Source organism: Pseudomonas sp. Sample_21 (assembly GCF_004307525.1).
Taxonomy (GTDB): Bacteria; Pseudomonadota; Gammaproteobacteria; order Pseudomonadales; family Pseudomonadaceae; genus Aquipseudomonas; species Aquipseudomonas atacamensis.
On sequence record NZ_RCNZ01000059.1, the window covers coordinates 99,354 to 156,467 of the forward strand.

Genomic DNA, 57,114 nt, shown 5'->3' on the forward strand with positions numbered 1-57,114 from the left:
CTCTGCAGTTCTTCCGGCAAGGCGTGTTGCAGCGGTGCGAGCAAGGTCTGGCTGACTGCGTGTTGCGGATTGCCGAACACTTGCCACACCGGGCCTTGTTCGACCACATGGCCGTGCTCGAGCACGACAACGCGGTCGCATATCTCGCGAATCACCGCCATCTCATGAGTGATCAGCACAATGGTCAGGCCCAGGCGTTTGTTGATCTCGCGCAGCAGGCCGAGGATCGACTGCGTGGTCTCCGGATCCAGCGCCGATGTCGCCTCATCGCAGAGCAGAATGTCCGGGTCATGCACCAGCGCACGGGCGATGCCGACACGCTGTTTCTGCCCGCCTGAGAGTTGCGCCGGGTACGCCTTGTGCTTGCTGTGCAGGCCGACCAGTTCGAGCAGTTCGCGAACCTTGTTGTCGCGCTGCTCCTTCGGCACGCCGGCGACTTTCAGCGGCAACTCGACGTTCTGCCAGACGGTCTTGGCCGACATCAGATTGAAGTGCTGGAAGATCATGCCGATGCGCCGGCGCAGGGCGACGAGGCGGTCTTCATCGAACTCGCCGATATCCACCTGATCGATCAACACCCGTCCTGAAGTCGGCTGTTCGAGACGATTGATCGTGCGAATCAGCGACGACTTGCCGGCGCCGCTACGGCCGATGATGCCGAACACTTCGCCGCGTTGAATCGCCAGGTCGATGCCCTGCAAGGCCGCGACCGGACCTTGTCGGCCGTTGTAGGTTTTGCCCACGCCAATAAAGCGTACGTGGGCGCGATTCAACTCGGGATGCAGCTCGGTTTTTTCAGCATTGTGTGGCTCTGGAAGCTCCAGTCGCCGTTGGATCGCTGCGGTCATGTTCAGCTTTCCCAACCGGCCTGATAGAGCTTGCCGTGGGCCTTGTCCAGTGCCGCGCGAACGGCCGGCGAATGCTGATAGATGTCGACGAACTTGATCAGGCGCGGGTCGGTTTTGCTCTTCGGCTGGATGACGAACTGGATCACGTATTCCTTGTGATCGAGACCGTCGAACAGCAGCGCCGAGCCGGCATCGAAGGTCTTCGCCAGACGGATGTAGGCTGGATAACCCTGGACCAGATCAGCGTCGTCATAAGCGCGCACCAGTTGCACGGCTTCGACCTGCAGAATCCTGATGTTCTTCGGATTGGCGACGATGTCGTCCTCGGTGGCTTTGTAGCCGACGCCCGGTTTCAGGGTGATCAACCCGGCCTTGGCGAGCAATTGCAGACCGCGACCGCTGTTGATCGGGTCGTTGGCGATGGCGACGCTGGCGCCTTCGGGCAGTTCATCGAAGCTTTTGTATTTCTTCGAATACAGGCCCACGTTGTTGATGATCCCAGGAGCGAATGGCACCAGATCGAAACCGGACGCGGCTTTGGCGTTTTCCAGAAACGGAATGTGCTGGAAATAATTCACATCAATGTCGCCAGCGGCGAGGCTGACGTTGGGCGCGATCCAGTCGGTGAATTCCACCAGCTCGACTTTCAGGCCTTGTTTGGAAGCTTCCTCGACGGCGGCTTCCAGCGGAATGGCGAAAGCGGCGGTGGTGCCGATTTTCAACGGGGCGTCGGCGGCGAAGATAGCCGAGCTGAACAGGCCGAAGGCCAAGGCCAGTGCTTTGACTGGGTGGGACAGGGTTTTTTTGGTCATGGTTGTTTTTCCAGTCAGTGCATGAATTTGTTGTGCCGGGGAGGGCCTCTTCGCGAGCAGGCTCGCTCCCACAGAGGCACGCATTTCAAATGTGGGAGCGAGCCTGCTCGCGAAGCTTCTGATGCCGGTACGAAGAGCCGGTATGTTGTTCAGGCAACTGCGCCTCACCGTGAAACAATTTCTCGCGCAAGGTGCCGCTGTCATACGCAGTCTTGTACGAGCCGCGCCGCTGCAACTCGGGAATCACCAGTTCGATGAAATCGACATAGCTTTCCGGGGTGACGATGCGCGTCAGGTTGAAGCCGTCCAGACCGGTTTCGGCGATCCACGACTCCAGCTCATCTGCGACTTTTTCAGGCGAACCGACCACGGTGATGTAGCGGCCACCGAGGGCGTGCTGGTCGAGCAATTTGCGCCGGGTCCAGTCGTTGTTCTGCAGGTTTTTCGTCGCCGACTGAATCGCATTGCTCTTCACGTACTGGATCGGTTCGTCGATTTCGTACTGGGCAAAGTCGATACCGGTGGACGCGGAAAAGTGCGCCACGCCGGCCTCGGCGCTGGCGTAGCTGAGATACTCGGCATGCTTGGCCCACGCCGCTTCTTCGGTGGCGCCAACGATCACATTGAGGCCCATGAACACCTTGATGTCTTGAGGATTGCGCCCGGCTTCGACGGCGCTGGCGCGGACCTTGTCGACCTGCACTTTGGTCGATGGTTTGTTCTGGCCGCTGATGAACACGCACTCGGCATGACGCCCGGCAAACAGCAAGCCGCGGTCGGAGCTACCGGCCTGAAACAGCACCGGCGTGCGCTGCGGTGACGGCTCGCAGAGGTGATAACCCTCGACCTGATAGAACTCGCCCCGGTGCTCGACCTTGTGCACTTTGTCCGGGTTGGCGTAGATGCGCTGCTCGCGATCGTTGCGCACCGAGCCGTTCTCCCAACTGCCTTCCCAGAGCTTGTACAAGACCTGCAGATATTCGTCGGCCTGGTCGTAGCGGCGGTCATGTTCGACCTGCTCGTTGAGACCCATGGCTTTGGCGGCGCTGTCCAGGTAACCGGTGACGATGTTCCAGCCAACGCGGCCGCGACTCAGATGATCGAGCGTCGACATGCGTCGGGCGAACAGATACGGCGGCTCGTAAGTGAGATTGGCAGTCAGGCCAAAGCCGAGGTTTCTGGTGACGGCGGCCATCGCTGAAACCAGCAGCAGCGGATCGTTGACCGGCAACTGGATCGACTCTTTCAGCGTGACGTCCACCGAGTTCTGGTAGACGTCGTAGACGCCGACGATATCAGCGATGAACAAGCCATCGAACAATCCACGCTCAAGCAACTGCGCCAGTTCGGTCCAGTACTCGATGGTGTTGTAGCGGGTCGAGGTGTCGCGCGGATGCGTCCAGAGGCCGTGATTGATGTGGCCGATGCAGTTCATGTTGAACGCGTTGAGCAGAATCTTCTTTTTCGCAGCAGTCATCAGATCGTCCCTCGCAGCGGAGGGTTTTCATCGTTGAGGTAGTAATTGCCCACGGCGTGATATTTCCAGCGCACCGGGTCGTGCAGGGTGTGCACGCGCGCGTTGCGCCAGTGCCGGTCGAGGCCGTGTTCGCTCAGCGTCGCCTGGCTGCCGGCCAGTTCGAACAGCGTGCTGCCGGCGGCGAGGGAAATTTCCGTGCTGATCGCCCGCGCCTCGGCAACCGCGATTGACGCGGCGGCGACGGTTTCCGCGTTGGTTTCGGCTTGCGCGGCATCGAGGATTTCGCCGGCACGTTCGAGCAAGGCTTCGGTGGCGTGCAGCCGAATGCTCAAGTGGCCGAAGCTCTTCAATGTCAGCGGATCTTCGGTGGCCGTGTCGTTGCCGGAATCGATCCACGGACGGGTCTTGCTGCGCACGAAATGCAAGGCGTCTTCGTAAGCAGCGCGGGCAATGCCGGTGTCGATGGCGGCGTGGAGAATCTGCGCCAGCGGGCCGACCGTGGTCGGGCGCTCGAAAGCGCTCTGGAACGGCAGCACGTCTTCCGCCGCTACATACACATCTTCGAACACCACCGAGCCGCTACCGGTGGTGCGCTGGCCGAAGCCGCTCCAGTCGTCGATCACCGTCAGGCCCTTGCTCTCGCGCGGGACGAAGGCCAGTTGCTGTACGCCGTTTTCATCGACCACCGACGTCGGGATGCGCTGCGCGTAAATCGCCCCGGTCGAGTAGAACTTGCGACCGTTGATGCGATAACCATCACCATCGCGGGTGAGACGGGTGACGCGGTCGTGAGCGGTTCTGGTGCCGAGTTCTGCCAGAGCATTGCCGAATCGCTGGCCGGCGAGGACCTCGGCGTACAGACGCTGTTTCTGTTCATCGCTGCCATTCACGCGCAGCACTTCCAGTGCGTAGAAATGGTTCTGCGGAATCTGCCCGAGCGAGCCGTCCGCCTGCGCGATCAGGGCGATGACTTTGGCCAGGGTGACGTTGGAAACACCTGCGCCGCCATATTCTTTCGGCACGCTGATGCCCCACAGGCCGGAGCGGGAAAACACTTCCAGCTCGGCCAATGGCAGGCGGCGTTCGCGGTCGCGCAGGGCGCTGTCGCGTTTGAAATCTTCGGCCAGGTCGCTGGCGACGATCAGGGCTTGCTCATCGCTGGTGATGAGCGCGACGTGATGGGAAAGCGTCATAGGGGGTTCTCCAGATGACTGGTCGTCTCAGATCCAGGAATGGCGAGCCGGCAAAGTGCCGTTCAGGCGATAGGCGCCGACCGCGTGATATTTCCAGCGCACCGGGTCGTGCAGGGTGTGCACGCGGGCGTTGCGCCAGTGGCGGTCGAGATTGAATTCGGCGAGGGTCGCGCGGCTGCCGGCCAGTTCGAAGAGCTTTTCGCTGGCCAGCAGCGAAATCTCGGTGGTCAGCACTTTTGCTTCGGCCACGGCGATCGAAGCGCGTGCGGCGGATTCGGCAGTCAGCGGCGCGGCGTGGACTTCATCGAGCACTTTGCCGGCCTTGCGCAGCAGCGCTTCGGCGGCGTGCAGTTCGATTTTCAGTTTGCCGATATCGGCGATCACGTAGAGGTCATCGCTGGCGCGCTCGACCTTGGCGTCGATCCATGGCCGTGCGCGGGTTTTGACGAAGTCGATGGCGTCGTCGATGGCGCCACGGGCGATGCCGGCGTCAATGGCCGCTTGAATCAGCTGCGACACTGCGCCCTGGGTGTTCGGCTTGTCGTTGATCTTCCAGTTGTCGATGACCAGGCTCGACTCGACGCGCACGTTGTTCAGCAGGATCGTGCCGCTGGCCGTGGTGCGCTGACCGAAGCCCGACCAGTCATCGACGATGCGCAAACCCGGCGTGCCGCGCCGGACGAAGGCCAGCACCTGTTTACCGTCATCGTTGAGCGCTTTCACCGCGACCCAATGCGCAAACAGCGCGCCGGTGGAGTAGAACTTCTGGCCGTTGATCACGTTATGGTCGCCGTCGGCGCTGATTCGTGCCTTCAGTTCCAAGGTGTTTTTCGTGCCACGTTCCGGGCCGGCATTGCCTATGCGCCAGCCTTCCAGAACACTCTGGAACAGCTGCTTTTTCTGCGCTTCGGTAGCGGTGCCGAGCAGCAGATGGATGATGCCGAACTGGTTCTGCGGGATCTGCCCGAGCGCCGGGTCGACGGCAGAAATGATCGCAAAGACGTCAGCCAGCGTGACGAAGGAAACCTGCGGGCCACCGTACTCACGCGGGATGGCAATGCTGCCCAGACCGCTGCGGGTGAACTGTTCAATTTCCGACCAAGGCAGCTTGCGCTGCCGGTCGCGTTTGGCCGCCTGCACTCGGGCGGCTTGCGCCAGATCAAAGGCGGCCTTGATCGCTTGAGCGTCGTTGCGCAGTACTTGCGCGGGCAACAACAGCGGGGCGATGTCCAGATCGGACTGCACGTTGGCATCTGCAAGACTGGACATCAGTGCCGCTCCCTGGCTGCACGCAATGCCCTGGCGATCTGCACTGGGGTGATTGTGTTCCGGACCATACCTACCTCACATCTCATGAAAAACGCCGCGAAGTGCGACGATTGAAAGAATGTCCGGTGGTCCGGTGCATATACCCTAATCGCGTATAAAAATTAAATAAACTAACTTCTAGGAATATGCATAGAAGGGGAGATGTTCGGCTTGGTTAACGAGTTTCAGGTGAGAAGTTATTGACCTCCCACCTTGGGCAGGCCTCACTTGGTACGCGATTCGGCAGCCTTGAATTCGGGTTTCAACGGGACTTTTACGTACGGATTCACGCAACCGATTTTCAACGTGCGCGGCGGCGCCCAGCGCGAGTTGTTACCGACCCGGTCGAGGATGCAGTACGTCACGTCCAGTCGCAGGTCTTCGCCCGCTTCGACGATCACCGCCGGTGGCACCCAGACCTGAATCGGCAGCCCGACATCGGCCGAAGTGACTGGCGCCAGATCCATGCGCACATCGCCCCAGCGCAATGTGATGGCGTCGTCTTCTGCCATGTTCAGGTAAGGCTCTATAGTCAGCGGCACGCCGCGTTTGATCTGGCTGGGATTCACGCCTTGACGGCGAATCGCTTCGGGGATGGTCACTGGTGCCAGTTGCTGGTTTTCGTCTTCGCACTGCCCAGTGGGCTGGCCACCGGGGCAATCGAGTTTGACCTGCACCCGAGTCGCCGCCGACAGTGCCGGACCCTGGCCGACCTGCATCACGCGGTAGTGAATGCGCGCGGTGCCATTGGTGATGAAACTCTCCGGCACGCGCAGACTGACCGACTCGCCCACATCGGCCGCGCTGAGGACTTTTGACGCGACATAGCATTTGTTCCAGAACAGTTCGATCAGATCGCCAACGTCCATGTCGCGGTAGGGCGGTACACCGATCAGCAGATGGGCCGCTGTCGCCTGGTTGATGCCGGTTTTTTGTGCGCATGCCAGCGTTGGCGCTGCAAGTTCGGGGGTGTGCGAAGTGCGGGTCATCGGTTTCTCTCCTTGAAGTCTTGCAGCGAAATCCGTTTCTGGAAAACAAAAAAGACGCGAATCAACTGGCAATAAAAGCGAAAACTATTTGTTCGGTTTTAGTGCGAGTTGTTTGAACTAATTGGCGCCGGTTGCCGACTAGATAAAAGTCTGCGGAGAGGGGTGTCAATAGAGCGGCTTAGTTAATGCGTGAATTACAAGTTAATCAGAAAGCTCCTACGTCACCTAGGCAATATGCCTAGTGGTACGCGCGAAACCAGCTACAGATAAACGGCAATTGCGCAGGGTTTTGTGCGGGTTTGTTCGCAGGCAAACGTATGGAAATATGACGATTCGAAGATGCGCGTAACCGTTGCGCAATATATATCTGCGCTCGCAAGTAACAAATGTAGAGAAGATTGAAATGCCGGGAGAGAGGTAACTTCCATCCGTGGAAGTGGAGGGGTGTTGCTGAAAAAGTTGTCAGGCGTGATTCAGAAACTTGCTGAGAAACTGTTTGGTGCGTTCTTCTTTCGGGTTGGCAAACAGTGCCTTGGCTTCACCCTGTTCAACAATTACGCCCTTGTCGAAAAACACCACGCGATTGGCCACGTCACGGGCAAAGCCCATTTCATGGGTGACAATCACCATGGTGCGATTTTCTTCGGCAAGACCGCGAATGGTTGCCAGCACTTCACCGACCAGTTCCGGGTCGAGCGCTGAAGTCGGTTCGTCGAACAGAATCACTTCCGGCTCCATCGCCAGCGCCCGGGCGATTGCCACGCGCTGTTGCTGGCCACCGGAGAGACGGCGCGGATAGGCGTCCTCTTTGCCGGCAAGCCCCACTTTGGTCAGCAGCTTTTTACCCAGAGCAACTGCCTGGTCGCGCGGCATCTTCTTGACCACGATCGGGCCCTCGATGACGTTTTCCAAAGCGGTGCGATGGGGGAACAGGTTGAAGTTCTGGAACACGAAGCCGACGTGCTGGCGCAGGTTGCGCACCAGACTTTGCTGCTGGTTCAGCGGGCGGCTGGTATCGATTTCGATATCGCCGACCTTGATCCGGCCGCTGGTGGGTTCTTCGAGGAAATTCAGGCAACGCAGGAACGTCGTTTTCCCCGAGCCGCTGGGGCCGATGATCGCGACGACTTCGCCTTCCTTTACCTCAAGGTCGATGCCGTTGAGCACGACCTGACCCTTGAATTGCTTGGTCAGTTTTTCCACGACAATCATCGCGTCAGGACTCCTGGTCGTGCCGATTGACCCGCTCTTCCAACTTGTTCTGCAAGTGCGAAAGCACCGTGGCCAGAATCCAGTAGATCAGCGCGGCGGCAAGATACATGGTGAAGACTTCGAAAGTCCGGGCGGTAATCAGCTGCGCCTGACGGAACAGCTCCGGCACCTGAATGGTCGCGGCCAGCGCCGTGTCCTTGACCAGCGAAATGAAGCTGTTGCCCAGCGGCGGTAATGCCGTGCGCATCGCTTGCGGCAGGATGGCCCGGCGCAGGGTCTGCGCGCGGGTCATGCCGATACTCGCAGCGGCTTCCCACTGACCGCGTTCGATCGAACCGATCGCGGCACGCAGGATTTCACAGGCGTAGGCGGCCATGTTCAGCGAGAAACCGATCAGCGCTGCCGGCAGCGGATCAAGCTCCATGCCCAGTTGCGGCAAGCCGTAATAGATCACGAACAGCTGCACCAGCAACGGCGTACCGCGAAAGAACGACACGTAGATGCGGGCCAGCCAACTGACCGATTTGAAACGTGACAGACGCATCAGCGCGAGGCCGAAGCCCAGCAGCAGACCGAAGAACATCCCGCCGAGGCTGAGGACTACCGTGTAGTACGCGCCCTTCAACAGAAAGGGCGCGGAATCCAGCGCGAGTTGGAAAGCCTCTTCCATTATTTAGTGACGTCTGCGTTGAAGTATTTCTTCGACAGTTTCTCGAGAGTGCCGTCAGCATGCAGTTCGTCGAGCGCCTTGTTCACCGCAGCCAGCAGTTCAGGCTCGCCTTTGCGCAGGGCGATACCGGATTCCTGACGGGAGAAGGCCTCACCGGCAGCGACGGTTTTCGGGGCTTTCTTGGCGTATTCGAGGGCAGCCAGACGGTCGATAAGGATGGCATCGGTACGACCGTTGTTGAGGTCGGCGAACTTGGTCGGATCATCGTCGTAGGTGCGCACGTCAGCACCCGGCACGTTGGCGCGAACCCACTGCTCGTAGTTGGTACCCAGGCCGACACCGACTTTCTTGCCGGACAGGTCAGCGGCGGTCTTGATGTTCAGCGCCGACTCTTTGCTTTTCAGCACGAGGGCCTGGATGCCGGAGACGGTGTAGGGTTCGGAGAAGTCATACTTCTTCTTGCGCTCGTCGGAGATGGTCACTTGGTTGACCACCAGATCCAGACGTTTGGATTCCAGCGCGGCGAGGATACCGTCCCATTTGGTCGGCTGAATCTTGGCCTTGACGCCGAGTTTTTGCGCCAGCGCTTCGGACAGCTCCACTTCAAAACCCGACAGCTTGCCGTTCTCGTCGACGAAGCTGAACGGTGGGTAAGTGCCTTCCAGGCCGACGTTGAGCACGCCTTTGTCCTTGATCTGTTGCAACTGCTCACCGGCCACTGCCTGACCGATCAGGCCGGCGCTGAGCGCAAGACCCAGCGAACCGACCAGCAGAGTGCGACGTAGTGCGGAAAAATTCATGACAAGCCCCTGTGTTTTCTTATGGAAGACGCTTAAGGAATGTAGGCAAATTGGTGATTTGAACGACAGCGCTATCCTGCCTTAAAGCAGCTTAAGCGTCTCGCCCGAAATTCGCCTGCGGCGAGACTATAAGATGTCTGTTTTAGAGTTGAAAATACTAGATTTTCTTTCTTTTAGGGTTTTTTGGAATATGCACCCGTTCAGTTGTGGCGAGGGGATTTATCCCCGTTCGGCTGCACTACAGTTGCAAAGTCCTGCGACGTGTACTCACTTGCGAAAGCAAGGGGCCGCTCCGCGACCCAACGGGGATAAATCCCCTCGCTACAGATATCTGCAATCTGCAGTGATCATCTTGTCAGAAAATCCTTGTAGGCAAACAACGCCGGCGCGCCGCCGGTGTGCAGGAAGATGATCGGGCCGTCATCGAAGCGCTGCCGGCCAATCCCGTCGAGCAGACCGGCCATGGCCTTGCCGGTGTAGACCGGGTCAAGCAACAGACCTTCCTGTGCGGCCAACAGTTTCACCGCCGCCAGCGTTCCGGCATTCGGCTCGCCATAACGCGGGGCGAAATATTCGTCCCACAGCTCGACCTTGAAGCTGGCCGGCAACTCGACGCCCAGCAGCTCTGCCGTGCGTTCGGCCAGACCCTGCACCTTCGGGCGCTGATCTTCTTCACTGCGCGAAACGGTCACGCCGATCACCGGCAGTTGCGGCAGCGCCTGACTCAGCGCCAGCCCCAGACCACTGTGGGTCCCGGCACTGCCCGACGCCAGCAACACAGCGGCGAAATCGAGGCCGCTGTCCTTGATCTGCTCAGCCAGCTCCAGCCCGGCGCGCACATAACCCAGAGCACCAAGGGCGTTGGAGCCGCCGATCGGCACCAGATACGGCTTCTTGCCGTTGCTGCGCAGGCGCACGGCCAGGGCGGCCAGTTGTTCGTCGGCATTATCGAGGTTGTCGACCAGTTCGACCTTGGTGTCGAACAGATCGAGCAGCAAGCGGTTGCCGTTGCCGGTGTAATTTCCGTCATCAGTGCCCAGCGGGTTTTCCAGCAGCGCCACACAACCGAGGCCGAGTTTCGCCGCCAGTGCGGCGGTCTGGCGCACGTGGTTCGATTGCAGCGCACCGGCCGTGATCAGCGTGTCAGCACCTTGCGCGAGCGCGTCGGCGGCGAGGTATTCGAGTTTGCGCAGCTTGTTGCCACCCATCGCCAGCGGCGTCAGGTCATCGCGCTTGATGTACACCTCGCGACCGAGCCAGGTGGACAGGCGTTCGAGTTTTTCCAGCGGCGTGGGGGGGCTCAGCAGTTCGAGACGGGGGAAGCGTTGCAGCTGTTGTTTGATCATTGGTCCGTACTGGCGCAGAAGAATGAAAGGACTATAGGCACGCGTTTTTGCCCGGGCAACCGCCAATCGCTTATAGCCAAATGGACTGAGGCCAGCACTATCGGTTCTTAATTCGTCGGCAAAGGCATGCCGTAAAGTAGGCGCCGATGACGCGGCCAGACAGTCCGGCCGCCCGTGAGGAGTCTTTACCGTGAGCGAGCGTTCCAGCCATTGGCAATTGCAGACCATCGTCAGCCAGCTGCGCAGCGCGCGGGATCAGTGGCGCGCACTGAATGGCCGGGCTTCAGGGGAGCAGGGCGGCCGCGAATTGCCATCGCGAGCGGCGATGGCGGAAATCCTCGAGGCGCTGTGTGGCGCGCTGTTCCCGATGCGTCTGGGGCCGGTCGATCTGCGTGAAGAAAGTGAAGATTTCTACGTCGGCCACACGCTTGATGTAGCGCTGAATGCCTTGCTGGCGCAGACGCGCCTGGAGTTGCGTTACGTTGCCCGCCACAGCGCGCAGGACGACAGTGAAGTCGAAACCCGCGCCATCCAGATCGTGCAGGATTTCGCCTTGGCCTTGCCGGGCCTGCGCACGCTGCTCGACACCGATGTGCTCGCGGCCTATCACGGCGACCCGGCGGCACGCAGCGTTGATGAAGTGCTGCTGTGCTATCCGGGCATTCTTGCGGTGATTCACCATCGCCTGGCGCACCATTTATACCGTGCAGGGCTGCCGCTGCTGGCGCGGATCAGCGCGGAAATCGCGCACTCGGCGACCGGCATCGATATCCACCCGGGCGCGCAGATCGGCCGCAGCTTCTTTATCGATCACGGCACCGGTGTAGTGATTGGCGAAACCGCGATCATTGGTGAGCGAGTGCGGATTTATCAGGCGGTGACCCTGGGGGCCAAGCGCTTCCCGGCGGATGAGGACGGCCAATTGCAGAAGGGCCATCCGCGTCACCCGATCGTTGAGGATGACGTGGTGATTTACGCCGGGGCGACGATTCTCGGACGGATCACCATCGGCAAGGGCTCGACCATTGGCGGCAACGTCTGGCTGACACGTAGCGTGCCGGCGGGGGCGAATCTGACGCAGGCGAATCTGCAGCATGATGACGGGACGCAGAAGTAAGTCTTGAATCTGTGTTGTTGTATCGGGCCTCTTCGCGAGCAGGCTCGCTCCCACATTGGAATGCGTTTCAGATGTGGGAGCGAGCCTGCTCGCGAGATTTCCAGGCCGGATCAAGGTAGTGGCCTTAAGCCAATTCATCAGTGAACGAATCTCTCCAAACCCGCGTCATACCCCTCTTTGGGCGCTGTAGGAAACCTACCGCCCAGCCCTGCGATTAGTCCTTACCACCCCATTCATGTTTAACTTGAACGTTCATTCAAGTTAAACCGGTGGTTCGCTGCCCGCTCACAACAGGAGGCTTGCCTTTGCTGAGTCCGATCATTTCAGCCACGCTTCAAACCTTCGAGGTGCACCTTTCATGAGTGCATCGTCTACCCCCGCCAGCGGTCTGGTACGCATGAATCCGCCGGTGTTCTACTTCGCCGCGACGGTCATTCTGCTGTTTGGTCTGGTCGTCATCGCCATCCCCGAACAGGCCGGCGCCTGGTTGCTGGAAGCGCAGAACTGGGCGGCCAACACGGTCGGCTGGTACTACATGCTCGCGATGACCCTGTATCTGGTCTTCGTGGTGGTCACCGCCTTATCCGGCTACGGCAAGATAAAACTCGGTGCCGACCACGACGAGCCCGAATTCAGTTACCTGTCCTGGGCCGGCATGCTGTTCGCCGCCGGGATCAGCATCACGCTGTTTTTCTTCTGCGTTTCCGAACCGCTGACCCACATGCTGCAGCCACCGCAAGGCGACGCTGGCACGGCGGATGCGGCACGCCAGGCGATGCAGATCCTGTTCCTGCACTGGGGCCTGCATGGCTGGGGCGTGTTTGCCTTTGTCGGCATGGCACTGGCCTATTTCGCTTATCGGCACAATCTGCCGCTGGCCCTGCGTTCGGCGCTGTATCCGCTGATCGGCAAACGCATCAACGGCCCGATCGGCTATGCGGTGGACGGCTTCGGCATCATCGCCACGGTGTTCGGTCTTGGTGCCGACATGGGCTTCGGCGTGTTGCACCTCAACTCGGGCCTGGATTATCTGTTCGGCATCGCCCACACCCAGTGGATTCAGGTCGGCCTGATCACGCTGATGATGGGCGCGGCGATCATCGTTGCGGTGTCCGGCGTCGACAAAGGCGTGCGGGTGATGTCCGATATCAACATGCTGCTGGCCTGCGGGCTGCTGCTGTTCGTGTTGTTCGCCGGGCCGACACAGCACCTGCTCAACACCCTGATCCAGAACGTCGGCGATTACCTCGGCGCCCTGCCGATGAAGAGTTTCGACCTCTACGCCTACGACAAACCGAGCGACTGGCTGGGTGGCTGGACGGTGTTCTACTGGGCCTGGTGGATTGCATGGTCGCCGTTTGTGGGCCTGTTCATTGCGCGGATTTCTCGTGGTCGCACCATCCGTGAATTCGTCTTCGGCGTGCTGTTGATCCCGCTCGGTTTCACCCTGGCGTGGATGTCGATCTTCGGCAACAGCGCCTTGGACCAGGTGCTCAATCACGGCATGAGTGCGCTGGGCATGTCGGCCATCGACAATCCGTCGATGAGCATTTATCTGCTGCTGGAAACCTACCCATGGAGCAAGCCCGTCATCGCCGTGACGGTGTTCATCAGCTTCGTGTTCTTCGTGACGTCTGCGGACTCTGGCACCGTGGTGCTCTCGACCCTGTCGGCGAAGGGCGGCAACCCGGATGAAGACGGGCCGAAATGGCTGCGGGTGTTCTGGGGCGCGATGACCGCGCTGATCACCAGTGCGCTGCTGTTCTCCGGCAGCATCGATGCGCTGAAGTCGGCGGTGGTGCTGACCTCGTTGCCGTTCTCGTTGATTCTGCTGCTGATGATGTGGGGCCTGCACAAGGCGTTCTATCTGGAATCGCAGAAGCAGATCGCGCAGTTGCATTCGCTGGCGCCGGTCTCCGGTTCGCGGCGTGGCACCGGTGGATGGCGTCAGCGTCTGAGCCAGGCCGTGCACTTCCCGTCCCGCGACGAGGTGTACCGCTTCATGGAAAGCACAGTGCGCCCGGCAATCGAGGAAGTGACCGCCGTGTTCGTCGAAAAAGGTCTGCACGTCGTCACTCAGCCGGATCCGGCGCATGACAACGTCAGCCTGGAAATCGGTCATGGCGAGCAGCATCCGTTCATCTATCAGGTGCAGATGCGCGGCTACTTCACGCCATCGTTCGCGCGCGGCGGCATGGGTTCCAAGCAACTCAACAATCGCCGCTACTACCGCGCCGAAGTGCACTTGAGCGAGGGCAGTCAGGACTACGATCTGGTCGGCTACACCAAAGAACAGATCATCAACGACATCCTCGACCAGTACGAACGGCACATGCAGTTCCTGCATCTGGTGCGTTGATCCAACGGCTGAGCGCCGAGAGTTTTTTACGCCTCGGCGTTCAGCACTATGAACAGCACCACCGCCGCCGCCGGCACACCGAATATCGCACTGCCCATCGCAATCTTGGGCCCCGCCGTTGATCCGTCCATCTGTGATGATCACGAAACGGACTATTATTTATCCAAGTGTGTATGGTGTGTATCGCTGCGCGCTTTGTGCCCTAGAGTTGTAATTCTTGACGTCGGAAAGGGCGAAGGAAACCTTTATGAAATTCCCGGTCGTTCTGCACAAGGATGCCGACTCGGACTACGGCGTGGTCATTCCGGACGTACCGGGGTGTTATTCCGCAGGCGCCACGGTAGCCGAAGCTTTTGAAAACACGCAGGAAGCACTGGCGCTGCATTACGAAGGGCTGGTAGCCGATGGCGCGCCGTTGCCACAGGTGCGCGACATCGATGCCCACCTTGATAACCCGGATTACGCGGGCGGGATCTGGGGCGTGGTCGACTTTGACATCACGCCTTACTTCGGCAAATCAGTGCGCTTCAATGCCACATTGCCCGAGCAGTTGCTGGAACGTATTGACCAGACTGTCCGTCGAGACCGGCGCTACCGTTCCCGGTCCGGATTTCTGGCGGCCGCTGCGCTGCGCGAATTGTCGGTATGACGCAGATTCTGCGGGAACGAGCCTGCTCGCTCCCGCAGTCAGGTGCTTTCCCGCTCGATCACTTGGCATCGCAGCAGATTCAGCCGCTGCACTTCGTCGCTCGGCAATACCCCAAGGCTTTCCAGCACCCGCGTTGCCGCCAGCACGCCAATCTCCAGCGAGTCTGAAGCGCAGGAAAAAATGTGAAACGTTTCAGCAATTGGTCGAACCGGAGGTCGGCGCCGCGCTGCTTGGGCGTATGCTGGGCGGGTTGTTCAGAATTGGATATGAAGGCCGGACGTTGCGGCAGAACCTGGAGCTGGTTCGACCTGCAAATCGCTTTGCCTGATTGATGGGGCTTTTGTGGCGAGGGGATTCATCCCCGTTCGGCTGCGAAGCAGTCGTAAAACCAGCGCGCCCGGTACAGCTGATTCACCGAGGTTTCAGGTTTTGGGGCGGCTTCGCCACCCATCGGGGATAAATCCCCTCGCCACATAGTTTGGTTTCACCCTCAATCCGCTGTTAATCAAACAAGAGAGGATTCGATGACTTACACCGCTGCCGAAAACCGCTACGACTCCATTCCTTACCGCCGCGTCGGTCGCAGCGGTCTGGTGCTGCCGGCATTGTCGCTGGGCCTGTGGCACAACTTTGGCGACAGCACGCCGATCGAGACCCAGCGTGCCTTGCTGCGCACCGCGTTCGATCTGGGCATCAACCATTTCGATCTGGCCAACAACTACGGCCCGCCATACGGCAGCGCCGAGATCAATTTCGGTCGCCTGCTGCGCGAAGACTTCAAGCAATATCGCGACGAGTTGATCATCTCCAGCAAGGCCGGTTGGGACATGTGGCCCGGCCCGTACGGCCAGGGCGGCGGTTCGCGCAAATACGTGCTGGCCAGCCTCGACCAGAGCCTGCAACGCTTGGGTCTGGATTATGTGGACATCTTCTATTCGCACCGCTTCGACCCGGACACCCCGCTGGAAGAAACCGCCAGCGCCCTCGCCACCGCTGTGCAGCAGGGCAAGGCTTTGTACATCGGCATCTCGTCCTATTCCGGGGTGAAAACCCGCGAGATGGCCGGGCTGCTGAAAGAGTGGAAAGTGCCGCTGCTGATTCATCAGCCGGCGTACAACCTGCTCAATCGCTGGGTGGAAAAGGATCTGCTCGATACCACCGATGAACTCGGCACGGGCGTCATCGCCTTCACGCCGCTGGCGCAGGGTTTGCTCACCGACAAATATCTCAACGGCGTACCGGCCGATGCGCGGGTCAATCGCCCGGGCGGCGGCTCGTTGCAGGCTTCGCACTTGTCCGAAGCAAACATCGCTCACGTGCGAGCGTTGAACGAGATCGCCCAGCGTCGCGGCCAGAGTCTGGCGCAACTGGCATTGGCGTGGACACTGCGTGATCCACGAGTGACCTCGGCACTGATCGGCGCGAGCCGGCCGGAGCAGATCATCGAGAACGTCGGCGCGCTGAAGAATCTGAATTTCAGCGCTGAAGAGCTGGCGGAGATTGACCGGTTTGCCCAGGAGGGCGGGATCAATCTGTGGGAGAAGCCTTCGACGGCCGAATAAGCCGCTTAGAGGATCGTTCCCACGCTCTGCGTGGGAATGCCGCCCGGGACGCTCCGCGTCCCATCTAAAGCCGAACGCGGAGCGTCCGTTGATGCATTCCCACGCGGAGCGAGGGAACGATCATCAGCTATCACTTGAAGAACGGCACATCCCCCAACACCGTCGCCCGCTGCATCACCCGCCGCGCCGGTCGGTAATCGTCCACCGCGTAATGCTGGGTCACGCGGTTATCCCAGAAGGCGATGTCGTCTTTCTGCCAGCGCCAGCGAATGGTGAATTCCGGCCGGGTCGCGTGGGCAAACAGAAACTTCAGGAGCGCTTCGCTTTCGGTTTCCGACAGTTCGTTGATCTTCGCGGTAAACCCTTCATTGACGAAAAGCGAGCGCCGTCCGCTCACCGGGTGCGTACGGATCACCGGGTGCGACAGCGGTGGATTCTTGCGCCGTGCTTCTTCCCACTGCGCCAGCGCCTCAGGCGTATTGCCGTAGCGCTCGAGCGGAAACGATCGGGTGAAATCGTGGGTCGCTGTCAGCCCTTCGAGCAGACTTTTCATCGGCACCGACAACGCTTCATATGCCGCGATACCGCTGGCCCACAACGTGTCGCCACCGAACTCCGGCAGCAACTTGGCGCTGAGCACTGCGCCCATCGCCGGCGTCGGCAGGAAGGTCACGTCGGTGTGCCAGATCGCGTTATCGCGCACGTCGGTGACGGCGGTATCAAGAATCAGCACTTCCGGTTGTTCCGGCACGTTCGGGTAAATCGGATGAATGTGCAGGTCGCCGAAATAATGCGCGAAACGTGCCTGCTGTGCCGGCTCGATCGGCTGATTGCGGAAGAACAGCACCTGATACTTGAGCAGCGCCTGCTCGATGGCGTCGCGGTGTGCCAGGCTCAGCGGCTGGCTGATGTCGACGCCGCTGATCTGCGCACCGAGGGCCGAGCTTAACGGGGTGATGTTGAGGGTGCTCATGGTCGTTCTCTTCGAATTCGGAGTGTCATGCTTTTGTGGGAGCGAACCTGCTCGCGAATGCAGAGTGTCAGGCGACAGTGCAGTGACTGATCTGACGCTTTCGCGAGCAGGCTCGCTCCCACAGGGGAATTTTCACAAGGCGATTTAGTGCGCCTGGCCGTGCCATGGCACGAGTTTGCGCTGCAATGCGCGCAATCCCATTTCCATTGCGAAGGCGATGAGGGCGATGACCAGAATTCCCAGCACCACCACATCGGTGACCAGAAACTGCGCAGCCGACTGCACCATGAAACCCAGGCCACTGGTGGCCGCGATCAATTCAGCGGCGACCAGGGTCGACCAGCCGACACCCAAACCAATGCGCACCCCAGTGAGAATGTCCGGCAGGGCGCTGGGTAAAATCACATGGCGAATCAGTTGTGCACGAGTCGCACCCAGCGACTGCGCGGCGCGCAATTTCGCCGGGTCAACCGTGCGCACGCCGGTCGCGGTGGCGATGGCAATCGGCGCGAAAATCGCCAGATAGATCAGCAGCACTTTCGACAACTCACCGATGCCGCACCAGATCACGATCAGCGGCAGATACGCCAGCGGCGGGATCGGGCGGTAGAACTCGATCAGCGGATCGAGCACACCACGGGCGATGCGGTTGGCGCCGATGGCAATGCCCACCGGCACGGCGGTCAGGACGGCGAAAAAGAGTCCAAGGCCAATGCGGCTGAGGCTGGCGCCGAGGTGCTGCCACAAAGTCGAATCCATGTATCCGGAAGTCGCCAGCAACCAGCCCTTTTGCAGCACGGCGGAGGGCGGCGGCAGGAACAGCGGTTCGATCAGTCCGGTCGCGGTCACCGTCCACCAGATCGCCAGCAGGCCGAACAGGGTCAGCAGGCTGATCCAGCGAGTGCTGAGGCTGCGGCGCACCGGGATGCTCACCGAAGGTGTTTTCACCGCCGCAGCGGAAACGTCGTAACTGCTCATGCGCGCTCCTGCCGGGGTACGGCGCTGCGTTGCGAGAAGACTTTGCTCAGCACGTGCTCGCGGGTTTCGATAAAACGCGGATCGGATTTGATCGCACGGGCCGACTCGCCAGCGGCATAACGCTGACCAAAATCCAATTGCAGGCGCTCAACGATCTGCCCCGGATTCGGCGCCAGCAGAATCAGGTCCGTGGCGAGGAACACCGCTTCTTCAATGTCGTGGGTAATCAGAAAAACCGGCTTGGCCGTGCGTTGCCAGACTTGCAGCAACAGCTCCTGCATCTGCTCGCGAGTGAATGCATCAAGCGCACCGAACGGCTCGTCCATCAGCAACACGCGCGGGTCGGCGGCGAGGGCGCGGGCGAGGCCGACGCGTTGTTTCTGGCCGCCGGAGAGTTGCCAGATACGACGGCTTTCGAAACCGGAAAGATCAACCAGCGCGAGCATTTCCCGGGCGATTTTTTCGCGTTTGTCCCTAGCGACACCGGCCAGTTCAAGGCCGAAGGCGACGTTGGCCAATACGTCCTGCCAGGGCAGCAAGGCGTCGTCCTGAAACACCACGCCACGTTCGGCGCTCGGGCCTTTGACCGGCACGCCGTCGAGGGTGATGCGCCCAGCACTCGGTTCGACGAAACCGGCAATCAGGTTCAACAGCGAAGTCTTGCCACTGCCGGACGGGCCGAGGGCGACCAGCAATTGCTGCGGCCCCAGGGTCAGAGAAATATCCGCCAGCACCGGCTCGGGGCTGCCCGGGTACTGTGCGCTGATGCGCTCCAGCTGTAGCAAGGCCATCGCTGTTATCTCCCGATCAGTTGGTGATGTATTTGGCGCTGACGTAAGGCGCGTAGTCCGGCAGGACGGCTTCGACCTTGCCTTGCTCCTTGAGGAACGCGGCAGTGTCAGTGATGGCTTTGGTGGTCGGCGCGCCGAGATCACTGACCTGATCCGCCGCCAGCGGGTAGACGTTGCCCTGCAGCAGCAATGGGATGTCGCTGGCTTTGGCGCCAGACAGCTTCACCAGTTTGTCGACGTTGCTCTGGTTGGCCAGCCAGGCCTGCGGATCCTTGCGGTAAGCGGCGTAGGCGTCGAGGGTGACCTTGGCGAACGCAGTGACGATTTCCGGGTGCTTTTCGGCGAAGTCTTTGCGCACGATCCAAGCATCGAAGGTTGGCGCGCCGAACTTGGCCAGCTCGCCGGAGGTGATCAGCACTTTGCCGTTTTCCTTGGCCACGCCCAGTGCCGGATCCCACACGTAAGTGGCGTCGATGTCGCCGCGTTTCCACGCCGCGATGATCGCTGGCGGCGCGAGGTTGAGCACGGTGACTTTCGACGGATCGATGTGCCAGTGCTTGAGCGCGGCGAGCAGGCTGTAGTGCCCGGTGGACACGAACGGCACGGCGATTTTCTTGCCGATCAGATCCTGCGGAGTCTTGATGCCGGAACCGTCGCGCGCGACCAGTGCTTCAGCGGCGCCGATCTGCGTGGCAATCAGGAAGGTTTCTACCGGTACCTTGCGGGTGATCGCGGCGGTCAACGGACTCGAACCGAGGTAGCCGATCTGCACATCGCCGGACGCGATGGCGGCGATGATGTCGGCGCCGTTATCGAACTTGCGCCAGCTGATATCGGCCTTGGTAGCTTTCTCGTAGGCGCCGTCGGCCTGAGCGACCTTGGCCGGGTCGACGGTAGTCTGGTAGGCGACAGTGAGGTCGGCCGCCTGGGCCAGGAAGCTTGCAGCGGCCAGTGAGGCGGCGGCGAGCAGGCGAAGCGGGAAATTCAGTTTCAATTGAGAGCTCCAGATCAGGCGACCGAATGTCGGCATGAGTGGAGACTAAATGATCTAAGAATCGCGAAATAAATAACTTTTTCGAATGAGCTTATGAGCGGAAAAATCTAAGGCAGCAGAGGATGTGAGCCTTTGACTGATCGTTCCCACGCTCTGCGTGGTAACGCCTCAAGGGACGCTCTGCGTCCGAAGTGACGCGGAGCGTCACAGGCTGCATTCCCACGCAGAGCGTGGGAACGATCAAGGCCGGGGCGGCTTTAATTGCTGATGGCGAGAATACTCGCCTGATACGCGCCGACAAACACATCGAAATCGCCGACTTCGTTCTGCTCAAGCTCGGTCTGCTGTGCCAGCGACGCGCGCGCCAGCTCTTCAAACTTCGCTTGCTCGTCTGCCGCCAACGGCTCGCTACGGAAGAACTCGGCGTGGGTCTGGCTCTGGCGCAGGGAGAACTGCGCAAAGCTTTCCTTGTGCTCGGCCATGGCCGCCAGCACCTGCGCCGATGGGGTCAGGGACGGATCGTTGACCTTGGCCAGTTGCGCATCCAGTGCCTTGCTGTGGGCATCGCCGCCGAGGCTCTGGTCGAGCATCGCCGCCAGCGGAGCAATCTGTTCCAGCAGTTCAGCGGCCCATTGCTTCATCTCGACCGACTCACCATCACGCTGCAATTGCAGGCCCGGACGGCGACCTTCCTTGACCACGCTGAGGAAGTTCGAGGTGGCGTTGCCGCACGAAGTGTTGGTCAGCAGCGGGCTGTCGGTCAGCGCGCAGTACAGCAGGAAGGCGTCGATGAAGCGCGATTCGGTGAGGTCGATGCCCATTGGCAGGAACGGGTTGATGTCCAGGCAGCGCACTTCGACGTACTGGATGCCGCGCGCCATCAGCGCCTGGATCGGCCGCTCGCCGGTGTAGGTCACGCGTTTCGGGCGGATGTTGGAGTAGTACTCGTTTTCGATCTGCAGGATGTTGGTGTTGAGCTGCACCCACTCACCATCCTTGTGCGTACCGACTTCAACATACGGCGCATACGGCGTGGCCACGGCTTCGCGCAGGCTGTCGGTGTAGCTCGCCAGATCGTTGTAGCACGGTGTCAGGCCGGCCTGGGCGTTGCTCTGATAACCGAGATCGCTCATGCGCAGGCTGGTCGCGTACGGCAGATACAGCGTGTCCGGGTCGAGCTGCTCGAGCTGATGCGAACGCCCGCGCAGGAAGCCGGCGTCCAGCGCCGGCGAGGCACCGAACAGGTACATCAGCAGCCAGCTGTAGCGACGGAAGTTGCGGATCAGCGCGATGTAGGACACCGACTGGAAATCGCGATCGGTGCCGACGAAACCTTCGGCCTCGCGCAGCAATGGCCAGAGTTGTTCCGGCAGGGAAAAGTTGTAGTGAATACCGGCAATGCACTGCATGGTCTTGCCGTAACGCAGGGCCAGGCCCTTGCGATAGACGTATTTGAGCTGACCGATATTGGAGGTGCCGTAATAGGCAATCGGGATGTCTTCCTCGGCCGGCAACGGGCACGGCATCGATGGACTCCACAGATACTCGTTGCCGAGTTTGCTGTAGGCAAAACGATGAATCTTGTCCAGGCTAGCCAGCGTGTCGGCAGGATCCGGCAGGGCAGGCGTGATGAATTCCAACAGCGACTCGGAGTAGTCGGTGGTGATCTGTTCGTTGGTCAGCGCGGAACCCAGGGCTTCGGGGTGCGGCGTTTGCGCCAGGCGACCTTCACTGGTCACGCGCAGGCATTCACGTTCGATACCGTGCAGGCACTGCTTGAGCAGAGAAAGGTTAGCGCGCTCGCCGAGCAGAGCCAGGCGGCGGTTGAGAAGTTCGCTCAATTTGGATTCCTTCACGCGTCAGTCGCCCCAATATGGGGGTGGGCAGGACGGTCTACAAGGGTGAAGTTGAAACTGGCGTTATCGCCTGGTTTGTAGCGGCAGGCCATTTGCCGGTCAGTCAAGAACTGCACAATCCCTGTGGGAGCGAGCCTGCTCGCGAAGAGGGTTTTGCAGTCAATTTCATCGTCGACTGACACACCGTCTTCGCGAGCAGGCTCGCTTCCACAGGATTCATTGCGCCGAAATTAACTCAAAATGATGAGCAACATCTACAGGACAGCGAAGGTGCCTTGCGCTTTTGCGACCAGTTTGTCGCCCTGCACCACCTCGGCTTCGACCACCAGCGTGCGCCGGCCCGGGTGGATCACCCGCGCCGTGCACAGCACCTCGCCATCGGAAACGGCGCGGATGTAGTTGATCTTGCATTCGATGGTCGCACTCTGCTGATCGAAGCCATGGCTGCTGGAACACGCCAGGCCCATAGCAATATCGACCAGACTGAACAGCGCACCGCCGTGCAGTTTGCCGCCGCGGTTGCGCAGTTCGGGCTCAAGCGCCAGGGCGACTTGCGCCACCCCGGTTTCGAGACTGTGCAGGCGACAGCCCAACAGCTTGAAAAACGCGCTCTCGACGAGCCCGGCCGGCATGTCCATCAGCGTTTCTTCAACTGCTTGGCGTTGGCGAACAGCGAGGCCATCGCATTGTTCACCGGCGCGGCGGTGGCGGTTTCCTTGCGCGGCGCGTTGCCCGAAGACTGGCGCGGTGCCGAGCCCGGGCGCGAGCCACGGGCGCCATCGATTTTCTCGCCCGGGGTGTCGCTCATGCGCATCGACAGGCCGACGCGTTTGCGCGGGATATCGACTTCCATGACCTTCACTTTCACCACGTCACCGGCCTTGACTGCTTCGCGTGGGTCCTTGATGAACTTCTCCGACAGCGCCGAAATGTGCACCAGACCGTCCTGGTGCACGCCGATGTCGACGAACGCACCGAACGCGGTCACGTTGGTCACCACGCCTTCGAGGATCATCCCCAGTTGCAGGTCCTTGAGGTCCTCGACGCCTTCCTGGAACTCGGCGGTCTTGAACTCCGGACGTGGGTCGCGACCGGGTTTTTCCAGTTCTTGCAGGATGTCGGTGACGGTCGGCAGACCGAAGGTTTCGTCGGTGAATTTCTTCGGATCCAGACGCTTGAGGAACGCGGCATCGCCGATCAGCGAGCGAATGTCGCGGTCGGTTTCAGCGGCAATGCGCTGCACCAGCGGATAGGCTTCCGGGTGAACCGCCGACGAATCCAGCGGGTTGTCGCCGTTCATCACGCGCAAGAAACCGGCGGCCTGTTCGAAGGTTTTTTCGCCCAGACGCGCGACTTTCTTCAGCGCTGCACGGGTCTTGAACGCGCCGTGTTCGTCACGGTGAGCAACGATGTTCTGCGCCAGCGTCGCATTGAGGCCGGAAATCCGTGCCAGCAAAGCCACGGAGGCGGTGTTCACATCCACGCCCACGGCGTTCACGCAATCCTCGACCACGGCATCCAGACCGCGCGCCAGTTTCAGCTGCGAGACATCGTGCTGGTACTGGCCGACACCGATGGATTTCGGATCGATTTTCACCAGTTCGGCCAGCGGATCCTGCAAGCGCCGGGCGATCGACACGGCGCCACGGATCGACACATCGAGGTCCGGGAATTCCTTGGCCGCCAGTTCCGACGCCGAGTACACCGAGGCGCCGGCTTCAGACACCATGACCTTGGTCATTTTCATCGCTGGATATTTTTTGATCAGCTCGATCGCCAGCTTGTCGGTCTCGCGGCTGGCAGTGCCGTTACCGATGGCGATCAGGTCCACCGAGTGTTTGGCGCACAGCGCGGCGAGAATGGCGATGGTTTGATCCCATTTGTTGTGCGGCACGTGCGGGTAAACCGTGGCGTGGTCGAGCAGCTTACCGGTGGAGTCGACCACGGCCACCTTGCAGCCGGTACGCAGGCCCGGGTCGAGGCCCAGGGTCGCGCGCGGGCCGGCCGGAGCGGCCAGCAGCAGGTCGTGCAGGTTGTGCGCGAACACGTTGATCGCTTCGGTTTCGGCACCGTCGCGCAGCTCGCCAAGCAGGTCGGTTTCCAGGTGGGTGTAGAGCTTGACCTTCCAGGTCCAGCGCACCACTTCACCGAGCCATTTGTCCGCCGGGCGGTTCTGGTTCTGGATGCCGAACTGCTGAGCGATCATGCCTTCGCACGGATGCATCGTGCCGGGCAGCTCATCGCCGACTTTCAGCGCGGAGCTGAGAATGCCTTCGTTGCGGCCACGGAAAATCGCCAGGGCGCGGTGCGAGGGCATGCTTTTCAGCGGCTCGTCGTGTTCGAAATAATCACGGAACTTGGCGCCTTCCTCTTCCTTGCCAGCGATGACGCGGGCACTGAGGATCGCTTCCTGTTTGAGGAAATTACGCAGCTTTTCCAGCAGGCTGGCGTCTTCGGCGAAGCGCTCCATGAGAATGTATTTGGCGCCTTCCAGCGCAGCCTTGATGTCGGCCACGCCCTTTTCGGCGTCGACGAAGCGCGCGGCTTCGGTTTCCGGCGACAGGTTCGGGTCGTTGAACAAGCCGTCGGCCAGTTCGCCGAGGCCGGCTTCGAGGGCGATCTGGCCCTTGGTGCGGCGCTTCTGCTTGTACGGCAGGTACAAGTCTTCGAGACGGGTCTTGGTGTCGGCGAGCTTGATGTCGCGCTCAAGGGCAGGGGTGAGTTTGCCTTGCTCCTCGATGCTGGCGAGGATGCTGATGCGCCGTTCGTCGAGTTCTCGCAGGTAGCGCAGGCGCTCTTCCAGATGACGCAACTGGGTGTCATCGAGGCTGCCGGTGACTTCTTTCCGGTAACGGGCGATAAAGGGAACGGTAGAACCTTCATCGAGTAGCGCGACGGCCGCTTCGACCTGTTGTGGGCGTACGCCGAGTTCCTCGGCGATGCGGCTGTTGATGCTGTCCATAAAACCACCTGACATAGTATGAAAGCAGGCTCGCAGGCACGCAGATAATGGCCTGGAGGCTGATTGAGCGGCTGGAAAATTGCCGCTGCCTGGATCAAGAAGCTGCCCATTGACCCGTGAAATCGAACAGTTACTGCACAGGGCCGGAAAAAATACCGGCCACTTACGGTAACGATTCAGACGTTGCCTGGCGCAAAACGCCGCGCATTATAACCAGCGTTCTGTCATTCGGGGGCGTTGCAGGCTGTAGGCATAAACCCCGGTTTTCTGGCAGTGAAGGAAAAATCTGCTAACAATGCACACGGTGCGTATAACGACAGCTACGCCATAATGCGCGCCGAGCTAAAAGGAGCATCCAATGAGCAGCACTGCACAAACGGCTGAAGGCGAAAAAATTCTTATCGTTGATGACGATCCGGGGCTGAGCAGCCTGCTGGAGCGTTTCTTCGTCAGCAAGGGCTACCGTGCCCGTACCGTTCCGAACACCGAGCAGATGGACCGTCTGCTGGCGCGTGAAGTGTTCAATCTGGTCGTTCTCGACCTGATGCTGCCGGGCGAAGACGGCCTGACCGCGTGCCGCCGTCTGCGCAGCGCGAACAACCAGATTCCGATCATCATGCTCACCGCCAAGGGCGATGAGCTGAGCCGTATCAAGGGCCTTGAACTGGGCGCCGACGATTACCTGGCCAAGCCGTTCAACCCCGACGAGCTGATGGCGCGGGTCAAAGCGGTATTGCGCCGTCAGGCCGCACCGGTGCCGGGCGCGCCGGGCAGTGAAGACGAAAACGTCACCTTCGGTGATTACGTGTTGTCGCTGGCGACCCGCGAGCTCAAGCGTGGCGATGAAGTGCACATGCTCACCACCGGTGAGTTCGCGGTACTCAAGGCGCTGGTGATGAACGCCCGTCAGCCGCTGACCCGCGACAAGCTGATGAACCTCGCCCGTGGCCGTGAATGGGATGCGCTGGAGCGTTCCATCGACGTGCAGATCTCGCGTCTGCGCCGGATGATCGAACCCGATCCGTCGAAACCGCGCTACATCCAGACTGTCTGGGGCGTGGGTTACGTGTTCGTACCGGATGGCACCGCCACCAAGTGATCGGTGATTTGTAGGAGCGGGTCTGCAAGGCTCTGGCCGCACGGCCATTGCCACAGACTCGCAATCCGCAATATGCGAGCATTGCTCGCTCCTGCAAGTGTGTAGCGGTTAAAGATGAAAACCCCCGTCTGGTTCCCCCAAAGTTTTTTCTCCCGCACCCTCTGGCTGGTGCTGATCGTCGTGCTGTTTTCCAAGGCGCTGACCCTGGTTTATCTGTTGATGAACGAGGACGTGCTGGTGGACCGCCAATACAGCCATGGTGTCGCTCTGACGCTGCGCGCCTATTGGGCCGCCGACGAAGAAAACCGCGCAAAAATTGCCGATGCCGCGACCCTGATTCGTGTGGTCGGCGCCGGTGTGCCGGAAGGCGAGCAGCACTGGCCGTACAGCGAAATCTACCAACGTCAGATGCAGGCGGAACTGGGTGCCGACACCGAGGTGCGTTTGCGCATGCACTCGCCGCCGGCACTGTGGGTGAGGGCACCGAGCCTGGGCGATGGCTGGCTGAAAGTACCGCTGTATCCGCATCCGTTGCGCGGCCAGAAAATCTGGAACGTGCTCGGCTGGTTCCTCGCCATCGGCCTGCTATCGACGGCGTCGGCATGGATTTTCGTCAGCCAGCTCAACCAGCCTTTGAAGCGCCTGGTGTATGCCGCGCGGCAACTCGGCCAGGGCCGCAGCGTGCGCCTGCCGATCAGCGACACGCCGAGCGAAATGACCGAGGTTTATCGCGCCTTCAACCAGATGGCCGAGGACGTTGAACAGGCCGGACGCGAGCGCGAGCTGATGCTGGCGGGGGTTTCCCACGACTTGCGCACACCGCTGACGCGCTTGCGCCTGTCGCTGGAATTGATGGGCGATCACACCGATCTCACCGACGACATGGTCCGCGATATCGAAGACATGGACGCGATTCTCGACCAGTTCCTCGCGTTCATCCGCGATGGTCGTGATGAGTCAGTGGAGGAGGTGGACCTCAGCGATCTGGTGCGTGAAGTCGCCGCGCCGTACAACCAGAACGAAGAGAAAGTGCGCCTGCGCCTGGAACCGATCCAGCCGTTTCCGCTGCGTCGAGTGTCGATGAAACGCCTGCTCAACAACCTGATCGGCAACGCCTTGAACCATGCCGGCACGGGAGTTGAGGTCGCGGCTTATGTGTCCGGAGATACCAGCGCGCCGTATGTGGTCCTGAGCGTGATGGACCGTGGCGCGGGGATTGATCCGTCCGAGCTTGAGGCAATCTTCAACCCGTTCACCCGAGGGGATCGGGCTCGCGGTGGCAAAGGCACCGGGCTGGGGCTGGCGATCGTGAAAAGGATTGCGGCGATGCATGGCGGCAACGTCGAATTGCGCAACCGGTCCGGGGGTGGACTTGAGGCCCGCGTGAGATTGCCGCTGGGGTTGATGTTGCCGAGAGATGCGGTTTAGAAGCAGCTACAAGCTACAAGCTACAAGCTACAAGCTACAAGCTACAAGCTACAAGCTACAAGCAAGAGCGCTTTTCACTTGCCGCTTGAAGCTTGCCGCTAGCAGCTGCTTCTCTAGCCCTTGCCCTTGGTGCGAGTCATATTCGGCCCGCCATTCTTTTCCAGATGCTCGATGATGATCCCGGCGACATTCTTGCCAGTGGTGGTTTCGATGCCTTCCAGTCCCGGCGACGAGTTCACTTCCATCACCAGCGGTCCGTGATTCGAGCGCAGGATATCCACACCTGCCACCGCCAGCCCCATGACCTTGGCCGCGCGCAATGCGGTCATGCGTTCTTCCGGAGTGATCTTGATCAGGCTGGCGCTGCCGCCGCGATGCAGGTTGGAGCGAAACTCGCCCGGTTTGGCCTGGCGCTTCATTGCCGCGATCACCTTGTCGCCGACCACAAAGCAGCGGATATCCGCACCGCCGGCTTCCTTGATGTATTCCTGAACCATGATGTTCTGCTTCAGGCCCATGAACGCTTCGATCACAGACTCTGCCGCCGTCGCGGTTTCGCACAGCACCACGCCGATGCCCTGAGTGCCTTCGAGCACCTTGATCACCAGCGGTGCGCCGTTGACCATGGCGATCAGGTCGGGGATGTCGTCCGGCGAGTGTGCAAAACCGGTGACCGGCAGACCGATGCCGCGCCGCGACAGCAGCTGCAGGGAACGCAATTTGTCCCGCGAGCGGGCAATGGCCACCGACTCGTTGAGCGGGAACACGCCCATCATTTCGAACTGACGCAACACCGCGCAGCCGTAGAACGTCACCGACGCGCCGATCCGCGGGATCACCGCGTCGAAACCTTCCAGCGGTTTGCCGCGGTAATGGATCTGCGGCTTGTGGCTGGCAATGTTCATGTAGGCGCGCAAGGTGTCGATCACCACCATTTCATGCCCGCGCTCGATTCCGGCTTCGACCAGACGGCGGGTGGAATACAGACGCGGATTACGCGACAGCACAGCGATCTTCATGCAACACCTGTGGAGGAGGTAGATACCGGGAACACCGGCTTGTCTTGTACATACTTGATGCCCGGATTGACCACCAACTGGCCATCGATCAGGGCTTTGGAACCGAGCAACAGGCGATAGCGCATGGACTTGCGGCAGGCCAGGGTGAACTCCACCGGCCAGACCCGATCGCCCAGGGCCAGCGTGGTGCTGATCACATAGCGCACTTGCGCATGGCCGTTGGAGCTCTTGATGGTTTTGCGCGTGACCAGCGGCGCTTCGCAGCGCCGGTGACGCAACTGCACCACCGTGCCGAGATGCGCAGTGAAGCGCACCCATTTCTCGCCGTCGCGTTCGAACGGTTCGATATCGGTGGCGTGCAGGCTGGAGGTGCTGGCGCCGGTGTCGATTTTTGCGCGCAGGCCCGCGACTCCCAGGCCCGGGAGCGCCACCCACTCGCGCAGACCGACAACGGTCAAATGATCAAATGTCTTCAAAGAAAAAAACCAAGGGTTAACGCTTCCAGGCCTCGTCCGGCACCTGGGCCAACGCTTTGAATGCGGGTCTGGCGAACCAGTAGCCCTGCATCAGAAATATTCCACAGTCCGCGAGGAAATCCCGTTCCCCGGCGCTTTCTATGCCTTCGGCAATGACTGTAACGTCCAACTCCGCACACATTGTGACAATCCCCCGCACGATCACCTGACGGACACGGTCCTGGTCAACATCGCGGATCAGCGCCATGTCGAGTTTGATCAGGTCCGGTTGGAAATCAGCCAGCAGATTGAGCCCCGAATAACCGGCACCGAAATCGTCGATGGCGGTCTTGAAGCCGAATTCGCGGTATTCACGCAGAATATTGGTCAAATGGCGATAATTATCTACGTGCTCGATTTCCAGTGTTTCGAAAATCAGCCGGTCGATCGGAAAGTTGTGTTTGCGTGCGGCCTCCAGCGTGCTGCGAATGCATAGCTCTGGACGGTAGACGGCGTTGGGCAAAAAGTTGATCGACAAGTGTGTCTGCATATTAAGGCTCGCCGCGCCTTCGATGGCGCGGGTCCGGCAGAGCTGGTCGAAACGGTAGCGGTTGTCTTCTGTAACCTGATTTAACACCGACAGTGCACCTTCCCCGGCCACGCCTCTTACCAGCGCTTCGTGGGCAAACACCGATTCATCGCGCAGGTCGACAATCGGCTGGTAGGCGAAGGCAAAATCGAAGTCCAGCGGCTCGCTCTGCTGGCAGCCCTGGCAACCGCCCTTGGGTGAGGTCAACGAAGTTGGAAATTTAGTCACGCGGTCACTCCAGGCCGGTCAGGCGGCGAAGATCACAGTCTATCTGGAGGGCCGAGTTCTTGCGCCCGACAGAAACGGTAGTACAGTTCCGACTACTGGCTGAGCGAGGAATTCATATGGGACAGAAGCAGGAGGAGGACGACAAGGTCCGTCTCGATAAATGGCTATGGGCAGCGCGTTTCTACAAGACCCGTGCATTGGCCAAAGCCGCCATTGAAAGTGGCAAGGTGCATTGCCGTGGCGAGCGCTGCAAACCGGGCAAGGAGCCGCGCATCGGTGATGAGTTCGAGATTCGTACCGGCTTCGAAGTGCGCACGGTGAGGGTCGAAGCATTGTCGATCGTGCGTCGTGGCGCACCCGAGGCGCAGACCTTGTACGCGGAGACCGAAGCGAGTGTCGCCAAGCGTGAGGCGGCTGCGGCGATGCGCAAGGCGGGCTCGTTGGGCGTGAGCACCGATGGCAAACCGAGCAAGAAGCAGCGGCGGGATCTGTTCAAGTTTCGCGGTAGCAGCAACGAAGATTGAAACATTGTGCCGGCCTCTTCGCGAGCAGGCTCGCTGCCACATTTGATCGAGGTCGTCTGTGGCAGCGAGCCTGCTCGCGAATCGAGTACGACGCGGTATCAGGCGCTACGCACCACACTCATCCGCGACAGCATCGGCAGCTTGCCCAACAGCGTGAAAACCGGCGCGGTCAGCTTCAACCAGAAGTTCGACGCGTGATAGGCAAACGGTGTGTAGTAACCCCAGCCCAACGCCCACACCGCCAGCAGCACGCCGCCGATGTAATCGTCCTGACCCCAATGCGCGCCGGCCACCAGACGCGGCAGCATGAACAACACGGCCAGACCCCATACTGTTAGAAATTGTCCGACGGTGCGGCTGAACACGCCCATGAACAACGCCCAGATCAACAACACTGAGGCATGATCACCGGGGAAACTCTGGCCGGAACGGTCCTTCAGCTCCCAGGTTTTTTCCAGATGCGGAAAGTAATCGCTGATGTGCACGGCGCCCTCAAGCACCATTGACGGGCTGCTGTGCTGCCAGCCCATGTGATCGGCGAATTTGGAAAACAGCGCGCGGATCACCACCATCAGCAGCAGGATCGAGAAAAAACCGAAGAACGCGCGACGCACGTCGATCGCCCTGAAGACCCAGTCGCCCTTGATCAGCAGCGTCAGCAGAATCAGTCCGACGACGATGTCGAACGGGCGCAGACTTGCAATTGCCCAAATGTGGAGCCATATCGGGTTGCTGGCCAGCGGTGCATTCAGCGAGCGGAACAGCCACTCGTCGAAAATCACACACAGCATCTGGCCGGTAGGCCATAACCAGAAAGCCAGCAGCGCCAACGGCACTACGTTACACAGAACCAGCCGGCCGAGGTTCCACCTTGATTGGAACAAACCCGGATTGTTCATAAAATGCCTCCCATGGCGAAAAAGCGCCGGCACCAAAAAAAGTGCCAGCAAGCGCAAATTTTCACGTTTTGTAATCATTTTGTCATCACATTCAGATACCCAGACCTATGACCGACCTAGCGGATACCGATTTCACTCAACGCTTCATCTTCGATGACAGCGACACTCGCGGCGAACTGGTAGCGCTGGAGCGCAGCTACGCTGAAGTCCTCGCCAAACACCCGTACCCGGAACCTGTCGCGCAGTTGCTCGGCGAACTGATGGCGGCCGCTTCGTTGCTGGTCGGCACGCTCAAGTTCGATGGCTTGCTGATTTTGCAGGCACGCTCGGAAGGGCCGATTTCGCTGCTGATGATCGAGTGCTCCAGCGAGCGTGAGATCCGTGGTCTGGCGCGTTACAACGCCGAGCAGATCGCCGCAGACGCCACCCTCAGCGATCTGATGCCGGACGGCGTTCTGGCCCTCACCGTCGACCCGACTGTTGGCCAGCGCTATCAGGGCATTGTCGATCTCGACGGCGAAACACTGTCGGACTGTTTCACCAACTATTTCGTCATGTCGCAGCAGGTTGGCACGCGCTTCAAACTGTTCGCCGACGGTCGTCGTGCCCGCGGCATGCTGCTGCAACAACTCCCCGCCGATCGCTTGAAAGACGAAGAGGATCGCGCCGCCAGCTGGCAGCATCTCACCGCGTTGGCCAGCACTTTGAGCGCCGATGAGCTGCTGAGCCTGGACAACGAAACCGTCCTGCATCGCCTGTACCACGAAGAACAAGTGCGCCTGTTTGATGTGCAGCATCTGCGCTTCAGTTGCAGCTGCTCGCGGGAACGCTCCGGCAATGCGCTGGTCAGTCTTGGGCTGGAAGATGCGCTGGCGCTGGCCGCCGAGCAGGGCGGCAAAGTCGAGATCGATTGCCAGTTCTGCAATCAGCAGTACCTGTTCGACGCGGCCGATATTGCTCAATTGTTCGCTGGCGCGGGCGTCGATACGCCGTCAGATACCCGTCACTAAAACGGTTCAGCGCAGGTAAATTCACTGCGGAATGACGGAATATCGCCGTTGCGACGGGAGGACCCTACTCTTTTTGGGCTTTTCTGGCATAATCCGGCCCACTTTTTTCGCGGTAGTAGTGCGCGACTTTCTACTACAAAACGTTTGGAGCACACTCGGCCACTGGCCGACGGGGAACCTCATGACGCAAGCCAATAACGCCGTGTACACCGATCTGAGTGTTGATGATCTGGTAAAAGAAGCCCTGAATCGCGGTGAAGGCGAGCTTGCCGATACCGGCGCTCTGGTTGTTCGCACCGGTCACCGCACCGGCCGTTCGCCAGTCGACCGTTTCATCGTTGAAGAGCCTTCCACCCAGGCTGCTATCGCCTGGGGCCCGATCAACCGCAAGTTCCCGGCCGACAAGTTCGATGCCCTGTGGGCTCGCGTCGAGGCCTTCAACAACGCGCAAGAGCACTTCGTTTCCCACGTGCATGTAGGCGCGGCGGAAGATCACTACCTGGCCGTGAAAATGACCACGCAGACTGCCTGGCAGAACCTGTTCGGTCGTTGCCTGTTCATCAACCCGGCCCAGTACAACCCGGCTGGCCGTGAAGAATGGCAAGTGCTCAACGTCGCCAACTTCGAGTGCGTGCCTGAGCGTGACGGCACCAACTCCGATGGTTGCGTGATCATCAACTTCGCGCAGAAGAAAGTGCTGATCGCCGGCATGCGTTACGCCGGCGAGATGAAGAAAGCCATGTTCTCGGTGCAGAACTTCCTGCTGCCGGCCGCTGACGTGCTGCCAATGCACTGCGCTGCCAACATCGGCGAAGACGGCGACGTGACCCTGTTCTTCGGTCTGTCGGGCACCGGTAAAACCACCCTGTCGGCTGACGAAAGCCGTTACCTGATCGGTGACGACGAACACGGCTGGGGCGAAGGCGTGGTGTTCAACATCGAAGGCGGTTGCTATGCCAAGTGCATCGACCTCTCCGAGAAGAACGAGCCGGTCATCTGGAAAGCCATCAAGCACGGTGCGGTGCTGGAGAACGTCGTTATCGACGACGCCAAGCACGCCGACTACGCCGATGTCAGCCTGACCCAGAACAGCCGCGCCGCCTACCCGCTGGAGCACGTTGCCAAGCGTTCCGAGAAGAACCTGGGTGGCGAGCCAAACGCGGTGATCTTCCTGACCTGCGACCTGACCGGCGTACTGCCGCCAGTGTCGATCCTCAACGAAGAACAAGCGGCCTACCACTTCCTGTCCGGCTACACCGCACTGGTGGGCTCGACTGAAATGGGTTCGGGCAGCGGCATCAAGTCGACCTTCTCCACCTGCTTCGGCGCACCGTTCTTCCCGCGTCCGGCTGGTGAGTACGCAGAACTGCTGATCAAGCGCATCCGCGGCTTCGGCTCCAAGGTCTACCTGGTCAATACCGGCTGGACCGGCGGCGGCTACGGCGTCGGCCAACGCTTCAACATCCCGACCACCCGCGCGGTGATCGCAGCGATCCAGAGCGGCGCGCTGATCGGTGCAGCCACCGAACACCTCGACACCATCAACCTCGACGTGCCTCTGGCGGTCCCGGGCGTCGACACCAACCTGCTAAACCCACGCAACACCTGGGCTGACAAGGCGGCGTACGACGAAGCCGCGAAAGCACTGGCCGGTCTGTTCATCGAGAACTTCAAGAAGTTCGAAGTGAGCGACGCGATCAAGGCGGCTGGGCCGAAATTGTAAGTAGTGGTTTGCAGTGAATAAAAAACCGCCCTTTGGGGCGGTTTTTTCATGGGCGAAGATTTGGGTAAGCTCATCTCAACGGCGGTTCGTCACTTGCCGTGTAGCAGTAATCGTTCATTTTTGGCGTGATACGGCCAGAGTAATGCCACTTAACATTCCTGCAAAATGATCCTCTAGCTAAGGCCATTGCCGCCGTGCATGCATGACACGCAGCACTTCCACCCGGTCTTTTTTGATTGCGTAGACGATGACGTAGTTGGCGGCCGCAACGATTTCACGTGTTCCGTGGACCCTGCCCTTTCGGTACAAGGTTGGGCGCTGTCTTGCTATTTCCCCTTTTGATTCGAACATTTCATCGAGATCCGCAGCAGCGTCTGGGTTGTCCTGACCGATTCGATCCATTATCCGGTCTCGGTCAGCAAGCGCTTCCGGGCGCCAGACCAACCTCATCAGCGCCCTCGTTGACGCAGGGCATCACGCTTGGCGGCGAATATTCGGCGAGCATCTTCATCGCTGATACTTGGCCTTGGATCATCGATGCTGATCTGCACCTGTCGCTTGAACCATTCCTCATAAGCGGCCGCTTCATGGGCTTGTTTCAACGCTTCAGAGCGATCAGGCCTGGCGTAGGTTTTCAGTTGCAGCGGGTCATAACCGGAGGCATCCACGTTAAATTGGCTGATGCCCAAGCCCTGCAGGTAGGCCACCAGCGTCTCCAGCCTCTTGAACAGGCGCACCTGACCACTGCGTTGTGCTGTCAGCGCGCATTTGCGGCTACCTTGCCGAATCTCGACCGACCAGCCTCCCGGTTTCGCGACGATGATTGTGCCGCTCACAGAACCGTTTTCGACCAAGCGAAGGAGGGCGCTGTGGTCGATGTTTTCAGTGCTGGCCATAAATGCGAGCCCTTCGCTGAGTAATGGCTCCCATCGTACGCAATCAATAGTAGTTTGCAAAATTTGACTCCTGATGCTGGATACGCCGTGTGCAGCGATGATGTTTCGTTTGTTGCTGGGCCGGGGCTTTCGGACTTGCAGCAGGTCGCAGCCGTCCTGTGTCAGCGGATACAGAGCGTAGGTGATGTGGGTGTCACTGACCAAAGCAGCGACACCCACGACTATAGGTTCGCACCACCGCCTCGCGATAGCCGACAAGGCATCGCGTGAAGTAGGAATGGGACGAACAAAGCGCCAGACGTTGCTACCGATTCTTCAACGCCTTTCAACGCAGATGCTGGTAACCGGAAATATCCAGCAGGCTTGTGGTCAGTCCGGTTGCAGGGCGGTAGATCGTGCCTTTGACTGCTGAAAACGGCAAGCCTTTGCTGCCCAGCGAGACATAGCGCTCGCCTTTGTCCAGTTCGGTGAAATAGGTGTAGGACTGGCTGTGCATCTTCTTGTAGCGGGCTTCGTCGCTGACGATGGCGCCGGTGAGGCGGCGCAGGTCGGTATCGTTCAGGTTGAGAGTTTTGCTCAGTGGCGCGCCCCAGCGCTTGAGGCAGGTCTCGGCGAGATGGCGAACGATGCGGCCGGGCTCGATCAGCGCGTTGAGGTCGCTGCTGCTACTCGGCTCGCCGCCGAGCGCCGTGGCGTTGCCAGCAAGGGTGGCGTGGCGACCAGCCATTGGATAGATCGAAGTCCTGGTGCCGGTAGCGGTTTGCGGGATCACGCAGCTGAAGCCTTTTGAGCGCTCGTCGCGGGCATAGAAGGCGATGTATTCCTTGACGTTGGATTCGAGTTTGACGCGGTTTTCCTGGAAGTTGCCAATTCCCGGGACTGGATCAATCGCAAAGATATTCACCGGAATATGTTTGAGCGCAGCGTCCCTGGACATTGCATTGGCAAGCATATGGCAACTGATACCACCCCGGCTCCAGCCGAGCAGATTGACACGCGTCGGAATAATGCCGTCCTTGCGGAAAGTCTTGATGATCTGTTCCTGCAACTTCTGTTGCGTGATACTTCGGTCGCCATAGTTATACTGGCGCCAGAACCAGGAGCCTTCCTCTTTTACATCTTCAATAGGAATACCTGCCGCTTTCAGACGGTTATATTCTGCCTCGGTAAGTTGTTTACGCTGCCAATCGCATTTGCCTTTGATGATATTCAACGCGTGCTGCACGTTTTCATCCCAGCCTTTGCCGAACAGCGTGCCGGACAAGCCGTATTCAGACGTCTTGGTGAACAGGTCGTCGGCTTGCAGATTGCCGCTGCCAGGGCCGTCGACGACGATCCACTCGGCAAATTCGCGTCCGCTGTGGTGTGCAGCGAGCGTAGAAACGATTTCGCCGTCCCAGAAGCTTTTATGGTTTTCGTCAAACTTGTTGGAGCCGGTGCCGCAGAAAAAGATTGTTAAAGTTGTCATTTCGTTGCTCTTGCTTATGAATAAGAGCGGTCAAGTTAGTTTGAAGTGTTTTTATAAATAAAGGGTGCTGTTGTGTCTGCGTTTGTAATTTTTAAGTTTGTTATATATATGTAGCTTGGTTTTTCGAAAGTTTGTCGAGACGCTTCGATTGTTACACGCTTGGTTTTCGCTTCCCATGTATCATTCAGTATCGATTCAACCCCGACCTTTTCTCGACTCGCTGCAATCGCCCGCTAGGCTTTGGGCATGGCAGCAGTCAAAGGAGTGACAGTAAATGCACCACACCCTGGAACAGGTTTTTGGTTATCCACAGTTTCGCCCCGGTCAGGAGGCCGCTGTCAGCGCGGTGCTGGCGGGGCGCTCCGCGGCGGCAATCTTTCCCACCGGCTCCGGCAAATCGCTTTGCTATCAGCTACCGGCGCTTTTACTGCCACACCTGACATTGGTGGTTTCGCCGTTGCTGGCGTTGATGCAGGATCAATTGGCCTTCCTCAAGCGCCACGGCATTTCGGCGGGCAGTATCGATTCGGCGCAGAGCCGCGAGGATGCCAACGACGTCATGGCCCGTGCGCGTTCAGGGGAATTGAAGATTCTGATGATCTCCGTCGAACGCCTGAAAAATGAGCGCTTCCGCAATTTTCTGCAGCAGGTGCCGATCTCCTTGCTGGTAGTCGACGAGGCGCACTGCATTTCCGAATGGGGCCACAACTTTCGGCCGGACTACCTGAAACTGCCGGACTACCAACGTCAGTTCAACATCCCGCAGGCCTTGCTGCTCACCGCCACGGCGACACCAAAAGTCATAGCCGACATGCAGGCCAAATTCGCCATCGCCCCGGCAGATGTGGTGACCACCGGATTTTACCGGCCTAACCTCAACCTGCTGGTCGAGCCTGTACCCGGTCAGGACAAACGCCGGCGTCTGGTCGAATGGATGGCCGAGCGTCCTGGGCAGCCGAGCATTGTCTACGTGACGTTGCAGAAGACCCCCGAGCATATCGCCGAGCATCTTCAACGCAACGGAATCCAGGCCGAGGCATACCACGCGGGTTTGCCCCACGATCAGCGTGAAGACATTCAACGCCGCTTCATGGCCGGGCAGTCCAACTGCATTGTCGCCACCATTGCCTTCGGGATGGGCATCGACAAGAGCGACATCCGCAACGTGGTGCATTTCGATCTGCCCAAATCCATCGAAAACTACAGTCAGGAAATCGGCCGTGCCGGACGCGACGGACAACCCTCGGACTGCCTGGTATTGGCCAATCGCGACAGCCTCAATGTGCTGGAAAACTTCGTCTACGGTGATACGCCCGAACGCGACGGGATTCATTATGTGCTCGAAGAGCTCAAAGCCTCAGTGCCGGACGGACAATGGGAGTTTTTGCTCGGGCCATTGGCGGATCAGAGCAACATTCGCTCGTTGCCGTTGAAGACTTTGCTGGTGCAGCTGGAACTGCGGGGCCTGATCGCGCCGCGCTACGCTTATTACGCGGAATACCGCTTCAAATATCTGCTTGAGCCTGAAGCATTGCTCCAGCGCTTCGAAGGCGAGCGCAGGGATTTCGTTGCGGCGATCATCAGAACGTCCACGCGAGCACGCACCTGGGCCACAGTAGATTTCGAGGCGATGTATTCGCAGTATTCCGCCGAGCGCAATCGCGTAGTGACAGCGCTTGATTACTTCCAGGAAAAAGGCTGGGTCGAGCTTGAAAGCAAGCAAATGACCGAGGTTTACAGCCTGCTGCAAAGTGATTTTGCCAGCGACGCCCTGAGCGCTGAGCTGCACGAGTACTTCACTCGTCACGAAGAGACTGAAGTGGCGCGAATTCACGCCATGCTTGAGGTGTTCGCCACCGAACGCTGCCTGGGTTATCGCCTGGCCGAGTATTTCGGTGACCACAATGCCCCTGAACATTGCGGCCATTGTTCGGTATGTCACGGCCAGATCGCGCGGTTGCCGGAGCCGCCGCCATTGCCGCCGCTTGTGGATAAAAACTTCGCGCAGCTGTGTGGTGAATTTATCCACAGGCATGAGCAGCACACAGGCAGCCTTCCGACGGCCGAACGCCTGACACGGTTCCTGTGCGGAATCAGCGTGCCGTTGTTCACCAAACTCAAGGCGCGGGCGATACCGGGTTTTGCTGCGTTGGAAGAGTATCCCTACGCAGAGGTCCGCGAGTGGGCGGACAGTCACTTGCTCGATTAAGCAGAGAGTCTGTGGTCGCTGCATCCATCCGCTGAATGTCGATCATCACGCTAATAAACTTCAAAAAGCGTCGTGGCCTGACTAAGGTTGGAATCTGTCTTCGGGCAACTCACAAGAGAACAACATGAGCCAGACAAGCTTCGAGATTCAGCAGGCTGCCGTGATCGGCGCGGGCACCATGGGCCGTGGCATCGTCATGTGCCTGGCCAATGCCGGGGTGAACGTGCAATGGGTGGATAACAATCCACAGATGCTTGAGCAGGCGCTGACTACGGTCGCCGAAACTTATGCACACAACGTGCGCCAGGGCCGCATTGATCAGGCCGAGGCGGATGCGCGAATTGCTCGTATATCTGCGGCGGCGGATTACGCGGCGATTCGCAACGTCGATCTGATGATCGAAGCGGTGTACGAGAACCTCGAACTGAAGCAGAAGATTTTTCGCGAGCTGGATGGCCTGCTCAAGCCTGAGGCCCTGCTGGCGAGCAACACCTCGGCGCTGGACATCGACGCCATCGCAGCTGCGACCCGGCGCCCGGCACAGGTGCTGGGTCTGCACTTCTTCAGCCCGGCGCACATCATGAAACTGCTGGAAATCGTTCGCGGTGCGCAGACCTCGCCAGCGGCGCTGGAGGCCGCGCTGGCACTCGGCAAGCGCATGGGCAAGGTCAGCGTAGTGTCGGGCAACTGCCACGGTTTTATCGGCAACCGCATGCTGCATCCGTATGTACTCGAAGCGCGCAAGATGCTCCTCGAAGGTGCTTATCCACAGCAGGTGGATGCCTCGCTGCAAGGTTTCGGCTTCGCCATGGGGCCGTTTCGCATGTACGACGTGGTCGGCATCGATCTGGAATGGCGTGCTCGGCAGCTAGCTGGCAAGGGGCAGGATGCGCCCGAGGTTCAGGTGGATAACCGCCTGTGTGAGATGGGTCGGTTCGGGCAGAAGTCCGGCAACGGCTACTACCACTATGAGCCGGGCAGTCGCCAGGCCGAGCATGATCCCGAAGTGGATGCACTGGTGCTGCGGGTCAGCGAAGAGCTGGGTTTCCAGCGTCGCGACATCGGTCCTGAAGAAATCCTTGAGCGCTGTTTGCTGGCGCTGATCAACGAAGGCGCGAAGATTCTGCAGGAAGGCATTGCCGGCTCGGCCCATGACATCGATCTGGTGTACTTGAACGGCTATGGTTTTGCAGCGGATAAGGGTGGACCGATGGCCTGGGCGGATCAGCAAGGGCTGGCGGATATTCATCAGCGCTTGCTGGCACTGGAGACGCGCCAGGGCGATCAGTGGAAGCCGGCGCGGCTGATTGGCGAACTGGCGGCGCAGGGCAAGGGGTTTGCTCACGCATAGTGTTACGGCGAAAATCTATCCCCTCACCCCAGCCCTCTCCCCCAAGGGGAGAGGGGGAAAGGGAGCCGATCTTCGTGATTTTCGAATGTGAGCTCGACTCGACAGTTCAGGTCGGTGTATTTCGAGAGAACACATCGGTCAGTCCCCTCTACCTCTGGGAGAGGGCTAGGGTGAGGGCAAGCGCCCTCACTGAAAAACAAGAGAACCAGCACAACCATGTCCACCCCTCAGCGCATCGACTACCCCCACTTCCAGCCCATCACCACACGCTGGCACGACAACGACGCCTACGGTCACGTCAACAACGTTACCTACTACAGCTTCTTCGATACGGCGGTGAACACTTATCTGATTCAGGTCGGTGGCCTGGATATTCATGACGGCGAAGTGGTGGGATTCGTGGTCAGTTCCGCCTGCGATTACTTTGCCTCGATCGCTTTTCCCGATCTGATCGAGATCGGACTGCGGGTCGGCAAGCTGGGCAACAGTTCGGTGCAATACGAACTGGCTGTGTTCAAGGTTGGCGAAAGCGAGGCGTGTGCGGCGGGGCGGTTCGTGCATGTGTTCGTCGATCGGGCGAGCAATCAGCCGGTGCCGATTCCGGCAGGTTTGCGTGGGGCGCTGGAGCGGCTGGTGGTCTAGACGCGCAAAAAAAATCGCAGCTAAAAAGCTGCGATTTTTTGTTCAAGCCTTCGCCTTAGTGGTGGCGATAGTACTTGTGATGCTTGCGGTGGCCGTAGGCATGGCCGCGACCTGGATGACCACGGTCGCGGTAGTAGCGACCGTCATCATGGCGACGGTCGTAGCGACGATCATCATCGTCGCTCTTGTTGCCCATATAGTTACCCAGCGCGCCACCTGCACCGCCACCAGCGGCGGAGCCGATCAGGCTGCCGGTGGTGCCGCCGAGACTGCGGCCGACGACGTTACCGCCGGCTGCACCCAGTGCACCACCAATGGCTGCTTCGCCACGGCTGCGCTTGTCTGCGCCGACCGCACTACCACCCGCGCCGCCCAGGGCTGCGCCGATGGTGGAACCTGTATTGCCGCCTAACGATTGACCGACGACCGAGCCAAGAACCCCGCCCAATGCGCCGCCCACACCTGCTTCGGTGGTGCCTCCGGCAGAAGCGAAGCCACTGACCAGGCCAAGGGACAACAAGAGAATCGAGGAGAACTTCATAGAGGATGAGCCTCAAAGGGATGACGGCGCCGATCCTGAGGCTCTGCAATGGTCGTGACAATCAAAATCCGACGAATAACACGACTTGTATACAATAATGCAAGTTACTGTTTTTTCACCGGAACTTAACCGATTTTCGCCGGTCTTTAGCTACTTCGGACAGGCCGTTTTCATGCAGAAACGGCCTTTTTTGTGAGCGGTCGAAAATCTTTGCCACGGCAGATCTGTTGAAAGATCGATGGCTTTCGCGAGCAGGCTCGCTCCCACATTTGAAATGCATTCCAACTGTGGGAGCGAGCCTGCTCGCGAAGGGGCCGGATCTGGCTCCGCGGTTAAGCGGATTTAGCCATGATCAACCCAGTCTCACTCGCCGCTTCCAGCCGGATCGCAATGAACTTCGACGTCGGCGTGTGGCTGCCATCCCCCGTACTTTCCAGCGGCACCAGCGGATTGACCTCCGGATAGTACGCCGCCGCCTGCCCCGCAGGAATATCGAACGCCAACAATGTAAAACCTTTCACCCGGCGCTCGCGACCATCGTCCCAGATCGACACGATGTCGGCCTTCTGTCCCGGACGGAAGCCCAGGCGAATGATGTCGGCCTCGTTGGCGAACAGCACGTCACGCTGGCCCTTCACGCCACGGTAGCGGTCGTCGAGACCATAGATCGTCGTGTTGTACTGATCGTGGGAGCGCATCGATTGCAGGATCAGATCCGGCACCTGGCCGGTGGCGCGGGTGCGTTCGTGGACCAGATCTTTCGGCAACTGATTGGCGCGGAAGTTGGCGCGGCCTGACGGCGTGTTCCACTTGCGGGCGCCAGCCGAGTTGCCCAGATAGAAGCCGCCCGGGTTTTTGATCTTGTCGTTGAAGTCTTTGAAACTCGGGATGGTGTCGGCGATCAGTTCGCGAATGCGCCCGTAATCGGCTACCAGCCAGTTCCAGTCCACCGGTTGGCTACCCAACGTCGCGGCAGCGATGCCGGCGATGATCGACGGCTCCGAGCGCATCTGGTTCGACAGCGGCTGCAACTGGCCGTTGGACGCGTGGACCATGCTGAACGAGTCTTCCACGGTCACCGCTTGCGGGCCTTCGGTCTGGATGTCGATGTCGGTGCGGCCCAGGCACGGCAGGATCAACGCGTCTTTGCCGTGAGCGAGGTGGCTGCGGTTGAGCTTGGTGCTGATCTGCACGGTCAGGTCACAATTGCGCAGCGCTTCGAAGGTGCGCGAGCTGTCCGGCGTGGCCTGGGCAAAGTTGCCGCCCAAGCCGATGAACACCTTGGCGCGACCTTCGGCCATCGCATGAATCGCCTCGACCACGTTGTGGCCATTGTGGCGCGGCACCTTGAACTGGAAGCGACGCTCCAGCGAGTCGAGGAACGCCACCGGTGGACGCTCGTTGATGCCCATGGTGCGGTCGCCCTGCACGTTGCTGTGACCACGCACCGGGCACAGACCGGCGCCAGGTTTGCCGATATTGCCGCGCAGCAGCATCAGGTTGGCGATTTCCTGAATGGTCGGCACCGAATGACGATGCTGGGTGATGCCCATGGCCCAGCACATGATCACGTTCTTGCCTTTGGCGTACATGCGCGCGGCTTGCTCGATCTCGACCAGGGTCAGGCCGGACTGCTCGACGATCTGCTCCCATGAGGTGTCGTCGACAGTGGCGAGGTACTCCAGCACGTTGGCGCTGTGGGCATTGAGGAAGTCATGATCGAACACCGCTGGCTCACCAGCTTTCTGCGCATCGCGTTCCCATTGCAGGAGGAACTTGGCCATGCCGCGCAGCACCGCCATGTCGCCGCCGAGTGCCGGGCGGAAGTACGCGGTGTTGGTCGGCTTGTCGCCGTTGGTGAGCATTTCGATCGGGTGCTGTGGATGCTGGAAACGCTCCAGACCGCGCTCTTTCAGCGGATTGATGCACACCACCTGGGCGCCGCGTTTCACCGCTTCACGCAACGGTTCGAGCATGCGCGGATGGTTGGTGCCGGGGTTCTGGCCCCAGACGAAAATCGCGTCGGCGTGTTCGAAGTCGTCGAAGGTCACCGTGCCTTTGCCGACCCCGACACTCTGCGCCAACGCCACGCCGCTGGCCTCGTGGCACATGTTCGAGCAGTCAGGAAAATTGTTGGTGCCGTAAGCCCGCACGAACAGCTGATATAGGTACGCTGCTTCGTTGCTGGCGCGGCCCGAGGTGTAGAACTCGGCCTGATCCGGGCTTGGCAGATTGCGCAGGTGCTTGCCGATCAGGGCGAAGGCATCTTCCCAAGAGATCGGCTTGTAGCGATCGGACTCGGCGTCGTAGGCCATCGGCTCGGTCAGGCGGCCCTGATATTCCAGCCAGTAATCGCTCTGCTCCAGCAGGGAAGTGACGCTGTGCTTGGCGAAGAATTTGGCATCGACGCGACGCTTGGTCGCTTCCCAGTTCACCGCTTTGGCGCCGTTCTCGCAGAACTTGACCATGCCGCTTTCCGGCGAATCACCCCAGGCGCAACCCGGGCAGTCGAAGCCGCCATTCTGGTTGGTCTTGAGCATCATGCGCAGGTTTTTCAGGGCGTTGTCGCTGGTCAGCCACGCCTGGGCCACACTGATCAGGGCGCCCCAGCCGCCAGCGGCACCTTTGTAAGGCTTGTAGCGCGGGACAGGTTTCTGGTCGGCTTGATGATGTTGGCTCACGCTTGATTCTCCATCGCGGGGCTGTACACCCGCGGCGCACTTTTCTGCGGCAGGTGGATGAGATTGAGGTTATGGCGCCGGGCCCATTGCACGGCCAGGCCGGTGGGTGCCGACAGGCTGACCAGGGTCTGGATCCCGGCACGCAAGACTTTCTGGATCAATTCGAGGCTGCAACGGCTGGTGACAATCGCCAGGCCGCCTTCGGTAGAAATCTTCTGGCGGATCAACCCGCCGATCAGCTTGTCGAGGGCGTTATGGCGGCCGATGTCTTCCCGTCCGAGCAGCAATTCGCCGCTGGCATTCATGAACACCGCAGCATGCACCGCGCCGCAGTGCTGGCCGAGCGGCTGGAACGCGCCGATGCGCTGGCGCAAACCGTCGAGCCATTCGATCGGTGGCAAGGCTGCGCCCGGCAACACTTTGAGCTCAGGCAGCGCCTGTTCGACGGCTTCGACGCCGCACAGTCCGCAGCCGCTGGTGCCGGCCAACTGCCGACGCTGCTGTTTGAGGTTCCAGAACGCGCGGTTGGCAATGGTCACTTGCGCGTATTGCGCCGAGCCTGCGCCCGTCAGTTGCAGATCGTAGATATCGCTGGCGTCTTCGATGATGCCGCTGCCGAGGCTGAAACCGACGATGAAATCTTCAAGATCGGTCGGGGTCACCAGCATCACCGCCTGGCTGATGCCGTTGTAGGTGATCGCCAACGCGACTTCCTCGGCCAGCGCGGTGCTGGCCGATGCCTCAAAGGGTAGATCGCTGTAGCTGTAGGTCTGGCTGGCGGCAGGCGCGGGCGTTTCAATTGCTGGCGCCGCGCAGGCTGGGCGCTTGGCGTTCATGGCATCACCGACGGTTTGATCTAGGTCAAGACTAGGCGCGGCAAGTTGTCGCGTCTAATCGCTATTACCGATCTACCGATAGATGCCGTCGATCAAGCGTCTTTTGGCGATTTCTGATAAAGCGCGAAACAGGCTTCCGCCAGCGCTGAACGCGGCGCGCCACGGCGCATGATCAGGCCCAGCGGCGCGAGGGTGTGGGCATTTTCGATCGGTTGCAGACGCAGGTGATCAGCAAGGGTTTCCGCGCCGCCATCGAGCGGCATGATCGCGCAGCAAAAACCGCCGTGTACTGCTTGCAGCAGTTGATGCACGGCGTCGGTTTGCAACAGCGGTTGCGGGGTCAGGCCACGGCTGTGGAAGTTGTGGTCGATGGACTGGCGAAAGTGCATGCCGCTGGTGAGCATGCACAGAGGCAGTTCGATCAGCGATTCCCAGCTCAGGGGTTCTTCGCCGAAGTTGAACGAGCGCTCGTCATAGAGCAGGCCCATGCGCGTCTCGTTGAAGGCCAGCGAATCGAAGCGCTCGCTGTCCAGGCGCTCCAGATACGACACGCCAATGTCGATGCGGTTGTTCGCCAGGTGTTCGAGCACCTGCTCGGAGCTCAGCGACGACAGTTCGAAGCGCAAGTCCGGGTGCGCCGCGTGCAGTCGTTGCATCAGCGGCAAGGGATCGAAGCTCGACAGCGGCACCACGCCCAGGCGCAGCGTACCGATCAGATTTCCGCGACAGGCCGCCGCTTCAGCCTGCAAGCCGTCGTAAGCTGCCAGCACCGTACGCGCCCACGCCAGCACGCGTTCGCCCGGTGCGGTGAAGCCTTCGAAGCGCTGGCCGCGATTGACCAATGGCAGGTCGAGTTCTTCTTCGAGGCTGCGCAAGCGCATCGACAGGGTCGGCTGGGTGATGTGGCAGCGCGCGGCGGCCTGGCCGAAATGGCGGGTTTCGTCGAGGGCGATGAGGAATTTCAGCTGCTTGATGTCCATCTTCGCTCCGGGCGGTTGGCGGGGTGTGGCGATTCTACCGCCTGCGGCGTGGGAGCGTCATTGGTCGGACTGGAACCGGGTTTGGCCGGGGTGGTCTAGGCTTGGACGACTGACCCTTTATTACATGGAGTGAATGCGATGAGCCTGTTCAGTTTTTTGAAAGAAGCCGGTGAAAAGATTCTCGATGCACTGACGCCGGACAAGGCCGAGGCCAACAGCGCAGCGCTGACCAAGCACGTGCAGGAAGCGCTGACTGGTATCGATACGTCGAAGATCCAAGTCAAGGTTGAAGGCGAAAAGGTCATCGCCACGGGTGAAGCGGCGAGTCAGGAAGAGAAAGAAAAGATTCTCTTGGCCCTGGGTAACGTCGCCGGCGTGAGTGGCGTGGACGATCAGATCACCGTGACGGGTGGCGTTGCCGCCGCTGCAAAATTTGTCACGGTCGAGAAGGGCGATACGCTGAGTGCGATTTCCAAGCGCGTGTATGGCGACGCCAACCAGTACAACAAGATTTTCGAGGCCAACAAACCTCAGCTCAAACATCCAGACAAGATCTACCCGGGACAAGTACTGCGTATTCCTGAATAACATTCGAAAGCGCTTTCGCGAGCAGGCTCGCTCCCACATTTGAAACGTATTTCGGTGTGGGAGCGAGCCTGCTCGCGATGGCAGCAACGCGACGTCAAAGCCCTGCAATCAAATCCCGGTAATCCTCGACGGCGGCAAACTCCGCTGTGTCCTTCGGCCCTTTGCGGCTGTCCGGTTCTTTCACCGCCAGCAAGTGCGCCACGCCAAAATCCCGTGCACTGCGCAGGATCGGCAAGGTGTCATCGATAAACAGGCTGCGCGCCGGATCAAAACCGATGTCCGCCTGCAAGGCATCCCAGAATTGCGGGTTCTCCTTGGGATAACCATAGTCGTGCGAGCTGATCAGCCGCTCGAAGTATGGTGCGAGTTCGATCCGTTCCAGTTTCAACGACAGCGAATCGCGGTGCGCATTGGTGATCATGATCACCCGTTTGCCGGCGCGTTTGATTGCATCGAGGAAGGTATCGGCATCGGCGCGCAGGGCGATCAAGTGGGCGGTTTCCTGTTTCAGTTCACGCACCGACAATTTCAGTTCCGCACTCCAGAAATCCAGGCAGTACCACTGTAACTGGCCGGCGTGGCGCTCGAACAATGGCTGCAATTCCAGCTCGGCCATGGCCCGGCTGATGCCGTGCAGCTCGGCGTAGCGCTGGGGCAGGTGTTCGAGCCAGAAATGGTTGTCGAAGTGCAGATCCAGCAGCGTGCCGTCCATGTCGAGCAGAACGGTATCGATGTCGGACCACGGTAAAGAAGGCATGGCAACGTCTCGAACGGTGAAAGGATATCCGACGCAAACAATCGGGAAAGCCGCGTTATAGTAGCGCGTTCACGCCAAGGAGCTTTGCATGCGCCAGAAACCCACCGTACTCGCCCGCGAGATCGTCGCCACCAGTCGCCTGTTTCGCGTCGAAGAACTCAAGCTGCGATTTTCCAATGGCGTGGAGCGTACTTACGAGCGTCTGGTCGGCAAGGGCGCGGGTTATGGCGCGGTGATGATCGTCGCGATGCTTGATGCCGAACACGCAGTGTTAATCGAGGAATACTGCGGCGGCACCGACGAATACGAACTGTCTCTGCCCAAAGGCCTGATCGAGCCGGGCGAGGACGTGCTGGCGGCGGCCGAGCGGGAGCTCAAGGAAGAGGCCGGTTATGGCGCGCGTCAACTGGAGCATCTGACCGAGCTGTCGCTGTCGCCCGGTTACATGAGCCAGAAAATCCAAGTGGTGCTGGCCACCGACCTGTATGAAGAGCGGCTGGAAGGTGATGAGCCGGAGCCGATGCGGGTCGACAAGGTCAACCTGCGCGAACTGTCGGCACTGGCGCAGAATCCGCAATTTTCCGAGGGCCGCGCGTTGGCGGCGCTGTATTTGACCCGCGACCTGCTGAGCCAGCGCGGGGTGTTCAGCTATGAGTGAGACGTCGATGAATTTTCCCCATCCGCTGATGGCACCTGTGGTTGCGCTGGCTTTACAGGCTGGCGAGGCGATTCTGCCGTTCTGGCGTGCCGGCGTCGAAGTCACGGCCAAGTCCGATGATTCGCCGGTGACGGCTGCCGATCTGGCTGCGCATCACCTTATCGTTGCCGGGCTGACGGCGCTGGATCCGAGCATTCCGGTGCTCTCGGAAGAGGACGCCGACATCCCGCAAAGCGTGCGCACCGGTTGGCAGCGCTGGTGGCTGGTGGATCCGCTGGACGGCACCAAGGAGTTCATCAGCGGTAGCGAGGAATTCACTGTGAACATCGCGCTGATCGAAAATGGCCGGGTGGTATTTGGCGTGGTGACGATGCCGACCAACGGTCGTTTTTACGTCGGCGGTGCCGGATTTGGAGCCTGGCGTGGCGACGAGGGCGGTACGCCGACGGCGATTCAGGTGCGCGATGTGCCTGCGCCGGGCGAGGCGTTTACCGTGGTGGCCAGCCGCCGACATTCAAGTCCCGAGCAAGAGCGTTTGCTGGCCGGGTTGAGCGCCAGTCTTGGTGAGCTGCAACTGGCCAATATCGGCAGTTCCTTGAAGTTCTGTCTATTGGCCGAAGGTGCTGCTGATTGCTATCCGCGACTGGCGCCGACTTCGCAGTGGGACACGGCGGCAGCGCAGGGCGTGCTGGAAGGCGCGGGGGGCGAGGTGCTGGATCTGAGCGGCGAGGCGTTCAGTTATCCGCCGCGAGAATCGCTGTTGAACGAGTTCTTTCTGGCGCTGCCGGCGAAGGCTGCGTGGCGCGCGCGGTTGTTGGAGTTGGCCCGAGGCTAACTGCCTGATCCGCAATTCCCCTCACCCAGCCCGCTCCCCCAGGAGAGGGAGCCGACCGAGTTGTCTGGCGCTATGCATTGTCCTGGAGAATCGAGTCGATTGTGGATTCGGCGAAGCAGTTCAGGTCGACGTAAATGTGTAGCATCCCCGTATCGGTTCCCTCTCCCTCGGGAGAGGGCTAGGGTGAGGGGCTGTTGATCTTCAACGGTGCAAAACGTACTGCCCGGTAAATCTCACCGCCTCGTCCTCGCTTCCCGCATTCAGGATCCGCGTATCCAGCGTCAGCCGCGCCCGCCCATATCGCCGATACATCGCCACGAACCGTTTCCAGACTGCCGCATCCGGCGCCGGGCAGATCGCCACGGCGTCACCCGTTACCGGCAGCGGATAGCTGATCTGTCCTTCCTGAATGACGATATGTCCGTCGGTAATCCCTTCTTCCTGCAAACGTAGATGCAACCAGCCCCAGCCGGCCAGCACCGCGCCGCAGTAGAGGCTGCCGCCAAACATGGTGCTCTTGTGATTGACGTTGGGCGCAAGTGGCAGGTGCAGGCTCAATTGCTGCTCACGCCACTCAAGCACTTTGAGGCCCATCTCGGCGGTTAGTGGAATGTCGTGATGCAGCACCGTTTGCAGGTATTCGCTTTCGCTGCTCATTCGTTGTCTTCCCCGTGGCTGCTGTCGCCGAAATTCAGACCGTGTTTGCGCAGCTTGTCATGCAGGGTCTTGCGCGGAATACCCAAGGCTTCGGCGAGGCTGCGCACCGAGCTGTGCGAGCGCGCCAGCTCGGCGGCGATCAGCGACTTCTCGAAGTTTTCCACTTGCTCGCTGAGGCCGCCGCTGACCACTTCCACAGGCGTGCCGCCGCTGCCATCAACGCTGTTGTCCAGTGCCAGCTCAAGCCCAAGGGCGAAGCGTTCGGCGGCATTTTGCAGTTCACGCACATTGCCCGGCCAGGTGTGGCGCAGCAGCAGGGCGCGGTGTGCCGGTTGCAGCTCGTGGGGCGGCAAGCCGTGGCGGGCGCTGGCTTCATCGGCGTAGTGCTGGAACAGCACCAGTGCGTCTTCGCCCCTTTCGCGCAGCGGCGGGATGCGCAGCGGCGCGACGTTGAGGCGGTAATACAAGTCGGCGCGGAAGCGACCCTGATCCGCCGCCTGACGCAGGTCCTCCTTGGTCGCGGCGATGACGCGGATGTCCAGCGGGATCAACTGATTGCCGCCCAGGCGTTCGACGACGCGCTCCTGCAGCATGCGCAGCAGCTTCACTTGCACGTCCATGCTCATGCTTTCGATTTCGTCGAGAAACAGCGTGCCGCCGTTGGCGAATTCGAATTTGCCGATGCGGCGTTTCTGCGCGCCGGTGAAAGCACCGGGCTCGTGACCGAACAGCTCGCTTTCCACCACCGATTCCGCCAGCGCGCCGGCATTGATCGCCACGAACGGGCCGTTGCGACGGCTCGACAAATCGTGCAGCGCGCGGGCCACCACCTCTTTGCCGGCACCGGTTTCGCCGAGGATCAGCACGTCAGCCTTGGTCGCCGCCAGCGCACCGATCTGCTCACGCAGACGCAGCATCGGCGTCGAATGGCCGACCAGTCGTGCGCTCAATTCGTTGCGGTCGCTCAAGGCCAGACGCAGGCTGCGGTTGTCCAGCACCAGCCGCCGTAGCGCGAGGGCGCGACGGACGCTGTCGAGCAGCGCGTCGCTGGCAAAGGGTTTTTCCAGAAAATCGTAAGCGCCGGCGCGCATCGCCTGCACTGCCAGCGGTACGTCGCCATGGCCGGTGATCAGCAGCACCGGCAACTCGGGATCCTGTGCATGCAACTCGCTCAACAGTTCGAGGCCGTCCATGCCCGGCATGCGGATGTCGCTGACCACCACCCCCGGCCAGTCACGCTCAAGCTGTGCCGCCAGCCCTTTGGCTTCGGACAGCGGCAGGATTTTCAGGCCGGCCAGGTCCAGGGTCTGGCCGAGGGCCTGGCGCAAGTGCGGATCGTCGTCGATCAACACTACCTGGATGCGATTGTCGATGGTCATGCACTTCGATCCTCGGACGGTTGCAGGCTGACTCCGGGCGCGCCGGCGCGCAGGCGCAGGGTAATCAGGGCACCGCCTTGCTTGTGGTTGGCGAACGACAGCTCGCCACCAAAGGCGCGCATCAGCGTTTCACAAATCGCCAGCCCCAGGCCCAGACCCTGGGTGCGGGTCTTGGTGGTGTAAAAGGGCTCGCTGGCGCGGCCAAGGGCTTCCATGCAGAACCCGGGGCCGTTGTCGCGAATGTACAGATTGACGCCGTCGGCGGTGGCTTCGGCACTCAGCCACACCTTGCGCGGCGGGCCTTTTTCGGTGAGCGCATCGAGGGCGTTGGCCAGCAGATTGCCCAGCACCTGGCGCAGTCGGGTTTCGCCGGCCTCGACCCACAGCGTCGCGGCGGGCAGGTCGCGAATCAGTTCGACTTCCATGCTGCGGCGACGTTTGGCGAGTAATGCCAGCGCATCGTCCAGCGCCGGTTGCAGGGCGACGCTTTCCGGTGCGTGGCGATCGCGCCGAGCGAAGGCACGCAGATGGGCGATGATCGAGGCCATGCGCCCGGTCAGTTCGCTGATCAGCTTGAGGTTGCCGCGCGCGTCCTCGGTGCGCTGATGATCGAGCAGCACTTCGGCGTTTTCCGCATAGCTGCGAATCGCCGCCAGCGGTTGATTGAGTTCGTGACTGATGCTCGCCGACATGGTCCCCAGCGCCGACAATTTGCCCGCCTGGACCAGATCGTCCTGGGCGCGCACCAGCTCCTGCTGCGCCTGCTCACGCTCGAGCACTTCCTGCTTCAAACGCCGGTTGAGGCCCTCCAGATCGCTGGTACGTTCAGCCACCCGGCCTTCCAGTTCGCGGCGCGCTTTGGCCTCGAAGGCGATGCGCTCCAGATAATGCCGGCGACGTTGCATCATCAAACCCACCAGCAGCATCACCACCAACAGCGTGGCGCCGCCGATCGCAACTACCGTGCGCACCGGACGATCGATCAGCGTGCGCGGGGCGAGAATGCTCACGCTCCAGCCGGTTTCGGCGATGTCGTGGGTCTGCGTCAGCCAGGCGTCGGCGCTCAGGTTAAGCGGCCGGGGTTCACGGGTCGGGTAGGGCTGGATCGCAGTGATCGCGGCGCGCTCGGCATCGCTCAACTCGCGAGTGGAGCGGAAACGCCATTCCGGGCGCGACGTCAGGATGACCACGCCGTTATGGTCGGTCACCAGCAGTTGTTCCGGGGTTTTTCCCCACAGGCTTTCGGTGTGATCGAGGTCGACCTTGATCACCAGTACGCCGATGATTTTTTCGCCGTTGCGCACAGCAGCGGCGAAGAAGTAGCCGCGTTTGGCCGAAGTGGTGCCGAGGCCGAAGAAGCGTCCGAGGCGGCCGGCCATGGCTTCGCTGAAATACGGGCGGAAGGCGAAGTTGCGGCCGACGAAGCTGTCGCGTTTGTCCCAGTTCGACGCCGCCAGCGTCTGGCCGGACGTGTCCATCAGGTACATGACTTCAGCGCCGGTCTGCGCAGCGATGTTATTCAGCAGGCGATTGGCGTTGCCTTGGGTCACGCCGTCGTCCGGCGCACCGAGCACCGCGCGCAGGGCCGGCAAGTCGCCGAGAATCTGCGGCAACACTTCATAGCGATGCAGGGTGCCGAGCAGATTGGCGACGTAAAGATCAAGGGTCTGGCGATTCTGCCCGGCGAGTTCGCTGCGGTAATAGCGTTCGGCGAGGTGTTCCAGCGGCCACAGTAGCGGCGCCAGGCACATGGCCAACAGTGCGAGGCTGCGCCAGCGAGGTCTGCGGGGGAGCGGTGGTTTCATGTGCCGGATACGCCTGTAGGGACAGGCGCATTATGCCCGGCCTCAGGCGAAGACGTCAGCGTCCTTGAGCAGCGCAGCCGCCTGGTCCTTGGCCGACAGCTTCGGCGCTTCGTCCAGTTGCCAGTCGATGCCCAGCGCCGGGTCATCCCAGCGAATGCTGCGCTCGGAGGACGGGTCGTAATAGTTGGTGGTCTTGTAGAGGAACTCGGCGAACTCGCTCAGCACCACGAAACCGTGAGCGAAACCTTCCGGTACCCATAGCTGACGATGGTTTTCCGCCGACAGGCGCACCGCCACCGATTTGCCGAAATGCGGCGAGCTGCGACGGATGTCCACCGCCACATCGAGCACTTCACCCGCGGTCACGCGAACCAGTTTGCCCTGGGTGTTCTGCAACTGGTAATGCAGACCACGCAGCACGCCTTTTTGCGAGCGCGAATGGTTGTCCTGCACAAACTGCGTTTCCAGACCGGTAGCGTCCTGAAACGCCTTGGCATTGAAACTCTCGTAGAAAAAACCGCGCTCGTCGCCGAACACCTTGGGTTCGATGATCAGAACACCGGGCAGATCGGTGGTGATGACATTCATGAGGATTTCCATAGACAGGTTTGAATGGGCGACATTCTTGCGCAAAGCGCTGCGGGGCGCGAATGCGGACTACGCCGGAGCGTCAATCGACCTCGCCAAAATACCAGTGTTCCTCTTCATAAGTCTGCCCATCCCAGCCTTCAACCTCGTAGCGCAAACCTCGTTCGCGCATGCCCTGTGGCAACACAAGACCCCATTCTTGAGCCAGGCTTTTGCCGGTTTCGACATATTCGCTGTCGGAGGCAGGGATGTGACCGCGGTGGTATTCCAGATCCGTATAGATACAGATTTCGCTGGAAAACATGCCGGGAACACAAATGGCTGCGACCACCCTGCAGTCAAGCGCATGCTCAGGACGAGCCAGGCGTAGATGCTGCGCCGCGTCGATCAAGTTCTGGGCACATTGCCTTTTCAGATCGGTTGTTGCCTGTTTTCCTTCGACCATCGCCATGTGAATCGGAATTTTCCAGTTCCAGTATTTATCTTCGAGAGTGAGGTCGGCTGGAAAGTATCCCTCGAAATCGGCGGCCCAAGCAGCCAATGCACGTAAGCGGCGAGGGATGTTGCGAACCTTTTTGTCGGTAAGGGCGAGGCGACGATGGGACATGACTTGGGCTTGCATCCGTGCTGTGAATTCGGGGCGCAGATTGCACAGCGCGGCGCTGAAACACAATCTGAAAGTCTTGTAGGAAAGTTTGCCTGGGAGGCTTTCGCGATGATCTTGCCGTTTTCCTTTCACCGGCCAGCGTCTTGAGGGGTTGCGTAACCGCCAAGGCAATGGCGATATAAGCGCCTAATAAAATTTCAGGGGTCGTTTCATGCCGCTCGCCACGTTGATTCATCGCGCCAGTTTGCCCGGTTCGCAGGTTTCAGAGGCGCAGGCGCTGCAATGGCTGGCCGAATATTACGGGTTCAGCGGCACGTTGCAGGCGCTGGGCAGCCAGCAGGATCTGAATTATCGCGTCGACAGCGCGCGTGGACGCTTTGTGCTGAAAGTCTGTCGTGGCGACTACGCTCTTGTGGAGCTGCAAGCCCAGCACGCCGGGCTCAAATACTTGGCCGAGCATTCGGCGATCAAGGTGCCGCGCGTCATTGCAGCCAATAACGGTGCCGATCTGTTGTCGTTGCAAGCCAGTGGCGAAACGGTGCATGTGCGCTTGCTGGAGTACATCGACGGCCAACCATTGACCGATTTCGATCATCTTGGCAAAGATGTGGTCGCCGGGTTTGGCCGACTCTGTGGCGAGATGGATCTGGCCCTGGCAGGCTTCGATCACCCGGGCCTTGAACGCACCTTGCAGTGGGACGCGCGTCACGCCAGCGCGTTGATCAATCATCTGTTGCCGGTGATCACCGACGCGCAGCAGCGTGCGGCGATCAGCGCTGTCGCCGAGCAGGCCGAACGCCGTTTGCAGCCGTTGCTGGACAAGCTGCCGGTGCAGGCGATTCACATGGACATCACCGATGACAACGTCGTCTGGGCGCGCGATGCCCGGCGGCATTGGCAGTTGCAGGGTGTGATCGATTTCGGTGATCTGGTGCGCACCTGGCGCATCACTGATTTGTCCGTGACCTGTGCGGCTTTGCTGCATCACGCCGATGGCGATCCGTTGGTCATCCTGCCGGCCGTCAAGGCTTATCACGCGGTCAATCCGTTGCAGTACGCTGAGCTGCAAGCGCTGTGGCCATTGATCGTGGCGCGGGCGGCGGTGCTGGTGCTCAGTGGCGAGCAACAGGTGAGCATCGACCCCACCAATACCTATAGCCGCGACAATCTCATTCACGAGTGGGAAATCTTTCGCGTCGCGACATCGGTGCCACAGGCGCTGATGGAAGCGGCGATTCTCAGCGCCGTGGACGAGACCGTGCCGAAGGTCGAAAACCCGGAATTTGCACCGTTGTTGCCAGGGCTGGTCGGGCGCGAATTCGCGCTGATCGATCTGGGCGTGTTGAGCCCGCACTTCGAGGCGGGCAATTGGGAGCAGCCGGGCATTGATCAGCGCTTGCTGACAGAAGCCGCAGCGGTGCACGGGCTGGCGGCGACGCGTTATGGCCAGTACCGCTTGTCACGTACTCGGCCAGACAGCGCGACTGAGCCGGACACGTTCGCGTTGCATGTCGAATTGCGTGTGCCGACCGGAACCGAAGTTCAAGCACCGTTCGCCGGCGTGCTGAAGCAAGCGGCAAACGGTGCGCTGCAACTCGATGGCCCACAGTTCAGCGTTCGCCTGTGGGGCGTGACGCCTGTTCTTGAACATGGGGTGGCAGTGGATAGAGGCCAGAAACTCGGTGAAGTCACTGGGCCGCTGATTGTGCAGTTGTGCCGAGAAGCAGAGCTCGACGCGCCGCTGTTCTGCACGCCGTCCCGTGCATCGGCGTGGCAGGCGTTGTGCCCGTCACCGGCGATGCTGCTCGGGCTGGCCTGCGACGCCGAGCCTGAGCTGGACGCGAAAACCCTGATCGAACGCCGCGATGCCAGTTTCGCCCGCACGCAAAAACACTATTACGTTGACCCACCGCGCATTGAACGCGGCTGGCGCAATCACCTGATTGATATGCAGGGCCGCTCGTATCTGGACATGCTCAATAACGTCGCCGTGCTCGGCCACGGTCACCCTCGGATGGCGGCGGTCGCGGCGCGGCAGTGGTCGTTGCTCAATACCAATTCGCGCTTCAACTACGCGGCGGTCGCCGAATTTTCCGAGCGCTTGCTGAAGCTGGCGCCGGAGGGCATGGATCGCGTGTTCCTGGTCAACAGCGGCAGTGAGGCCAATGACCTGGCGATTCGTCTGGCCTGGGCCTACAGCGGCGGGCGCGACATGATCAGCGTGCTCGAGGCGTATCACGGCTGGACGATCGGCGCCGATGCGGTATCGACGTCGATTGCCGACAACCCGAAGGCCCTGGAAAGTCGCCCGGACTGGGTGCACCCAGTGCCAGCGCCGAACACGTATCGCGGCGAATTCCGTGGCGCCGATTCGGCGCCGGATTACGTGCGCAGCGTCGAGCATCATCTGCAAAAACTGGCCGAGCAAAAGCGGCAACTGGCCGGTTTCATCTGCGAGCCGGTCTACGGTAATGCCGGGGGTATTTCTTTACCGCCGGGTTATTTGCCGCAGGTGTATGAAAAAGTCCGCGCGCAGGGTGGAGTATGCATCGCTGACGAAGTGCAGGTCGGTTACGGGCGCATGGGTCATTTTTTCTGGGGCTTCGAAGAGCAGGGCGTGGTGCCGGACATCATCACCATGGCCAAGGGCATGGGTAACGGTCAGCCACTTGGCGCGGTGATCACTCGCCGGGAAATCGCCGAGGCGCTGGAGGCTGAGGGCTATTTCTTCTCGTCGGCGGGCGGCAGTCCGGTCAGTTGCCAGATCGGCATGGCGGTGCTCGATGTGATGGAGGAAGAAAAGCTCTGGGAAAACGCTCAGGTCGTCGGCGGCCACTTCAAGGCGCGCCTGGAAGCGTTGATCGATAAACATCCGCTGGTCGGCGCGGTGCACGGCTCCGGGTTTTATCTCGGGCTGGAACTGATCCGCAATCGGCAGACGCTGGAGCCGGCGACCGCCGAAACTGCGTTCCTGTGTGATCGCTTGCGTGAGCTGGGGATCTTCATGCAGCCGACCGGCGACGATTTGAACATTCTCAAGATCAAGCCACCGATGGTGACGTCGCGCCAGAGCGTGGATTTCTTTGTCGATATGCTGGATCGGGTGTTGAGCGAAGGACTGTAAGCAAGGCACATCCCCTGTGGGAGCGAGCCTGCTCGCGAAAGCTGCTTATCAGTCGCCACATGCGGTGACTGACACAGCGCATTCGCGAGCAGGCTCGCTCCCACATTTGTTTTCGCTCTTAAGTCCGATTTGTATCGATTTAATTGGCGTTCGAAAAGAGAGATTCCTTCTTTGCAGCTTCTAAAGCCGATATTTATCGGTTATAAAGTCGCCATTGCTCCGGCATGGTGATCTCTTGTCCGGTGCGCGCGTTTTCTTTTCGGTTGAATTCTTCGACCGTCAAAGCACTAGCCCGGAGATGATTCATGAGCCGTATCGTTACCGTCGCCGCCACGCAGATGGCCTGTTCGTGGGACCTGGAAGCCAACCTCGAAACCGCTGAAAGACTGGTCCGTGAAGCCGCCGGCAAAGGCGCGCAGATCATCCTCATCCAGGAACTGTTCGAGGCACCGTACTTCTGCCAGAAGCCCAATCCGGATTACCTGCAACTGGCAACGACGGTTGAAGAAAACGTGGCCATCAAGCATTTCCAGAAAATCGCCAAAGAGCTGCAAGTAGTGCTGCCGGTCAGCTTCTACGAACTGGCCGGGCGTGCACGCTTCAACAGCATCGCGATCATCGACGCCGACGGCAGCAACCTCG

Annotated in this window: 51 protein-coding genes and 1 pseudogene (2 of these 52 running past the window's edge); 17 read left to right on the forward strand and 35 right to left on the reverse strand. The window is 60.2% G+C overall.

From position 1 onward, the window contains the following. The 10 genes from D8U71_RS08550 to D8U71_RS08595 form a co-directional block, all read right to left on the reverse strand. Positions 1-848: the 5' portion of an ATP-binding cassette domain-containing protein gene (locus tag D8U71_RS08550; RefSeq protein ID WP_130887593.1), read on the reverse strand. It extends 274 nt beyond the left edge of the window; only the first 848 of its 1,122 coding nucleotides appear in the window; the start codon lies at positions 846-848; its stop codon lies off the left edge, out of view. A 2-nt stretch (positions 849-850) separates the two neighbouring features. Then, positions 851-1,660 carry a MetQ/NlpA family ABC transporter substrate-binding protein gene (locus tag D8U71_RS08555; protein WP_110644773.1) on the reverse strand — a complete coding sequence of 270 codons (810 nt, stop codon included), beginning with the start codon at positions 1,658-1,660 and terminating at the stop codon, positions 851-853. A gap of 85 nt (positions 1,661-1,745) precedes the next feature. Further along, positions 1,746-3,137 (reverse strand): LLM class flavin-dependent oxidoreductase, encoded by a 1,392-nt coding sequence (locus tag D8U71_RS08560; RefSeq protein ID WP_130887594.1) that lies wholly within the window; start codon positions 3,135-3,137, stop codon positions 1,746-1,748. Further along, the gene (locus D8U71_RS08565; RefSeq protein ID WP_130887595.1) at positions 3,137-4,330 is read right to left on the reverse strand and encodes an SfnB family sulfur acquisition oxidoreductase; all 1,194 of its coding nucleotides are present in this window, start codon (positions 4,328-4,330) and stop codon (positions 3,137-3,139) included. Before D8U71_RS08565 ends, D8U71_RS08560 begins: the two co-directional genes overlap by 1 nt. Before the next feature lie 27 nt (positions 4,331-4,357). Beyond that, positions 4,358-5,599 carry an SfnB family sulfur acquisition oxidoreductase gene (locus D8U71_RS08570; protein WP_130887596.1) on the reverse strand — a complete coding sequence of 414 codons (1,242 nt, stop codon included), beginning with the start codon at positions 5,597-5,599 and terminating at the stop codon, positions 4,358-4,360. A gap of 263 nt (positions 5,600-5,862) precedes the next feature. After that, positions 5,863-6,627 (reverse strand): hypothetical protein, encoded by a 765-nt coding sequence (locus D8U71_RS08575; RefSeq protein ID WP_130887597.1) that lies wholly within the window; start codon positions 6,625-6,627, stop codon positions 5,863-5,865. 462 nt (positions 6,628-7,089) lie between these two features. Continuing rightward, positions 7,090-7,839: an L-cystine ABC transporter ATP-binding protein TcyN gene (gene tcyN / locus D8U71_RS08580; RefSeq protein WP_076565047.1), complete on the reverse strand. Its 750-nt coding sequence runs from the start codon at positions 7,837-7,839 to the stop codon at positions 7,090-7,092. Positions 7,840-7,843: 4 nt separating this feature from the next. After that, positions 7,844-8,509, reverse strand: a complete 666-nt coding sequence (gene tcyL, locus D8U71_RS08585) for a cystine ABC transporter permease (RefSeq protein ID WP_016772200.1) — start codon at positions 8,507-8,509, stop codon at positions 7,844-7,846. Beyond that, positions 8,509-9,309 (reverse strand): cystine ABC transporter substrate-binding protein, encoded by an 801-nt coding sequence (gene tcyJ / locus D8U71_RS08590; RefSeq protein ID WP_130887598.1) that lies wholly within the window; start codon positions 9,307-9,309, stop codon positions 8,509-8,511. The genes tcyL and tcyJ overlap by 1 nt, the downstream gene beginning before the upstream one ends. A gap of 347 nt (positions 9,310-9,656) precedes the next feature. Next, positions 9,657-10,655, reverse strand: a complete 999-nt coding sequence (locus D8U71_RS08595; protein WP_130887599.1) for a D-cysteine desulfhydrase — start codon at positions 10,653-10,655, stop codon at positions 9,657-9,659. A 190-nt stretch (positions 10,656-10,845) separates the two neighbouring features. Between D8U71_RS08595 and epsC the strand changes: the two genes are divergently transcribed. The 3 genes from epsC to D8U71_RS08610 all read left to right on the forward strand — a co-directional run bounded on the left by epsC (position 10,846) and on the right by D8U71_RS08610 (position 14,780). Continuing rightward, on the forward strand, positions 10,846-11,772 hold the full coding sequence (epsC, locus tag D8U71_RS08600; protein ID WP_016772197.1) for a serine O-acetyltransferase EpsC: 927 nt from the start codon (positions 10,846-10,848) through the stop codon (positions 11,770-11,772). Between the two features lie 397 nt (positions 11,773-12,169). Then, positions 12,170-14,131 (forward strand): choline transporter BetT, encoded by a 1,962-nt coding sequence (gene betT, locus D8U71_RS08605; RefSeq protein WP_177434893.1) that lies wholly within the window; start codon positions 12,170-12,172, stop codon positions 14,129-14,131. 247 nt (positions 14,132-14,378) lie between these two features. Further along, positions 14,379-14,780 carry a type II toxin-antitoxin system HicB family antitoxin gene (locus D8U71_RS08610; RefSeq protein WP_130887601.1) on the forward strand — a complete coding sequence of 134 codons (402 nt, stop codon included), beginning with the start codon at positions 14,379-14,381 and terminating at the stop codon, positions 14,778-14,780. Between the two features lie 38 nt (positions 14,781-14,818). On the opposite strand, the pseudogene D8U71_RS08615 reads toward D8U71_RS08610, so the two are convergent. Further along, positions 14,819-14,941, reverse strand: a pseudogene (locus tag D8U71_RS08615) (LacI family transcriptional regulator); the annotation flags it as partial. A gap of 363 nt (positions 14,942-15,304) precedes the next feature. On the opposite strand from D8U71_RS08615, the gene mgrA reads away from it, so the two are divergent. Continuing rightward, positions 15,305-16,342, forward strand: coding sequence for an L-glyceraldehyde 3-phosphate reductase (mgrA, locus tag D8U71_RS08620; RefSeq protein ID WP_130887602.1), 1,038 nt, complete (start codon positions 15,305-15,307; stop codon positions 16,340-16,342). A 130-nt stretch (positions 16,343-16,472) separates the two neighbouring features. On the opposite strand, the gene tauD is transcribed toward mgrA, so the two are convergent. The 7 genes from tauD to D8U71_RS08665 all read right to left on the reverse strand — a co-directional run bounded on the left by tauD (position 16,473) and on the right by D8U71_RS08665 (position 24,896). Further along, the gene (tauD, locus tag D8U71_RS08625) at positions 16,473-17,315 is read right to left on the reverse strand and encodes a taurine dioxygenase (RefSeq protein ID WP_130887603.1); all 843 of its coding nucleotides are present in this window, start codon (positions 17,313-17,315) and stop codon (positions 16,473-16,475) included. A gap of 144 nt (positions 17,316-17,459) precedes the next feature. Further along, positions 17,460-18,293 carry a taurine ABC transporter permease TauC gene (tauC, locus tag D8U71_RS08630; protein ID WP_130887604.1) on the reverse strand — a complete coding sequence of 278 codons (834 nt, stop codon included), beginning with the start codon at positions 18,291-18,293 and terminating at the stop codon, positions 17,460-17,462. Continuing rightward, the gene (tauB, locus tag D8U71_RS08635; protein WP_024011178.1) at positions 18,290-19,084 is read right to left on the reverse strand and encodes a taurine ABC transporter ATP-binding subunit; all 795 of its coding nucleotides are present in this window, start codon (positions 19,082-19,084) and stop codon (positions 18,290-18,292) included. The genes tauC and tauB overlap by 4 nt, the downstream gene beginning before the upstream one ends. A gap of 16 nt (positions 19,085-19,100) precedes the next feature. Further along, the gene (gene tauA, locus D8U71_RS08640; protein WP_130887605.1) at positions 19,101-20,078 is read right to left on the reverse strand and encodes a taurine ABC transporter substrate-binding protein; all 978 of its coding nucleotides are present in this window, start codon (positions 20,076-20,078) and stop codon (positions 19,101-19,103) included. Positions 20,079-20,335: 257 nt separating this feature from the next. Beyond that, on the reverse strand, positions 20,336-21,919 hold the full coding sequence (gshA, locus tag D8U71_RS08650) for a glutamate--cysteine ligase (RefSeq protein WP_130887607.1): 1,584 nt from the start codon (positions 21,917-21,919) through the stop codon (positions 20,336-20,338). A 269-nt stretch (positions 21,920-22,188) separates the two neighbouring features. Continuing rightward, complete coding sequence (locus D8U71_RS08660) at positions 22,189-22,572, reverse strand: PaaI family thioesterase (RefSeq protein ID WP_016772188.1); 384 nt, start codon at positions 22,570-22,572, stop codon at positions 22,189-22,191. After that, complete coding sequence (locus tag D8U71_RS08665) at positions 22,572-24,896, reverse strand: Tex family protein (RefSeq protein WP_125925823.1); 2,325 nt, start codon at positions 24,894-24,896, stop codon at positions 22,572-22,574. The genes D8U71_RS08660 and D8U71_RS08665 overlap by 1 nt, the downstream gene beginning before the upstream one ends. 358 nt (positions 24,897-25,254) lie before the next feature. Here D8U71_RS08665 and ompR point away from each other — a divergent pair, with 358 nt between their 5' ends. Both ompR and D8U71_RS08675 read left to right on the forward strand, forming a co-directional pair. After that, entirely contained in the window at positions 25,255-25,995 is a 741-nt protein-coding gene (gene ompR / locus D8U71_RS08670) for a two-component system response regulator OmpR (protein ID WP_016772186.1), read from the forward strand. A gap of 114 nt (positions 25,996-26,109) precedes the next feature. Continuing rightward, positions 26,110-27,423 (forward strand): ATP-binding protein, encoded by a 1,314-nt coding sequence (locus D8U71_RS08675; RefSeq protein ID WP_016770645.1) that lies wholly within the window; start codon positions 26,110-26,112, stop codon positions 27,421-27,423. A 113-nt stretch (positions 27,424-27,536) separates the two neighbouring features. Here D8U71_RS08675 and rimK read toward each other — a convergent pair whose 3' ends face one another. From rimK to D8U71_RS08690, 3 genes are read right to left on the reverse strand one after another with little or no spacing between them, the layout of a single operon-like run. Then, positions 27,537-28,442 carry a 30S ribosomal protein S6--L-glutamate ligase gene (gene rimK / locus D8U71_RS08680; protein WP_024011184.1) on the reverse strand — a complete coding sequence of 302 codons (906 nt, stop codon included), beginning with the start codon at positions 28,440-28,442 and terminating at the stop codon, positions 27,537-27,539. Continuing rightward, positions 28,439-28,900 (reverse strand): ATP-dependent zinc protease, encoded by a 462-nt coding sequence (locus D8U71_RS08685; protein WP_172667902.1) that lies wholly within the window; start codon positions 28,898-28,900, stop codon positions 28,439-28,441. The genes rimK and D8U71_RS08685 overlap by 4 nt, the downstream gene beginning before the upstream one ends. Positions 28,901-28,934: 34 nt before the next feature. Then, on the reverse strand, positions 28,935-29,714 hold the full coding sequence (locus D8U71_RS08690; RefSeq protein ID WP_122698818.1) for an EAL domain-containing protein: 780 nt from the start codon (positions 29,712-29,714) through the stop codon (positions 28,935-28,937). A gap of 116 nt (positions 29,715-29,830) precedes the next feature. On the opposite strand from D8U71_RS08690, the gene D8U71_RS08695 reads away from it, so the two are divergent. After that, entirely contained in the window at positions 29,831-30,238 is a 408-nt protein-coding gene (locus tag D8U71_RS08695) for a S4 domain-containing protein (protein WP_016772182.1), read from the forward strand. 98 nt (positions 30,239-30,336) lie between these two features. On the opposite strand, the gene D8U71_RS08700 is transcribed toward D8U71_RS08695, so the two are convergent. Then, positions 30,337-31,137 carry a phosphatase PAP2 family protein gene (locus D8U71_RS08700; protein ID WP_130887608.1) on the reverse strand — a complete coding sequence of 267 codons (801 nt, stop codon included), beginning with the start codon at positions 31,135-31,137 and terminating at the stop codon, positions 30,337-30,339. Positions 31,138-31,244: 107 nt separating this feature from the next. Here D8U71_RS08700 and hslO point away from each other — a divergent pair, with 107 nt between their 5' ends. Further along, positions 31,245-32,147, forward strand: coding sequence for an Hsp33 family molecular chaperone HslO (hslO, locus tag D8U71_RS08705; RefSeq protein WP_130887609.1), 903 nt, complete (start codon positions 31,245-31,247; stop codon positions 32,145-32,147). 181 nt (positions 32,148-32,328) lie between these two features. Continuing rightward, on the forward strand, positions 32,329-33,870 hold the full coding sequence (locus D8U71_RS08710) for a phosphoenolpyruvate carboxykinase (RefSeq protein ID WP_016772179.1): 1,542 nt from the start codon (positions 32,329-32,331) through the stop codon (positions 33,868-33,870). A 177-nt stretch (positions 33,871-34,047) separates the two neighbouring features. On the opposite strand, the gene D8U71_RS08715 is transcribed toward D8U71_RS08710, so the two are convergent. The 3 genes from D8U71_RS08715 to D8U71_RS08725 all read right to left on the reverse strand — a co-directional run bounded on the left by D8U71_RS08715 (position 34,048) and on the right by D8U71_RS08725 (position 36,234). Beyond that, positions 34,048-34,320: a type II toxin-antitoxin system RelE/ParE family toxin gene (locus tag D8U71_RS08715; protein ID WP_123444075.1), complete on the reverse strand. Its 273-nt coding sequence runs from the start codon at positions 34,318-34,320 to the stop codon at positions 34,048-34,050. Beyond that, complete coding sequence (locus D8U71_RS08720; protein WP_232245433.1) at positions 34,320-34,985, reverse strand: hypothetical protein; 666 nt, start codon at positions 34,983-34,985, stop codon at positions 34,320-34,322. The genes D8U71_RS08715 and D8U71_RS08720 overlap by 1 nt, the downstream gene beginning before the upstream one ends. A 106-nt stretch (positions 34,986-35,091) precedes the next feature. Next, on the reverse strand, positions 35,092-36,234 hold the full coding sequence (locus tag D8U71_RS08725; protein WP_130887610.1) for a hypothetical protein: 1,143 nt from the start codon (positions 36,232-36,234) through the stop codon (positions 35,092-35,094). 274 nt (positions 36,235-36,508) lie between these two features. On the opposite strand from D8U71_RS08725, the gene D8U71_RS08730 reads away from it, so the two are divergent. The 3 genes from D8U71_RS08730 (at position 36,509) to D8U71_RS08740 (ending at position 40,436) form a co-directional block, all read left to right on the forward strand. Further along, complete coding sequence (locus D8U71_RS08730; RefSeq protein ID WP_130887611.1) at positions 36,509-38,443, forward strand: ATP-dependent DNA helicase RecQ; 1,935 nt, start codon at positions 36,509-36,511, stop codon at positions 38,441-38,443. Positions 38,444-38,567: 124 nt separating this feature from the next. Then, positions 38,568-39,794, forward strand: a complete 1,227-nt coding sequence (locus tag D8U71_RS08735; RefSeq protein ID WP_130887612.1) for a 3-hydroxyacyl-CoA dehydrogenase — start codon at positions 38,568-38,570, stop codon at positions 39,792-39,794. 216 nt (positions 39,795-40,010) lie between these two features. Further along, positions 40,011-40,436 (forward strand): thioesterase family protein, encoded by a 426-nt coding sequence (locus tag D8U71_RS08740; protein WP_016772173.1) that lies wholly within the window; start codon positions 40,011-40,013, stop codon positions 40,434-40,436. 55 nt (positions 40,437-40,491) lie between these two features. Here D8U71_RS08740 and D8U71_RS08745 read toward each other — a convergent pair whose 3' ends face one another. The 4 genes from D8U71_RS08745 to D8U71_RS08760 all read right to left on the reverse strand — a co-directional run bounded on the left by D8U71_RS08745 (position 40,492) and on the right by D8U71_RS08760 (position 45,474). Continuing rightward, a complete protein-coding gene (locus tag D8U71_RS08745; protein WP_125925818.1) occupies positions 40,492-40,977 on the reverse strand; it encodes a glycine zipper domain-containing protein in 486 nt (161 codons plus the stop codon). 332 nt (positions 40,978-41,309) lie between these two features. Next, complete coding sequence (locus D8U71_RS08750) at positions 41,310-43,658, reverse strand: FdhF/YdeP family oxidoreductase (RefSeq protein ID WP_024011188.1); 2,349 nt, start codon at positions 43,656-43,658, stop codon at positions 41,310-41,312. Further along, positions 43,655-44,494: a formate dehydrogenase accessory sulfurtransferase FdhD gene (gene fdhD / locus D8U71_RS08755; RefSeq protein ID WP_130887613.1), complete on the reverse strand. Its 840-nt coding sequence runs from the start codon at positions 44,492-44,494 to the stop codon at positions 43,655-43,657. The genes D8U71_RS08750 and fdhD overlap by 4 nt, the downstream gene beginning before the upstream one ends. Positions 44,495-44,586: 92 nt before the next feature. Beyond that, positions 44,587-45,474: a LysR family transcriptional regulator gene (locus tag D8U71_RS08760; RefSeq protein ID WP_016772169.1), complete on the reverse strand. Its 888-nt coding sequence runs from the start codon at positions 45,472-45,474 to the stop codon at positions 44,587-44,589. 138 nt (positions 45,475-45,612) lie between these two features. Between D8U71_RS08760 and lysM the strand changes: the two genes are divergently transcribed. Beyond that, positions 45,613-46,062 (forward strand): peptidoglycan-binding protein LysM, encoded by a 450-nt coding sequence (gene lysM, locus D8U71_RS08765; RefSeq protein WP_016772168.1) that lies wholly within the window; start codon positions 45,613-45,615, stop codon positions 46,060-46,062. Positions 46,063-46,156: 94 nt separating this feature from the next. Here the strand turns inward: lysM and yrfG are convergent, their stop codons facing one another. Then, on the reverse strand, positions 46,157-46,819 hold the full coding sequence (gene yrfG, locus D8U71_RS08770) for a GMP/IMP nucleotidase (RefSeq protein ID WP_071174081.1): 663 nt from the start codon (positions 46,817-46,819) through the stop codon (positions 46,157-46,159). Between the two features lie 88 nt (positions 46,820-46,907). Between yrfG and nudE the strand changes: the two genes are divergently transcribed. Both nudE and cysQ read left to right on the forward strand, forming a co-directional pair. Next, positions 46,908-47,477, forward strand: coding sequence for an ADP compounds hydrolase NudE (gene nudE / locus D8U71_RS08775; RefSeq protein WP_016772166.1), 570 nt, complete (start codon positions 46,908-46,910; stop codon positions 47,475-47,477). A gap of 7 nt (positions 47,478-47,484) precedes the next feature. Continuing rightward, positions 47,485-48,312 (forward strand): 3'(2'),5'-bisphosphate nucleotidase CysQ, encoded by an 828-nt coding sequence (gene cysQ, locus D8U71_RS08780; protein WP_125925887.1) that lies wholly within the window; start codon positions 47,485-47,487, stop codon positions 48,310-48,312. A gap of 201 nt (positions 48,313-48,513) precedes the next feature. Here the strand turns inward: cysQ and D8U71_RS08785 are convergent, their stop codons facing one another. The 5 genes from D8U71_RS08785 to D8U71_RS08805 form a co-directional block, all read right to left on the reverse strand. Next, on the reverse strand, positions 48,514-48,969 hold the full coding sequence (locus D8U71_RS08785; RefSeq protein WP_130887614.1) for a YiiD C-terminal domain-containing protein: 456 nt from the start codon (positions 48,967-48,969) through the stop codon (positions 48,514-48,516). Beyond that, positions 48,966-50,348, reverse strand: a complete 1,383-nt coding sequence (locus D8U71_RS08790; protein WP_130887615.1) for a sigma-54 dependent transcriptional regulator — start codon at positions 50,346-50,348, stop codon at positions 48,966-48,968. Before D8U71_RS08790 ends, D8U71_RS08785 begins: the two co-directional genes overlap by 4 nt. Then, on the reverse strand, positions 50,345-52,153 hold the full coding sequence (locus tag D8U71_RS08795; protein ID WP_130887616.1) for an ATP-binding protein: 1,809 nt from the start codon (positions 52,151-52,153) through the stop codon (positions 50,345-50,347). The genes D8U71_RS08790 and D8U71_RS08795 overlap by 4 nt, the downstream gene beginning before the upstream one ends. Before the next feature lie 42 nt (positions 52,154-52,195). Continuing rightward, positions 52,196-52,741, reverse strand: coding sequence for a dTDP-4-dehydrorhamnose 3,5-epimerase (rfbC, locus tag D8U71_RS08800; RefSeq protein ID WP_016772161.1), 546 nt, complete (start codon positions 52,739-52,741; stop codon positions 52,196-52,198). 82 nt (positions 52,742-52,823) lie between these two features. After that, the gene (locus tag D8U71_RS08805) at positions 52,824-53,480 is read right to left on the reverse strand and encodes a DUF3916 domain-containing protein (RefSeq protein WP_241664215.1); all 657 of its coding nucleotides are present in this window, start codon (positions 53,478-53,480) and stop codon (positions 52,824-52,826) included. 79 nt (positions 53,481-53,559) lie between these two features. On the opposite strand from D8U71_RS08805, the gene D8U71_RS08810 reads away from it, so the two are divergent. Further along, positions 53,560-56,472: an aminotransferase gene (locus tag D8U71_RS08810; RefSeq protein ID WP_130887617.1), complete on the forward strand. Its 2,913-nt coding sequence runs from the start codon at positions 53,560-53,562 to the stop codon at positions 56,470-56,472. 305 nt (positions 56,473-56,777) lie between these two features. Beyond that, positions 56,778-57,114: the start of an N-carbamoylputrescine amidase gene (aguB, locus tag D8U71_RS08815; RefSeq protein WP_130887618.1), read on the forward strand. The gene runs 542 nt beyond the window's last position; the window shows 337 of its 879 coding nt (coding positions 1-337); the start codon lies at positions 56,778-56,780; its stop codon lies beyond the right edge, outside the window.

Coding starts and splice junctions, on each gene's coding strand:
- fdhD (WP_130887613.1), bottom strand. CDS start 44,494: ATGAACGCCAAGCGCCCAGCCTGCGCGGCGCCAGCAATTGAAACGCCC.
- nudE (WP_016772166.1), top strand. CDS start 46,908: ATGCGCCAGAAACCCACCGTACTCGCCCGCGAGATCGTCGCCACCAGT.
- tauC (WP_130887604.1), bottom strand. CDS start 18,293: ATGAGCAGTTACGACGTTTCCGCTGCGGCGGTGAAAACACCTTCGGTG.
- cysQ (WP_125925887.1), top strand. CDS start 47,485: ATGAATTTTCCCCATCCGCTGATGGCACCTGTGGTTGCGCTGGCTTTA.
- D8U71_RS08810 (WP_130887617.1), top strand. CDS start 53,560: ATGCCGCTCGCCACGTTGATTCATCGCGCCAGTTTGCCCGGTTCGCAG.
- D8U71_RS08595 (WP_130887599.1), bottom strand. CDS start 10,655: ATGATCAAACAACAGCTGCAACGCTTCCCCCGTCTCGAACTGCTGAGC.
- D8U71_RS08695 (WP_016772182.1), top strand. CDS start 29,831: ATGGGACAGAAGCAGGAGGAGGACGACAAGGTCCGTCTCGATAAATGG.
- D8U71_RS08555 (WP_110644773.1), bottom strand. CDS start 1,660: ATGACCAAAAAAACCCTGTCCCACCCAGTCAAAGCACTGGCCTTGGCC.
- lysM (WP_016772168.1), top strand. CDS start 45,613: ATGAGCCTGTTCAGTTTTTTGAAAGAAGCCGGTGAAAAGATTCTCGAT.
- tcyN (WP_076565047.1), bottom strand. CDS start 7,839: ATGATTGTCGTGGAAAAACTGACCAAGCAATTCAAGGGTCAGGTCGTG.
- D8U71_RS08575 (WP_130887597.1), bottom strand. CDS start 6,627: ATGACCCGCACTTCGCACACCCCCGAACTTGCAGCGCCAACGCTGGCA.
- tauD (WP_130887603.1), bottom strand. CDS start 17,315: ATGAGCACCCTCAACATCACCCCGTTAAGCTCGGCCCTCGGTGCGCAG.
- betT (WP_177434893.1), top strand. CDS start 12,170: ATGAATCCGCCGGTGTTCTACTTCGCCGCGACGGTCATTCTGCTGTTT.
- D8U71_RS08710 (WP_016772179.1), top strand. CDS start 32,329: ATGACGCAAGCCAATAACGCCGTGTACACCGATCTGAGTGTTGATGAT.
- rimK (WP_024011184.1), bottom strand. CDS start 28,442: ATGAAGATCGCTGTGCTGTCGCGTAATCCGCGTCTGTATTCCACCCGC.
- D8U71_RS08795 (WP_130887616.1), bottom strand. CDS start 52,153: ATGAAACCACCGCTCCCCCGCAGACCTCGCTGGCGCAGCCTCGCACTG.
- D8U71_RS08740 (WP_016772173.1), top strand. CDS start 40,011: ATGTCCACCCCTCAGCGCATCGACTACCCCCACTTCCAGCCCATCACC.
- D8U71_RS08790 (WP_130887615.1), bottom strand. CDS start 50,348: ATGACCATCGACAATCGCATCCAGGTAGTGTTGATCGACGACGATCCG.
- D8U71_RS08730 (WP_130887611.1), top strand. CDS start 36,509: ATGCACCACACCCTGGAACAGGTTTTTGGTTATCCACAGTTTCGCCCC.
- D8U71_RS08610 (WP_130887601.1), top strand. CDS start 14,379: ATGAAATTCCCGGTCGTTCTGCACAAGGATGCCGACTCGGACTACGGC.
- D8U71_RS08665 (WP_125925823.1), bottom strand. CDS start 24,896: ATGGACAGCATCAACAGCCGCATCGCCGAGGAACTCGGCGTACGCCCA.
- D8U71_RS08735 (WP_130887612.1), top strand. CDS start 38,568: ATGAGCCAGACAAGCTTCGAGATTCAGCAGGCTGCCGTGATCGGCGCG.
- D8U71_RS08570 (WP_130887596.1), bottom strand. CDS start 5,599: ATGTCCAGTCTTGCAGATGCCAACGTGCAGTCCGATCTGGACATCGCC.
- D8U71_RS08565 (WP_130887595.1), bottom strand. CDS start 4,330: ATGACGCTTTCCCATCACGTCGCGCTCATCACCAGCGATGAGCAAGCC.
- D8U71_RS08700 (WP_130887608.1), bottom strand. CDS start 31,137: ATGAACAATCCGGGTTTGTTCCAATCAAGGTGGAACCTCGGCCGGCTG.
- D8U71_RS08745 (WP_125925818.1), bottom strand. CDS start 40,977: ATGAAGTTCTCCTCGATTCTCTTGTTGTCCCTTGGCCTGGTCAGTGGC.
- D8U71_RS08725 (WP_130887610.1), bottom strand. CDS start 36,234: ATGACAACTTTAACAATCTTTTTCTGCGGCACCGGCTCCAACAAGTTT.
- mgrA (WP_130887602.1), top strand. CDS start 15,305: ATGACTTACACCGCTGCCGAAAACCGCTACGACTCCATTCCTTACCGC.
- tcyL (WP_016772200.1), bottom strand. CDS start 8,509: ATGGAAGAGGCTTTCCAACTCGCGCTGGATTCCGCGCCCTTTCTGTTG.
- ompR (WP_016772186.1), top strand. CDS start 25,255: ATGAGCAGCACTGCACAAACGGCTGAAGGCGAAAAAATTCTTATCGTT.
- yrfG (WP_071174081.1), bottom strand. CDS start 46,819: ATGCCTTCTTTACCGTGGTCCGACATCGATACCGTTCTGCTCGACATG.
- D8U71_RS08660 (WP_016772188.1), bottom strand. CDS start 22,572: ATGGACATGCCGGCCGGGCTCGTCGAGAGCGCGTTTTTCAAGCTGTTG.
- tcyJ (WP_130887598.1), bottom strand. CDS start 9,309: ATGAATTTTTCCGCACTACGTCGCACTCTGCTGGTCGGTTCGCTGGGT.
- D8U71_RS08675 (WP_016770645.1), top strand. CDS start 26,110: ATGAAAACCCCCGTCTGGTTCCCCCAAAGTTTTTTCTCCCGCACCCTC.
- rfbC (WP_016772161.1), bottom strand. CDS start 52,741: ATGAATGTCATCACCACCGATCTGCCCGGTGTTCTGATCATCGAACCC.
- D8U71_RS08560 (WP_130887594.1), bottom strand. CDS start 3,137: ATGACTGCTGCGAAAAAGAAGATTCTGCTCAACGCGTTCAACATGAAC.
- D8U71_RS08715 (WP_123444075.1), bottom strand. CDS start 34,320: ATGAGGTTGGTCTGGCGCCCGGAAGCGCTTGCTGACCGAGACCGGATA.
- tauB (WP_024011178.1), bottom strand. CDS start 19,084: ATGGCCTTGCTACAGCTGGAGCGCATCAGCGCACAGTACCCGGGCAGC.
- D8U71_RS08760 (WP_016772169.1), bottom strand. CDS start 45,474: ATGGACATCAAGCAGCTGAAATTCCTCATCGCCCTCGACGAAACCCGC.
- D8U71_RS08785 (WP_130887614.1), bottom strand. CDS start 48,969: ATGAGCAGCGAAAGCGAATACCTGCAAACGGTGCTGCATCACGACATT.
- hslO (WP_130887609.1), top strand. CDS start 31,245: ATGACCGACCTAGCGGATACCGATTTCACTCAACGCTTCATCTTCGAT.